This window comes from Streptomyces sp. NPDC058773 (assembly GCF_042746015.1).
In the GTDB taxonomy this organism is placed as follows: domain Bacteria; phylum Actinomycetota; class Actinomycetes; order Streptomycetales; family Streptomycetaceae; genus Streptomyces.
Genome location: NZ_JBHYPE010000004.1, coordinates 57,007 through 113,509 on the forward strand (window position 1 = coordinate 57,007; position 56,503 = coordinate 113,509).

The 56,503-nt window shown below is 71.7% G+C and carries 52 protein-coding genes and 7 tRNA genes (2 of these 59 running past the window's edge); 43 read left to right on the top strand and 16 right to left on the bottom strand.

All coding sequences use genetic code 11. The annotated features are described in order from the left end of the window. The 9 genes from ACFW5B_RS05015 to ACFW5B_RS05055 all read left to right on the top strand — a co-directional run. A protein-coding gene (locus ACFW5B_RS05015; RefSeq protein ID WP_386433402.1) for an HAD family hydrolase crosses the window boundary here: on the top strand, positions 1-30 show its 3' end. It extends 615 nt beyond the left edge of the window; the window shows 30 of its 645 coding nt (coding positions 616-645); its start codon lies off the left edge, out of view; it ends in the stop codon at positions 28-30. Between the two features lie 380 nt (positions 31-410). Further along, the gene (locus tag ACFW5B_RS05020; protein WP_386433405.1) at positions 411-1,496 is read left to right on the top strand and encodes a methionine ABC transporter ATP-binding protein; all 1,086 of its coding nucleotides are present in this window, start codon (positions 411-413) and stop codon (positions 1,494-1,496) included. Continuing rightward, positions 1,493-2,227, top strand: a complete 735-nt coding sequence (locus ACFW5B_RS05025; RefSeq protein WP_386433408.1) for a methionine ABC transporter permease — start codon at positions 1,493-1,495, stop codon at positions 2,225-2,227. Before ACFW5B_RS05020 ends, ACFW5B_RS05025 begins: the two co-directional genes overlap by 4 nt. A gap of 93 nt (positions 2,228-2,320) precedes the next feature. Next, positions 2,321-3,178, top strand: a complete 858-nt coding sequence (locus ACFW5B_RS05030) for a MetQ/NlpA family ABC transporter substrate-binding protein (RefSeq protein WP_386433410.1) — start codon at positions 2,321-2,323, stop codon at positions 3,176-3,178. 352 nt (positions 3,179-3,530) lie between these two features. Further along, positions 3,531-4,166, top strand: coding sequence for a GNAT family N-acetyltransferase (locus tag ACFW5B_RS05035; protein WP_386433413.1), 636 nt, complete (start codon positions 3,531-3,533; stop codon positions 4,164-4,166). A 165-nt stretch (positions 4,167-4,331) separates the two neighbouring features. Continuing rightward, the gene (cbiE, locus tag ACFW5B_RS05040; RefSeq protein ID WP_386433416.1) at positions 4,332-5,552 is read left to right on the top strand and encodes a precorrin-6y C5,15-methyltransferase (decarboxylating) subunit CbiE; all 1,221 of its coding nucleotides are present in this window, start codon (positions 4,332-4,334) and stop codon (positions 5,550-5,552) included. A gap of 236 nt (positions 5,553-5,788) precedes the next feature. Further along, positions 5,789-10,072: a nicotinate-nucleotide--dimethylbenzimidazole phosphoribosyltransferase gene (gene cobT / locus ACFW5B_RS05045; RefSeq protein WP_386433419.1), complete on the top strand. Its 4,284-nt coding sequence runs from the start codon at positions 5,789-5,791 to the stop codon at positions 10,070-10,072. Positions 10,073-10,232: 160 nt separating this feature from the next. Then, positions 10,233-11,465: a uroporphyrinogen-III C-methyltransferase gene (gene cobA, locus ACFW5B_RS05050; protein ID WP_386433422.1), complete on the top strand. Its 1,233-nt coding sequence runs from the start codon at positions 10,233-10,235 to the stop codon at positions 11,463-11,465. Between the two features lie 53 nt (positions 11,466-11,518). Further along, the gene (locus tag ACFW5B_RS05055) at positions 11,519-12,355 is read left to right on the top strand and encodes a TrmH family RNA methyltransferase (protein ID WP_386433425.1); all 837 of its coding nucleotides are present in this window, start codon (positions 11,519-11,521) and stop codon (positions 12,353-12,355) included. Positions 12,356-12,647: 292 nt separating this feature from the next. Here the strand turns inward: ACFW5B_RS05055 and ACFW5B_RS05060 are convergent, their stop codons facing one another. Further along, positions 12,648-13,079, bottom strand: a complete 432-nt coding sequence (locus ACFW5B_RS05060) for a Fur family transcriptional regulator (protein ID WP_386433428.1) — start codon at positions 13,077-13,079, stop codon at positions 12,648-12,650. Next, positions 13,042-14,427 (bottom strand): serine/threonine-protein kinase, encoded by a 1,386-nt coding sequence (locus ACFW5B_RS05065; protein WP_386433431.1) that lies wholly within the window; start codon positions 14,425-14,427, stop codon positions 13,042-13,044. Before ACFW5B_RS05065 ends, ACFW5B_RS05060 begins: the two co-directional genes overlap by 38 nt. Positions 14,428-15,036: 609 nt before the next feature. On the opposite strand from ACFW5B_RS05065, the gene ACFW5B_RS05070 reads away from it, so the two are divergent. Together ACFW5B_RS05070 and ACFW5B_RS05075 are read left to right on the top strand one after the other, a co-directional pair. Further along, entirely contained in the window at positions 15,037-15,246 is a 210-nt protein-coding gene (locus ACFW5B_RS05070) for a hypothetical protein (RefSeq protein WP_386433434.1), read from the top strand. A 364-nt stretch (positions 15,247-15,610) separates the two neighbouring features. Continuing rightward, on the top strand, positions 15,611-15,937 hold the full coding sequence (locus ACFW5B_RS05075) for a zf-TFIIB domain-containing protein (RefSeq protein ID WP_386433437.1): 327 nt from the start codon (positions 15,611-15,613) through the stop codon (positions 15,935-15,937). Here the strand turns inward: ACFW5B_RS05075 and ACFW5B_RS05080 are convergent. From ACFW5B_RS05080 to ACFW5B_RS05100, 5 genes are all read right to left on the bottom strand, one after another. Further along, a tRNA-Val gene (locus ACFW5B_RS05080) sits at positions 15,919-15,990 on the bottom strand. The genes ACFW5B_RS05075 and ACFW5B_RS05080 overlap by 19 nt on opposite strands. Before the next feature lie 35 nt (positions 15,991-16,025). Beyond that, a tRNA-Val gene (locus ACFW5B_RS05085) sits at positions 16,026-16,097 on the bottom strand. Positions 16,098-16,127: 30 nt separating this feature from the next. Beyond that, positions 16,128-16,199: transfer RNA gene (locus ACFW5B_RS05090), tRNA-Val, on the bottom strand. 1 nt (position 16,200) lies between these two features. Further along, positions 16,201-16,274, bottom strand: a tRNA-Cys gene (locus ACFW5B_RS05095). A gap of 35 nt (positions 16,275-16,309) precedes the next feature. Beyond that, positions 16,310-16,382, bottom strand: a tRNA-Gly gene (locus ACFW5B_RS05100). Between the two features lie 177 nt (positions 16,383-16,559). Between ACFW5B_RS05100 and ACFW5B_RS05105 the strand changes: the two genes are divergently transcribed. The 3 genes from ACFW5B_RS05105 to ACFW5B_RS05115 are packed head-to-tail and all read left to right on the top strand — an operon-like array spanning position 16,560 to position 19,314. Next, positions 16,560-17,627, top strand: coding sequence for a chorismate-binding protein (locus ACFW5B_RS05105; RefSeq protein WP_386433440.1), 1,068 nt, complete (start codon positions 16,560-16,562; stop codon positions 17,625-17,627). Continuing rightward, positions 17,624-18,451 carry an aminotransferase class IV gene (locus ACFW5B_RS05110; protein WP_386433443.1) on the top strand — a complete coding sequence of 276 codons (828 nt, stop codon included), beginning with the start codon at positions 17,624-17,626 and terminating at the stop codon, positions 18,449-18,451. The genes ACFW5B_RS05105 and ACFW5B_RS05110 overlap by 4 nt, the downstream gene beginning before the upstream one ends. 32 nt (positions 18,452-18,483) lie before the next feature. After that, positions 18,484-19,314, top strand: coding sequence for a GNAT family N-acetyltransferase (locus ACFW5B_RS05115; RefSeq protein ID WP_386433446.1), 831 nt, complete (start codon positions 18,484-18,486; stop codon positions 19,312-19,314). A gap of 33 nt (positions 19,315-19,347) precedes the next feature. On the opposite strand, the gene ACFW5B_RS05120 is transcribed toward ACFW5B_RS05115, so the two are convergent. Continuing rightward, a complete protein-coding gene (locus tag ACFW5B_RS05120) occupies positions 19,348-19,869 on the bottom strand; it encodes a DsbA family protein (RefSeq protein ID WP_386433449.1) in 522 nt (173 codons plus the stop codon). A 170-nt stretch (positions 19,870-20,039) separates the two neighbouring features. Here ACFW5B_RS05120 and ACFW5B_RS05125 point away from each other — a divergent pair, with 170 nt between their 5' ends. Together ACFW5B_RS05125 and ACFW5B_RS05130 are read left to right on the top strand one after the other, a co-directional pair. Next, on the top strand, positions 20,040-20,501 hold the full coding sequence (locus ACFW5B_RS05125; protein ID WP_386433452.1) for a hypothetical protein: 462 nt from the start codon (positions 20,040-20,042) through the stop codon (positions 20,499-20,501). Between the two features lie 68 nt (positions 20,502-20,569). After that, entirely contained in the window at positions 20,570-20,725 is a 156-nt protein-coding gene (locus ACFW5B_RS05130) for a hypothetical protein (RefSeq protein ID WP_199812568.1), read from the top strand. A gap of 21 nt (positions 20,726-20,746) precedes the next feature. Here ACFW5B_RS05130 and ACFW5B_RS05135 read toward each other — a convergent pair whose 3' ends face one another. Both ACFW5B_RS05135 and ACFW5B_RS05140 read right to left on the bottom strand, forming a co-directional pair. Then, a complete protein-coding gene (locus ACFW5B_RS05135; protein ID WP_386433456.1) occupies positions 20,747-21,313 on the bottom strand; it encodes a CGNR zinc finger domain-containing protein in 567 nt (188 codons plus the stop codon). A gap of 225 nt (positions 21,314-21,538) precedes the next feature. Next, positions 21,539-21,952 carry an SsgA family sporulation/cell division regulator gene (locus ACFW5B_RS05140; RefSeq protein ID WP_003959770.1) on the bottom strand — a complete coding sequence of 138 codons (414 nt, stop codon included), beginning with the start codon at positions 21,950-21,952 and terminating at the stop codon, positions 21,539-21,541. Between the two features lie 189 nt (positions 21,953-22,141). On the opposite strand from ACFW5B_RS05140, the gene ACFW5B_RS05145 reads away from it, so the two are divergent. The 4 genes from ACFW5B_RS05145 to ACFW5B_RS05160 all read left to right on the top strand — a co-directional run bounded on the left by ACFW5B_RS05145 (position 22,142) and on the right by ACFW5B_RS05160 (position 23,436). Continuing rightward, entirely contained in the window at positions 22,142-22,573 is a 432-nt protein-coding gene (locus ACFW5B_RS05145; protein WP_386433459.1) for a TIGR02611 family protein, read from the top strand. 54 nt (positions 22,574-22,627) lie between these two features. Further along, a tRNA-Val gene (locus ACFW5B_RS05150) sits at positions 22,628-22,699 on the top strand. An 86-nt stretch (positions 22,700-22,785) separates the two neighbouring features. Further along, positions 22,786-23,247 carry an SRPBCC family protein gene (locus tag ACFW5B_RS05155; protein WP_386433462.1) on the top strand — a complete coding sequence of 154 codons (462 nt, stop codon included), beginning with the start codon at positions 22,786-22,788 and terminating at the stop codon, positions 23,245-23,247. 117 nt (positions 23,248-23,364) lie between these two features. After that, positions 23,365-23,436, top strand: a tRNA-Val gene (locus ACFW5B_RS05160). A 113-nt stretch (positions 23,437-23,549) separates the two neighbouring features. Here ACFW5B_RS05160 and ACFW5B_RS05165 read toward each other — a convergent pair. Next, entirely contained in the window at positions 23,550-24,275 is a 726-nt protein-coding gene (locus ACFW5B_RS05165) for an exonuclease domain-containing protein (protein WP_386433943.1), read from the bottom strand. 199 nt (positions 24,276-24,474) lie between these two features. Between ACFW5B_RS05165 and ACFW5B_RS05170 the strand changes: the two genes are divergently transcribed. From ACFW5B_RS05170 to thrS, 3 genes are all read left to right on the top strand, one after another. Next, positions 24,475-25,041, top strand: a complete 567-nt coding sequence (locus ACFW5B_RS05170; RefSeq protein ID WP_386433465.1) for a DUF4365 domain-containing protein — start codon at positions 24,475-24,477, stop codon at positions 25,039-25,041. Further along, the gene (locus ACFW5B_RS05175; protein WP_386433468.1) at positions 25,041-26,219 is read left to right on the top strand and encodes a hypothetical protein; all 1,179 of its coding nucleotides are present in this window, start codon (positions 25,041-25,043) and stop codon (positions 26,217-26,219) included. Before ACFW5B_RS05170 ends, ACFW5B_RS05175 begins: the two co-directional genes overlap by 1 nt. A gap of 111 nt (positions 26,220-26,330) precedes the next feature. Beyond that, entirely contained in the window at positions 26,331-28,310 is a 1,980-nt protein-coding gene (gene thrS, locus ACFW5B_RS05180) for a threonine--tRNA ligase (protein ID WP_386433472.1), read from the top strand. Between the two features lie 53 nt (positions 28,311-28,363). On the opposite strand, the gene ACFW5B_RS05185 is transcribed toward thrS, so the two are convergent. Then, positions 28,364-29,011: a potassium channel family protein gene (locus tag ACFW5B_RS05185; RefSeq protein ID WP_386433475.1), complete on the bottom strand. Its 648-nt coding sequence runs from the start codon at positions 29,009-29,011 to the stop codon at positions 28,364-28,366. Between the two features lie 61 nt (positions 29,012-29,072). On the opposite strand from ACFW5B_RS05185, the gene ACFW5B_RS05190 reads away from it, so the two are divergent. The 3 genes from ACFW5B_RS05190 (at position 29,073) to ACFW5B_RS05200 (ending at position 31,739) form a co-directional block, all read left to right on the top strand. Beyond that, positions 29,073-29,630: an HIT family protein gene (locus tag ACFW5B_RS05190; protein WP_386433477.1), complete on the top strand. Its 558-nt coding sequence runs from the start codon at positions 29,073-29,075 to the stop codon at positions 29,628-29,630. Between the two features lie 127 nt (positions 29,631-29,757). After that, positions 29,758-30,534: a polysaccharide deacetylase family protein gene (locus tag ACFW5B_RS05195; protein WP_386433946.1), complete on the top strand. Its 777-nt coding sequence runs from the start codon at positions 29,758-29,760 to the stop codon at positions 30,532-30,534. Further along, positions 30,534-31,739: a YncE family protein gene (locus ACFW5B_RS05200; RefSeq protein WP_386433480.1), complete on the top strand. Its 1,206-nt coding sequence runs from the start codon at positions 30,534-30,536 to the stop codon at positions 31,737-31,739. Before ACFW5B_RS05195 ends, ACFW5B_RS05200 begins: the two co-directional genes overlap by 1 nt. A gap of 18 nt (positions 31,740-31,757) precedes the next feature. Here the strand turns inward: ACFW5B_RS05200 and ACFW5B_RS05205 are convergent, their stop codons facing one another. Both ACFW5B_RS05205 and ACFW5B_RS05210 read right to left on the bottom strand, forming a co-directional pair. Further along, positions 31,758-33,437, bottom strand: coding sequence for a hypothetical protein (locus ACFW5B_RS05205; RefSeq protein WP_386433483.1), 1,680 nt, complete (start codon positions 33,435-33,437; stop codon positions 31,758-31,760). A 186-nt stretch (positions 33,438-33,623) separates the two neighbouring features. Then, positions 33,624-35,822 carry an elongation factor G-like protein EF-G2 gene (locus ACFW5B_RS05210; RefSeq protein WP_386433486.1) on the bottom strand — a complete coding sequence of 733 codons (2,199 nt, stop codon included), beginning with the start codon at positions 35,820-35,822 and terminating at the stop codon, positions 33,624-33,626. A 274-nt stretch (positions 35,823-36,096) separates the two neighbouring features. On the opposite strand from ACFW5B_RS05210, the gene pgsA reads away from it, so the two are divergent. The 15 genes from pgsA to ACFW5B_RS05285 all read left to right on the top strand — a co-directional run bounded on the left by pgsA (position 36,097) and on the right by ACFW5B_RS05285 (position 52,021). Then, complete coding sequence (pgsA, locus tag ACFW5B_RS05215; protein WP_386433489.1) at positions 36,097-36,753, top strand: phosphatidylinositol phosphate synthase; 657 nt, start codon at positions 36,097-36,099, stop codon at positions 36,751-36,753. Next, a complete protein-coding gene (locus ACFW5B_RS05220; protein ID WP_386433492.1) occupies positions 36,750-37,733 on the top strand; it encodes a phosphatidylinositol mannoside acyltransferase in 984 nt (327 codons plus the stop codon). Before pgsA ends, ACFW5B_RS05220 begins: the two co-directional genes overlap by 4 nt. Further along, a complete protein-coding gene (locus ACFW5B_RS05225) occupies positions 37,730-38,890 on the top strand; it encodes a glycosyltransferase family 4 protein (protein ID WP_386433495.1) in 1,161 nt (386 codons plus the stop codon). The genes ACFW5B_RS05220 and ACFW5B_RS05225 overlap by 4 nt, the downstream gene beginning before the upstream one ends. 436 nt (positions 38,891-39,326) lie before the next feature. Then, positions 39,327-39,872 carry a hypothetical protein gene (locus ACFW5B_RS05230; protein WP_386433498.1) on the top strand — a complete coding sequence of 182 codons (546 nt, stop codon included), beginning with the start codon at positions 39,327-39,329 and terminating at the stop codon, positions 39,870-39,872. A gap of 150 nt (positions 39,873-40,022) precedes the next feature. After that, positions 40,023-40,934, top strand: a complete 912-nt coding sequence (pdxS, locus tag ACFW5B_RS05235) for a pyridoxal 5'-phosphate synthase lyase subunit PdxS (protein ID WP_386433501.1) — start codon at positions 40,023-40,025, stop codon at positions 40,932-40,934. Between the two features lie 9 nt (positions 40,935-40,943). Further along, positions 40,944-41,537: a pyridoxal 5'-phosphate synthase glutaminase subunit PdxT gene (gene pdxT, locus ACFW5B_RS05240; RefSeq protein WP_386433504.1), complete on the top strand. Its 594-nt coding sequence runs from the start codon at positions 40,944-40,946 to the stop codon at positions 41,535-41,537. Positions 41,538-41,670: 133 nt separating this feature from the next. Beyond that, on the top strand, positions 41,671-42,423 hold the full coding sequence (locus tag ACFW5B_RS05245) for a YebC/PmpR family DNA-binding transcriptional regulator (protein ID WP_136744583.1): 753 nt from the start codon (positions 41,671-41,673) through the stop codon (positions 42,421-42,423). Between the two features lie 150 nt (positions 42,424-42,573). Further along, on the top strand, positions 42,574-43,146 hold the full coding sequence (ruvC, locus tag ACFW5B_RS05250; RefSeq protein ID WP_386433508.1) for a crossover junction endodeoxyribonuclease RuvC: 573 nt from the start codon (positions 42,574-42,576) through the stop codon (positions 43,144-43,146). Then, on the top strand, positions 43,143-43,763 hold the full coding sequence (gene ruvA / locus ACFW5B_RS05255; protein WP_386433511.1) for a Holliday junction branch migration protein RuvA: 621 nt from the start codon (positions 43,143-43,145) through the stop codon (positions 43,761-43,763). Before ruvC ends, ruvA begins: the two co-directional genes overlap by 4 nt. Positions 43,764-43,845: 82 nt before the next feature. Beyond that, positions 43,846-44,934, top strand: a complete 1,089-nt coding sequence (gene ruvB, locus ACFW5B_RS05260; RefSeq protein ID WP_386433514.1) for a Holliday junction branch migration DNA helicase RuvB — start codon at positions 43,846-43,848, stop codon at positions 44,932-44,934. Positions 44,935-45,054: 120 nt separating this feature from the next. After that, positions 45,055-45,618, top strand: coding sequence for a preprotein translocase subunit YajC (yajC, locus tag ACFW5B_RS05265; protein ID WP_386433517.1), 564 nt, complete (start codon positions 45,055-45,057; stop codon positions 45,616-45,618). A 153-nt stretch (positions 45,619-45,771) separates the two neighbouring features. Next, the gene (gene secD, locus ACFW5B_RS05270) at positions 45,772-47,556 is read left to right on the top strand and encodes a protein translocase subunit SecD (protein WP_386433520.1); all 1,785 of its coding nucleotides are present in this window, start codon (positions 45,772-45,774) and stop codon (positions 47,554-47,556) included. A gap of 1 nt (position 47,557) precedes the next feature. Beyond that, positions 47,558-48,673, top strand: a complete 1,116-nt coding sequence (gene secF, locus ACFW5B_RS05275) for a protein translocase subunit SecF (protein ID WP_386433523.1) — start codon at positions 47,558-47,560, stop codon at positions 48,671-48,673. After that, positions 48,670-49,218 carry an adenine phosphoribosyltransferase gene (locus tag ACFW5B_RS05280; protein ID WP_386433526.1) on the top strand — a complete coding sequence of 183 codons (549 nt, stop codon included), beginning with the start codon at positions 48,670-48,672 and terminating at the stop codon, positions 49,216-49,218. Before secF ends, ACFW5B_RS05280 begins: the two co-directional genes overlap by 4 nt. Before the next feature lie 172 nt (positions 49,219-49,390). Next, the gene (locus tag ACFW5B_RS05285; RefSeq protein ID WP_386433529.1) at positions 49,391-52,021 is read left to right on the top strand and encodes a RelA/SpoT family protein; all 2,631 of its coding nucleotides are present in this window, start codon (positions 49,391-49,393) and stop codon (positions 52,019-52,021) included. A gap of 62 nt (positions 52,022-52,083) precedes the next feature. On the opposite strand, the gene ACFW5B_RS05290 is transcribed toward ACFW5B_RS05285, so the two are convergent. Continuing rightward, a complete protein-coding gene (locus ACFW5B_RS05290) occupies positions 52,084-53,313 on the bottom strand; it encodes a DUF349 domain-containing protein (protein ID WP_386433531.1) in 1,230 nt (409 codons plus the stop codon). A gap of 248 nt (positions 53,314-53,561) precedes the next feature. Continuing rightward, the gene (locus ACFW5B_RS05295; protein WP_386433534.1) at positions 53,562-54,389 is read right to left on the bottom strand and encodes a peptidylprolyl isomerase; all 828 of its coding nucleotides are present in this window, start codon (positions 54,387-54,389) and stop codon (positions 53,562-53,564) included. Positions 54,390-54,551: 162 nt separating this feature from the next. Here ACFW5B_RS05295 and ACFW5B_RS05300 point away from each other — a divergent pair, with 162 nt between their 5' ends. Together ACFW5B_RS05300 and hisS are read left to right on the top strand one after the other, a co-directional pair. Then, a complete protein-coding gene (locus ACFW5B_RS05300) occupies positions 54,552-55,265 on the top strand; it encodes an MBL fold metallo-hydrolase (RefSeq protein WP_386433537.1) in 714 nt (237 codons plus the stop codon). Between the two features lie 11 nt (positions 55,266-55,276). Beyond that, positions 55,277-56,503: the 5' portion of a histidine--tRNA ligase gene (gene hisS / locus ACFW5B_RS05305; RefSeq protein WP_386433540.1), read on the top strand. 36 nt of this gene lie beyond the right edge of the window; only the first 1,227 of its 1,263 coding nucleotides appear in the window; its start codon is at positions 55,277-55,279; its stop codon lies off the right edge, out of view.

Below are 56,503 nucleotides of genomic sequence, written 5' to 3' on the forward strand. Positions count from 1 at the left end.
GAAGCGGTGGAGATCACCGTCGTCGGCTAGGGCGCTGTCCACGGACCGGTCGGGCCTGTCCGCCATGCGGACTGGCTTGATCGGTCCGCACCGCTGTCTGGTTTACTGCCGTTCATGACCACGACGAGCTACCGCACCCCTGCGACCGAGGCGTACCAGACGCCCGGTGCTCGTTGCATGTGTCGAATGTGTGACCGCTGAGGGCCCCCGCCTGAGCCTCGCGCCCCGAAGCGAGACCCCGCCATGAGCCGTACGTCGGAGTCCCGACGCCCCCGGCCGCCCCGCGTCACCGGAACCCTGAGCCGGGCCCCGCGCCCGCCGCCGCTCCCGGTTCCCCTCTGCCGCACTCGCAAGAATGCCCCGTGCCCGGCGCGAGCCGCCGAGCACTCGACAGTGACGGAAATTCCCTAGTGATCACCACAACGGGCCTGACCAAGGTCTACCGTTCCGGAGACCGCGAAGTCACCGCCCTGGACGGCGTCGATCTGCACGTCCGAGAGGGCGAGGTGTACGGCGTCATCGGCCAGAGCGGCGCCGGCAAGTCCACCCTCATCCGCTGCCTCAACCTCCTGGAGCGCCCCACCTCCGGCACGGTCACCGTCGCCGGCCAGGAACTGACGTCCGTCGCCGGACGCGGCAAGCGCGCCAGCGCCGGGCTCCGGGCCGCGCGCAGCCACATCGGCATGGTCTTCCAGCACTTCAACCTGCTGTCCTCGCGCACCGTGCAGGACAACGTCGAACTGCCGCTGGAGATCCTCAAGGTCGACCGCCGCGAGCGCTCCCGCAAGGCCCTGGAACTGCTGGACCTGGTCGGCCTCGCCGACAAGGCCCACGCCTACCCCGCCCAGCTCTCCGGCGGTCAGAAGCAGCGCGTCGGCATCGCCCGCGCGCTGGCCGGCGACCCCAAGGTGCTGCTGTCCGACGAGGCCACCAGCGCCCTGGACCCGGAGACCACCCGCTCCATCCTCCAGCTGCTGCGTGACCTCAACCGCAAGCTGGGCCTGACCATCGTGCTCATCACGCACGAGATGGACGTGGTCAAGACGATCTGCGACTCCGCCGCGCTGATGAAGAACGGCCGTGTCGTCGAGCAGGGCACCGTCGCCGAACTCCTCGCCACACCCGGCTCCGAGCTGGCCCGGGAGCTGTTCCCGGTCGGCGGCGAGCCCTCGGCCGACGACCGCACCGTCGTCGACATCACCTTCCACGGCTCGGCGGCCACCCGCCCGGTGATCTCCGAGCTGTCGCGCACCTACAACGTCGACATATCGATCCTCGGCGCCGCCATGGACACCGTCGGCGGCAAGCAGATCGGCCGGATGCGCATCGAGCTCCCCGGCCGCTTCGAGGAGAACGTCGTGCCCATCGGCTTCCTGCGCGAGCAGGGTCTCCAGGTGGACGTGGCCGACGTCGACGGCAGCGTCGCCGCGGCCGCCGCCGACCGGCCGGCCATCCCGGAGCCCGCCGCCGTACTGCAGAAGGAAGGTGCCAAGTGACCTGGAACGAGATGCAGCCGCTGCTGTACGACAACACGCTCGACACCCTCTTCATGGTGTGGTGGTCGACGTTCTACGCGGTGCTCATCGGCGTCCCCGCCGGTGTCCTGCTGCACCTGACCGACCGCGGCGCCATCCTGCAGAACGTCGTCGTGAACAAGGTCCTCGGCGCGGTCGTGAACGTCGGACGGTCCTTCCCGTTCCTGATCCTGATCGTCGTGCTGATCCCGTTCACCCGGCTCGTCGTCGGGGTCTCCATCGGCCCGACCGGCGCGGTGGTCCCGCTCGCCATCGCCGCCATCCCGTTCTTCGCCCGGCTGGTGGAGGCCGCGCTGCGCGAGGTCGACCACGGTCTGGTCGAGGCCGCCCAGGCGATGGGCGGCGGCACCTGGACCATCGTGTTCAAGGTGCTGCTCCCGCAGGCCCTGCCCGCACTGGTCGCGGCCGTCACCACCACCGTCATCCAGCTGATCGGCTACTCCGCGATCGCCGGCGCGGTCGGCGGCGGCGGACTGGGCAATCTCGCCTACACCTACGGCTACCAGCAGTACGAGACCTCGCTGATGATCACCACCGTCGTGGAGCTGATCGTCCTCGTCACCCTCGTCCAGCTGCTCGGTGACCTCATCGTCCGCCGGCTCGCCCGCCGCGGAACCCGTGCCTCCTCGCTGCGCGTCGGCCTGCGCCGCACCCGCACCGAGGAGCCGGCCGTCGTCACCGAGGCGGCCTGACCCGGAGCCACCCGCTCCACCCCCGAGCCCGGACCCTTTGCCGGGCGGACATCGCGCGCAACCCCGCGTGGGAACAAGAAAGAGGCACTCTTCGTGCGTAACACCGTCAAGATCACCGTGGCCGTCGCCGCCGCATCCGCCGTCGCGCTCGGCGCGAGCGCCTGCAGCGCCCCCTCCGACACCACCGCCGGCAGCGACAAGGGCGACAAGAACGCCCCGCTCGTCGTCGCCGCGAGCCCCACGCCGCACGGCACCATCCTCGACTTCGTCAAGAACGAGCTCGCGGAGAAGGAAGGCCTCAAGCTCGTCGTCAAGCCGTTCAACGACTACAAGATCCCGAACAAGGTCACCGACGACGGCCAGGTCGACGCCAACTTCTTCCAGCACAAGCCGTTCCTCGACACCTTCAACAAGGAGAACGGCACGCACATCGTGCCCGTCCAGAACGTGCTCATCGAGCCGCTGGGCGTCTACTCCAAGAAGATCGATAAGCTTTCCGACCTCAAGTCCGGCAGCACCGTCTCGGTCCCGAACGACCCCTCCAACGAGGGCCGGGCGCTCAAGCTGCTCGCCGACAACGGCGTGATCACCCTCAAGCCCGGTGTCGGCTCCGACGCCAAGCTGACCGACGTCAAGGACGACAAGGGCATCAAGATCACCGAGCTGGAGGCCGCGCAGACCGCGCCGCGCATCGACGACGTCGACGCCGCGATCATCAACGGCAACTTCGCCATCGGCGCCCACCTCAAGCCCTCCAAGGACGCGCTGGCCCTGGAGAAGGCGAAGGACAACCCGTACGCCAACTTCCTCGCCGTCAAGAAGGGCAACGAGAACGACCCGCGGATCAAGAAGCTGGCCAAGCTCCTGAACTCCCCCGAGGTCAAGAAGTTCATCGAGGACAAGTACAAGGACGGCTCGGTCATCCCGGCCTTCGGCCCGGCCAAGAGCTGACGCCACTACCGGGCGGGGAGCTGACGGTCACCACAGGCCCTGGAGCTGCCGCTCGCTACTGGGCCGGTTTTCCGCCGGTCAGTTTTTCCCCGCTGCCCACCCCCCTTCGGGGGGTGGGCGGGTACGGGACGCGTCACCGCCCGTCCGCAGGTCACCGGAAGGTGGCCGTCCGCACGGACGACCCGCAGGCCCCGGACTCGCGCAGCGCGCGGCCGGGGCCCACGCGCGTGGCACACCCGTGCGCCGATGCTGCATGCTGGTGCATTCAAGACGGTCAAGACGGCCCGTGACCTCGCGGTCTCACAGCCCGCGACGTTCCGGACACCGAAGTCAACGGCGTGGGAGCAGCGGCATGACATCCACCTTTCCGGACATCTCCATCAGCACGGACCGGTTGGTGCTGCGCTCCTTCGAGGAGGCCGATGCGCCGTCCCTCGCCGCGATGATGAACGACGAACTGGTCGCCTCCTGGACCGCGATACCGCAGCCGTACACCGAGGACCGCGCGCGCCGCTGGGCCACCGAGAGCGCCCCCGCCGAGCGCACCGCGGGCCACGGCATCGACCTCGCGGTCACCGAATTCCTCACCCAGCGCCTGGTCGGCGTGGTCCAACTGCGCAACACCGACTGGCGGATCCGTTCCAGCGAGATCAGCTACGTCGTCGCCTCCTGGGCCCGCGGCGAGGGGTACGCCTCCGAGGCCTCGCTCGCCGTCGCCCACTGGCTCTTCCAGGATCAGAAGTTCGAACGCATCGAGCTGCGCACCGCCGCCGGCAACACCGCCTCCCAGCAGGTCGCCCAGAAGATCGGCTGCATCAGCGAGGGCGTGCTGCGCAACGCCTTCATAGCCCGCAGCCGCACCGAGGACGGCGGCTGGACGGACATCCGGACCGATCTGATCGTGTGGAGCCTGCTGCCCGAGGACCTCGAAGGCGTCCCCGGCCGGCTGGCGGACGCGAACGGATTCAGCTACCCCGAGTGGAACTGACCACGCCCGCGCTCAGGTCCGTACCGCAGGGGGTAGTCTCGCCCTGCCGCGCCCTCGCGCGACCGGCGCGGACCGGCGCACCACAGCGGCACCGCCACCGGCCTGCGGCCGCCTCGCCCGCCGCCCCGTCCGCGTAACCACAGCATCCCCAGGAGACTGACGAGCATGGCCGACCGGGTCACGGTGATCGGATGGGACGGTTCTCCGCTGACCGATGCGGCCCGCTCCGCGCTCGGCGCCGCCACGCTGGTGGCCGGCGCCGCCCACCACCTCGCCCTCCCCGAAGTCCCGCCGAACGCCGAACGGATCCGGCTCGGCAGCGTGACCCTGGCCGCCCGCCGCATCGCCCAGCACCGCGGCACCGCTGTCGTCCTCGCCGACGGCGACCCCGGCTTCTTCGGCGTCGTCCGCACCCTGCGGGCCCCTGAGCACGGCCTGGAAGTGGAAGTCGTCCCGGCCGTCTCCTCCGTCGCCGCCGCCTTCGCACGGGCCGGCATGCCCTGGGACGACGCCCAGATCGTGGTCGCCCACAGCCGTGATCTGCGCCGCGCGGTCAACGTCTGCCGCGCCCACACCAAGGTCGCGGTGCTCACCTCGCCCGGCGCCGGTCCCGCCGAACTCGCCCTGCTGCTCGGCGGAGTCCACCGCACCTTCGTGATCTGCGAGGAACTGGGCACCGAACGGGAGCAGGTGACGGTCCTCACCTCCGACAAGGCTGCCGACCATGTCTGGCGTGACCCCAATGTCGTCATTGTCGTCGGTGGTTCGCCCGGCGGGGCCGCCGCGCAGGGCACCGGCTGGATCGCCGGTCACGACGTCGGCCACCCGACGGGCCCGCGCGGCTGGGGACTTCCGGCGAGCGCCTACGGCGGTGCCCTGGGCGAGGGCGAGTCCGTCCAGCTGCGCACCGCACAACTCGCCCGCCTCGGACCGCAGGTGGGCGACCTGGTCTGGGACATCGGCGCGGGCAGCGGCGCCGCCGCGGTGGAGGCCGCGCGCTTCGGCGCCGCCGTCATCGCGGTCGACGCCGACCCGGAGGCCTGCGGGCGCACCGCCGCCCTCGCCCGCCGTCACGGCGTCCAACTCCAGGTCGTGCACGGCCGGGCGCCACAGGTCCTGGAGGACCTGCCCGAACCCGATGTGATCCGGGTCGGCGGCGGGGGAGCGGACGTGCTCACCGCCTGCGCGTCCCGCCGTCCCGAACGGATCGTCACCCACGCGGCCACCCGCGACGAGGCCGAAGCGCTCGGCCGGGCGCTGGCCGACGGCGGCTACGAGGTCGAGTGCGCGCTGCTGCAGTCCGTGGACCTGGACACCACGGTCTGGGTCGAACGCGAGCGGTCCGTGGTGTTTCTCCTCAGCGGGTATCGCGTTCCTCACCCGTGACCAGCAAGGCAACCCGCGCGCGGTAGGCTGGCGGATCGTTGCGCCGCCGTTCCGCGTTCGGCTTCGTACGCCAATATCCGGAAAATGCCGCGGTTTTGGACGAATATGAAGCTCTGAGGAGCGGACGTGCCGCGCGGCGTGCTCGCTCGTTCTAGCTATCGGGGCGTCGGCGCGCCCCGGTCGAGCGCGTCGCACGAGCGGTTGGAAGGAGCACTACCAATGGGCGAGGGGTACGCATGACCGACACCGGCCAGGTCCCGGGCGAGGGACAGCCGGAGAACGCAGGCGGACATCCCGGGCAGCCGCAGCCGGCGGCCGCTCCCTCCCCTGCCGACGCCGGACACACGGAGCTGCCGGGCATGGTGCCTCCACCGGGCGAGTACCCCTACCTCGACCAGACCGACGCTGCCGCCGAGGACGACGATCTGCTGCTGATGCCGGGCGCCCAGGGCGCCTGGAGCGAGCAGCCCGCGCCCCAGCCGCTCCCGCAGGAAACCCACCAGGGTGCGGACCAGCAGCCCCAGCAGGGCGTGCCGTTCGACGCGGCCTCCCAGGGGATCACCGGTTTCGAGCCGATGCCCGCCCGGGCCGGCGACCACGAGAGCGGCGGCCGGGACTCCGGTTCCGTCGACCTCAGCGCCGTCCGCATTCCCCAGCCCGCGGCCCCGCAGCCGGACCGGGCCCGCGCCGCCGCACCCGCCACGCCCCCGCGTCGCCCGCTGCACATGGGCCCGCCGGTCCCCGACCCGACCGGCGGCGTGGTCCGTTCCCTCGCCGACCGCGGACCGGCCGACGTGCCCACCCCGTCCGCCGCCCGGCCCGCCGGACCGCCCACCGGCGGCCCCGAATACTTCGATGCCCCCGCCGCGCCCACCGCCCCCACCCCGGACCAGCAGCCGGTGACCGGCCCGCCCGCCGACGCACCGGCCGCCGCCGACCTGCCGTACGCCGAGCAGCTCCCCGCGGAGGCGGCGACCGGGCAGACCGTCGCCGCGCCCGCATACGGCGCGCAGTCCTACGGCGGGCAGTTGCACGCCGAGCAGATCTACGGGGCCGCGGGCCAGGGCCCGTTGCCCGGCCCGCAGCTCGGCGAGATCCCGTCGCAGGTGCCGCAGTGGCACGAGGCGCCGGCGGCCCCGGTTGCAGAAACGGTCGGCCCCGAGGCGCCGGGAGCGCCCGCCGAGGCCGTGCAGCCCGCGCCCGCCGAGCAGTCCGTGCCGCAGGATGCGGCGCTGCCTGTCGAACAGCCGATGCCGATGCCGATGCCGGGCGGGGACACCGTTCCGGGCGGGGACGCTGCTCCGGCCGGGGATGCCGCTCCTGTTGCCGGGGAAACCGCCGGGACCGTCGTCGATGCCGGGCAGGAGGCGGCGGCCGTGGCGCCGGCGCAGCCTGCGGCTGACAGTGCTCCGGACGCGGTGACGTATGCGGCCGCGGTCGGCCAGGACGGAACGGCTGCGGCCGACGCTGCCGTGCCTGACGCCGCTGCTGCGGAGGTCACCACGCCTGACGCGGCTGCGCCGGGTGCTGTCGCGGCGGATGTTCCCGCTGCGGACGCAACCGCTGCGGCCGCTCCTGTTGCCGATGCCCCCGTTGCCGACGCTCCTGTTGCCGACGCCCCCGTTGCCGACGCCTCCGGGCAGGACACGTCCGCGCAGGCCGCCCCCGTCCAGGACGAGCCCGGCCAGGCCCCCGTCCCGGCCGCCCAGCAGCCTGAGGCCGTAGCCCCTGAGGCCGAGCAGCAGCCTGCTGACCAGGCCGCGCCCGTCGACCAGACCGTGCCCGTCGACCAGGCCGCGCCCGTCGACCAGGCCGCGCCCGCTGAGCCGGCCGCGCCCACCGAGCCCGAGACGCAGGCACCGGCCCAGCCCGCCGAGACCCCGGCCACCCCGGCACCGTCCGACGCCTCGGCCCGGGCCGAGGACGCCGTGGCGGAGCAGCCCGTGGCCGACGCCCCTGCCGCTGCCGTCCAGGCACCGCAGGCCGAGCAGCCCGCCGACCAGCCCGAGGCCGTCGCCGCCGAGGACCCGCAGCAGGCCGCCGCACCGGAAGCTACCGACGCCGACCAGCCGGCGTCCGCGGACCAGCCGGAACCCGCCGCCGACCAGGCCGAGGCACCCCAGGATGCCCCGGCCGAGACCGCCGCCACGGACCAGGCCACCCCGGCCGACGACGCCCCGGCCGGCGAGTCCGAGCCCACCGCCCCTCTGCCGGCCGCCGCTCCCCAGGGCTCCGTCGCCCTGCCCGTGACCGACGACGGCGCTACCCAGGAGCAGACCGTCATAGAGCCGCCCGAGGCACCGCAGCAGTCCGAGGAGCCGGCCGCCGCCCAGCCGCAGCCCGGCACCCCCGTGGACGCCGCAGCACAGCAGACCGACGGGGAGCCCACCCCGCAGACCGCGGACACCCCCGCCGAGCAGCAGCCGGCGGCGGCCGCCCCGGACGACACCGACGTTCCCGCCGAGACGGCCCCCGCCGAGGACGCCGCTCCCGCCGAGCCCGCGGAGGCGACCGACGCCCCCGCCGAAGCCCGCCCCGTCACCGTCCACATCCCGGCCCAGGCCTCCGGCGAGCAGACCCCCGTCGACGCCCCGGCCCCGCAGACCGCGGCCCCCGCCGGCGAACAGCCAGCGCAGGACGGCGAACCCGACGCCGACGACAAGCCCCAGCAGCAGGACGCCGACGCCCTCGTCCAGCTCGGCGAGGGCCACGACGACGAGCCGCAGGCAGCCGACCAGCAGCAGCCCGCGCAGGCGCCCGACGGCAGCGACCTCGCCGACGGCCTGTTCCCGGCCGCCGGTTACGACGACTCCGAGCGCGCCGCCGTCCACCGCGTGATCCGCGAGCGCCGCGACATCCGCAACGGCTTCCGCAGCGACCCGATCCCCAACGACGTCCTGCTGCGCGTCCTGGAGGCGGCCCACACCGCCCCCAGCGTCGGCCACTCCCAGCCCTGGGACTTCGTCGTCATCCGCTCGGCCGAGACCCGCGAGAAGATGCACCAGCTCGCGATGGCGCAGCGCGAGGCCTACGCCAAGTCGCTGCCCAAGGCGCGCGCCAAGCAGTTCCGTGAGCTGAAGATCGAGGCGATCCTCGAAACGCCGGTGAACATCGTCGTCACCGCCGACTCCACCCGCGGCGGCCGGCACACCCTCGGCCGCCACACCCAGCCGCAGATGGCCCCGTACTCCTCCGCGCTCGCGGTCGAGAACCTCTGGCTCGCCGCCCGCGCCGAGGGCCTGGGAGTCGGCTGGGTCAGCTTCTTCGACGAGCGGGAGATGGTCCGCGAACTGGACCTGCCCGAACACCTCGAAGTCGTCGCCTACCTGTGCATCGGCTACGTCGACGAGTTCCCGGAGGAGCCCGAGCTGCTGCAGGCCGGCTGGTCCAAGCGCCGCCCGCTGTCCTGGGTCGTCCACGAGGAGACCTACGGCCGCCGCGCGCTGCCCGGCGAGAGCCCGCACGACCTCCTCCAGGAGACCCTGCAGGGCATCCGCCCGCTGGACGCCAAGGCGCTCGGCGAGGCCTGGGAGCGGCAGAAGCGGATGACCAAGCCGGCCGGGGCGCTGGGCATGCTGGAGATCATCTCCGCGCAGCTGTCCGGGCTCTCCCGCAAGTGCCCGCCGCCGATCCCGGAGCCCGCCGCCGTCGCGATCTTCGCCGGTGACCACGGCGTACACGCCCAGGGCGTGACCCCCTGGCCCCAGGAGGTCACCGGCCAGATGGTCGCCAACTTCCTGGGCGGCGGCGCGGTCTGCAACGCCTTCGCCAACCAGGTCGGCGCCGAGGTCTGCGTCGTGGACGTCGGCGTGGCCGGCGACCTCCCCTCCACCCCCGGCCTGCTGCCGCGCAAGGTCCGGGCCGGCACCGCCGACTTCACGGCGGGCCCGGCGATGACCCAGGAGGACGTCCTCAAGGCCATCGAGGTCGGCATCGACACCGCCCGTGACCTCGTCGCGGCCGGCAACAAGGCGCTGCTCACCGGTGAGATGGGCATCGCCAACACGACCACCTCCGCCGCGCTGATCGCCGTCTACACCGGCGTCGACCCGGCCGAGGTCACCGGCCGCGGCACCGGCATCAACGACGAGACCCACGCCCGCAAGGTCGAGGTGGTCCGCCGCGCCCTGGAACTCCACCAGCCCGACCCGGCCGACCCCATCGGCGTCCTCGCCGCGGTCGGCGGCCTGGAGCACGCCGCCCTCGTCGGCCTGATCCTCGGCGGCGCCTCGCTGCGTACGCCGGTGATCCTCGACGGGGTCAGCGCCGGCGCCGCCGCACTGGTCGCCCGCGCCATCGCCCCCGAGGCGCTGGCGGCCTGCATCGCCGGCCACCGCAGCGCCGAACCCGGCCATGTCGCGGCCCTGAACAAGCTGGGCCTGCGCCCGCTCGTCGACCTCGATCTGCGCCTCGGCGAGGGCACCGGCGCCCTGCTCGCGCTCCCCGTGGTGCAGAGCGCCGCCCGTGCCATGCACGAGGTCGCCACCTTCGACTCCGCCGGAGTGACGGAAAAGACCTGATCAGGCCTGATCTCCGCATGACCCCCGGCCCGCAGCCCCATAGGCTGTGGGCCGGGGCCGTACCACCGCCCCGGGCCGTACCCCTGACCAGTCGCTCCAGAGCCGCAGCGGCTGCGCCGGTCGCCGATCCCGCACCATCCGCACAAGGAGCCGTACCGCCATGGCTGAGCACGTCGCCGAACACGCTGCCTACCCCGTCGGACTGCGGCTCTCCGGCCGCCGGGTGGTTGTCCTGGGCGCCGGCCAGGTCGCCCAGCGCCGGCTCCCCTCGCTCGTCGCCGCCGGCGCCGATGTCCTGCTGATCTCCCCGTCCGCCACCCCGTCCGTCGAGGCGATGGCCGACGCCGGCGAGGTCCGCTGGGAGCGCCGCCGCTACCGGGCCGGCGACCTCGACGGCGCCTGGTACGCGCTGATCTCCACCGACGACCCGGAGGCCAACGCCGCCGCGTCCCAGGAGGCCGAGGACCGCCGGGTGTGGTGCGTACGCTCCGACGACGCCGAGGCGGCCACCGCCTGGACCCCGGCCACCGGCCGCAGCGAGGGCGTCACCGTCGCCGTGCTCACCGGACGCGACCCGCGCCGCTCCGCCGCCGTACGCGACGCGATCGTCGAGGGCCTCCGGGACGGCAGCCTCGCCGCCCCGCACCACCGCCGCCCGCACACCCCGGGCGTGGCGCTGGTCGGCGGCGGCCCCGGCGACCCCGACCTGATCACCGTCCGTGGCCGCCGGCTGCTCGCCGAGGCCGACGTGGTCATCGCCGACCGCCTCGGCCCGCGCGACCTCCTGGCCGAACTCCCGCCGCACGTCGAGGTCATCGACGCCGCGAAGATCCCCTACGGCCGCTTCATGGCCCAGGAGGCCATCAACAACGCGCTGATCGAGCACGCCAAGGCCGGCAAGGCCGTGGTCCGGCTCAAGGGCGGCGACCCGTTCGTCTTCGGCCGCGGCATGGAGGAGGCCCAGGCGCTCGCCGAGGCCGGCATCCCCTGCACGGTCGTCCCCGGCATCTCCAGCACCATCTCGGTGCCCGGCGCCGCCGGCATCCCCGTCACCCACCGCGGTGTGGCGCACGAGTTCACCGTCGTCAGCGGCCATGTCGCCCCCGACGACGAGCGCTCGCTGGTGGACTGGCCGTCGCTGGCCAAGCTCCGCGGCACCCTCGTCGTCCTGATGGGCGTGGAGAACAGCGGCGCCATCGCCGCCAAGCTCATCGCGCACGGCCGCGCCGCCGACACCCCCGCCGCCGTCATCCAGGAGGGCACCACCGCGGCCCAGCGCCGCGTCGACGCCACCCTCGGGACGCTCGGAGAGACCGTACGGGCCGAAGGCGTCCGCCCGCCGGCGGTCATCGTCATCGGCGAGGTCGTCGCCGTGGCTCCTACCCCCAGGTAACCGAGCCCGGACGCGGCATTGGAACCCCGACACCGACAAGGCACTATCTCCCCGTGGCAGAAATCATCACCGTCGACGACCCGGACGACCCGCGGCTGGCCGATTACACCGGCCTGACCGACGTCGAGCTGCGGCGCCGGCGCGAGCCCGCGGAAGGGCTCTTCATCGCCGAGGGCGAGAAGGTCATCCGGCGGGCCCGGCACGCCGGTTACGCGATGCGCTCCATGCTGCTCTCCGCCAAGTGGGTCGACGTCATGCGAGACGTCATCGACGAGGTCCCGGCACCGGTCTACGCCGTCAGCCCGGCCCTCGCCGAGCGGGTGACGGGCTATCACGTGCACCGCGGCGCACTGGCCTCCATGCAGCGCAAACCGCTGCCCGCGGCCACCGACCTCCTCTCCGGGACCCGCCGCGGCGTGGTCACGGAAACGAGCGCAGGTCAGCGCGTCGCCATCTTCGAGGACATCGTCGATCACGCGAATCTCGGAGCTGCCTTCCGCAACGCGGCCGCTCTGGGTGTGGACGCCGTCTTCCTCACGCCACGCTGCGCTGATCCTCTTTACCGACGGGCCGTGAAGGTGTCGATGGGTGCGGTCTTCAGCGTCCCGTGGACCCGGCTGACCTCTTGGCCGAAGGACCTCGAACTCTTCCGCCGGCACGGCTTCGTGACGGCTGCCTTGTGCCTCGGAGAGAAGTCGATCTCGATCGACGAGCTGGCCGACCGCCGGTACGAGAAGCTGGCTCTGATGCTCGGCACCGAAGGCGACGGACTCTCGGTCGACGCCCTGCGCGCCGCCGATGAATGGGTCCGGATCCCGATGGCCGCAGGAGTGGACTCCCTCAACGTTGCCGCGGCCTCGGCTGTGGCCTTTTACGCGACGAGGCGCTGAGCCCCTTTCCTTTCGTCCCGGGGCCGCCGGGTTCAATGGTCCACGCCGCGGGGGTGGCGTCGCTTTCACCGCGGCGTGGACACCCGGCTCAGGGGGCGGCGGTGCACCACCCTGCCGCACCGGACCGGAAGGCGCCGAGGGCGACCGGGTCGTTGCCTGTGACGACCGAACCGAGCAGGGGGCTCCTCGCTGCCATCTGCCGTGAGACGGCAAGCGTGCCGCAGCGGCGCGGGACCGGGCGACGGGCGTGCCGGCTGCGGCCCGGGCCCGGGTGACCGCCCAGGGTGAACCTTCAGGTCTTCGCCAGGCAGGTGGGGCACAAGCCCCACCACGTGATCTCGGCCTCGTCGACCGCATAACCCCGGTTTTCCGCAGGATCGAGGCATGGAGCCTCGCCGACGGCGCAGTCGACATCCTGAATGTCCCCGCAGCGTCGGCAGACCAGATGGTGATGGTTGTCGCCCACCCGGAGTTCGTACCGGGCCGGGGAGCCGGCCGGCTCGACGCACCGGACCAACTCGGCGTGCGTGAGGTCCTCCAGTGCGTTGTACAGGCCCTGTCTGGACAGACCGCTGGATGCTGAGGAGTCCGCGCCGAGCCTCGTCTCAAGGTCCGAGGCGGTCGAATGCGGATGCCCCTCCGGCGCCGTCAGCACTGCGCGGCGCTGAGCCGTGCTGCGCAGGCCCTTACGCTTCAGCAGGTCGCCCGCAGCCCGATCCGTCATCCAAGTACTCCCTCGGCCTCTTGTGTTCGCACGGCCCCGCCACCCCCGCAGAAGCAACGGCCACCGGCCGTTCCGTCCCGAGTCCGCGGGCCGGGCCCTGGCATCCCTGGGCGGCCGCGATACCGAGCGCCACCAGCAGCGTCACCACCACGAACACGATGACCCGCTGGCGCAGCAGCCGGCGGTCCGGTCCGGGCCGGCGGCCGCCCGAGGTCGTGCGCACCGGGGTACGCGAACCGTTTCGCCCCGTGGGGCGCGCGGCCGGGACCCGTCGCCCGTTCCGCCCGCCGGTCCGCGGATTCTTCCCCGCGGCCGACGCCGGACCGGCCGGCCGGCCGCCCCCGTTCCGCGGAACCGGGGGACGGGAGGAGTGCGCACGCGCCGAGGAGGAGCCCGCCGTGCCGCGCTCGGTCCGCTGTCGCGCGTACTCCTCGGCACGCTGCCCGGTCGGCCGCTCCGCGGGACGGCGCTCCCCGCGTTCCCAGCCGGCACCGGACCCGCTCTCCAGCGGCCCGCCCGACAGTCCGTGCGCCTCGCGTGCCGCGATCTCCTTGAGCCGCAGCGACAGCGACAGGGTGCTGGGACGGTCCGCCGGGTCCTTGGCCAGACACGACGCGAGCAGCGGCGCCAGCGCGTCGGGCACCCCGCCGAGGTGCGCCTCCTCATGGACCACGCGGTAGAGCATGACCTCCGAACTGCCCTGGCCGAAGGGGGAGTCCGCGGTGCAGGCGTACGCGAGGGTGGCGCCCAGCGCGAAGATGTCCGTCGCCGGCGTCACCGCGGCCCCGCGCACCTGCTCCGGTGCCAGGAAGCCCGGCGAGCCGACGGCCGTGCCGACATGGGTCAGGGTGCTGGCGCCGGTCGCCCAGGCGATGCCGAAGTCGATGATCCGCGGGCCCTTGGGCGACAGCAGGATGTTGGACGGTTTCAGGTCGCGGTGCACCACACCCGCGTCATGGACGGCCAGCAGCCCCTCGGACAGCGCGGCGCCGATGGAGGCGACCTCCGCCGGGGACAGCGGCCCCTCCTCGTTGACCTTGTCGTGCAGCGAGGGGCCGGGGACGTACTGGGTGGCGAACCAGGGGCGGTCCGCGTCGAGATCGGCCGCGACCAGCCGGGCCGTACAGCCGCCGCGGATCCGCCGGGCGGCGGAGACCTCCCGGGCGAACCGCGAGCGGAACTCCTGATCCTCCGCCAGATCCGGCCGGATCACCTTGAGTGCCACCCGCTGCCCGCGTTTGTCCGAGCCGAGGTAGACCACGCCCATCCCGCCCGCGCCGAGCCGGCGGTGCAGCCGGAACGTCCCGACGACACGCGGGTCCTCGCGTCGGAGCCGCATCATCGCCATGTCCGTCCCCTACCTGCGGTGGGGAGCCCCCTCCGCTGCCAACCGTCTGACGTGGCACAGCTTACGGATTGACGGCTCGCTGTGCTGAGAGGCCGCGCATGCGCCGGCCGCCGGATTGACCGTGACGCGTACGGGCCGCAGCGCGCGCAGGCGCCACCTCCGGCCACGTGGCCCCGGCATCCCGCGGCCGGTCTCAATGATCCGCCACAGAAGGGGGATTGACGGGATGTGGGGGGATCGGGGCGGGTTGGTCACGGATGTGGTGGGTGCGGCCGCGGCGCCGGATGGGGCGGCGGGCCGGGCACGACGCGGGGGCGGGAACGTCGTACGCGGGGGAGCGGCGGGAGTGACCGAGGTCACCCTCAGGAGTGCCCGGGGTGGTGCGTACGACGGTCCCCCTCCGGGATGTCCCCCGCTCCGGGGCGGGTGTCTCCACCCAGAGGAGTACACGGAGCGCGGAGCCGTCATCCTCGCGGAGGCCGACCAATCGGTACGACGGCATGACGTCTGCCGACGGCCGCGTGCCTAGGGTGGTTCTCAAGCGGCGGGCGGTGCACTCGTCCCCCGAGGTCAGACGCCCGCCGCCCGGATCACGACAGGAGCGGGACGATGGAGCGGACCACCGGGCGGACGGCCCCTCGGGCGCAGGGGCGCCGAGCCCCCTCGGCGTCCGCCGGGCAGCGCTCCTCCGGCACCCGCCACCCCCTCGTCGCGGTGGCCATGGTGCTGCCGCTGGCGATCGTTCTCGCCGTGGCCTTCGGCGGCTGGGAAGCCGTCCTGACACAGGCGTCGTCCGTGGCCGGAATGCTGGGGCGCTGAGCGGCGCCCCGGTCCTGGGAGAGCGGCCCGGGACGGGGGACTTCCGGCTGTGACCCCGTGGGGACGGGGGGCGCGGCGGACGGCACGACGGCCGGGCATCTGGGGAGATGCCCGGCCTTCGAGCTTTCCGGGCCCCCGCTCCCAGTCACCGCCCCCGACGGCTGTCTCCCCCTCTCCGAGGAGGGCCGGGTACTCACCCACGGGCCCGCGACGAAGCTCCGCCGCCATGTGCCGGCACCCTCCGCCACGGCGATCTCCACTATGAACGCCCCGCTGCCGGGAGGCCGTTCCGGCAGTGTCGCCCTGAGCAGTCGTGGATGACAGGAGTGGAGCGACGATGCCACGCCCCAAGTGCCGTGCACCGATGCAGACATACCGCCGCCATGGCGTCCAGCTCGAGCAGCGTGCCGGCTGCCAGGGGATATTCCTGGACCACGGGGAGCTGAAGGCGCTGACCCGGCTCGCATCACAGTGGGCCGGCAGCCCCCGCCGCCACCAGCTCCCAGGTTTATCCGACGGCTCCCGCCTGGGGCGCTCCACAGCACGGCCACCACAGCCATCACGGCCACCGTGGGCGCCACGGTCATCACCGCGGCTTCGGCCACATGCTCTTCCCCTCCTGAAAAACGACCGAGGGCCGGAGCGAATTGCTCCGGCCCTCGGGATCAGGCGTGGACGATACTGGGATTGAACCAGTGACCTCTTCCGTGTCAGGGAAGCGCTCTCCCGCTGAGCTAATCGTCCGCGGGACCACGGATCCCGAAAGATCCGCAGCTGCGTGCGCGATACTGGGATTGAACCAGTGACCTCTTCCGTGTCAGGGAAGCGCTCTCCCGCTGAGCTAATCGCGCGGGACGGATACCCCGTTTCCGGGGATCCAGTGGACGATACTGGGATTGAACCAGTGACCTCTTCCGTGTCAGGGAAGCGCTCTCCCGCTGAGCTAATCGTCCTTGGAGGTGGAGACGGGATTTGAACCCGTGTAGACGGCTTTGCAGGCCGTTGCCTCGCCTCTCGGCCACTCCACCAGGAGTGAGGGGGTTCGGGAAGATCCCCCACATCGAGCGGACGACGAGACTCGAACTCGCGACATCCACCTTGGCAAGGTGGTGCTCTACCAACTGAGCTACGTCCGCAGGTGTCTCTCCCAGACTACGTCCGGAAGCTACTCCGCCTCCGGGGCGCTTCCGCGTCCCGGCGACGTGTTGAACTCTAGCGGATTCCGGGGCCAGTACAAAAACGCGTTTGTGCAGCGTGCTGCGGTGCTCGCTCGGCGCAGGCGGGGCACGGGCCGTCGCCATAGACTCGCTGACGTGCACGACTTCGCTCCGATGGCCCGCTTCGGCGGCCTGATAGCCACCGACCTGCGGGATGTGACCAGCGATCCCGCGGCCCTGGACTCCACGGGCTGGTGGGCGGTCGCCGCCGACTTCGAGGGCACGGTGGTCTGTGCCCGCTTCGGCGACGTCCGGCCGGCCACCGCGGCGGACCGGCCCGCGCCCGACGGCTGGTGCGGCCCCGCGCCCGAGGACTGGACCAGTTCGCTGGACCGGGACGCCTATACCGGCGGTGTGCGGCGCGTCCGTGAACACATCGCGTCCGGTGACGTCTACCAAGTGAACCTCTGCCGGGTGCTGACCGCGCCGCTGCCCGACCCCGGCCGCGCCGATGTCGACGCGCTGTCCACGGTGCTGGCCCGCGGCAACCCGGCGCCGCACGCGGGCACGATCCGGCTGCCCGGCCACGGCGTGGAGATCGCCAGTGCCTCCCCGGAGCTGTATCTGCGGCGCGACGACCGCATCGTCAGCTCGGGTCCCATCAAGGGCACCGGCCGGACCGCGGCCGATCTTTCGGCGAAGGACCGGGCGGAGAACGTGATGATCGTGGACCTGGTCCGCAACGATCTCGGCCGGGTCTGCGCCACCGGAACCGTCACCGTCCCGGCACTCTGCGCCGTCGAGGAACACCCCGGGCTGGTCCACCTCGTCTCCACGGTGCGCGGTGAGCTGGCCGGAGCGAACGAGAAAACCGCCTGGGCGGATCTGCTGGGCGCCACCTTCCCGCCCGGGTCGGTCACCGGCGCCCCCAAGTCCAGTGCGCTGCGGATCATCGAGGAACTGGAGACCGCACCCCGCGGGCCGTACTGCGGTGGCATCGGATGGGTCGACGCGGACCGCCGCACCGGCGAGCTCGCGGTCGGTATCCGTACGTTCTGGATCGACCGCACCCCGCCCGGCGGACCGGTGCTGCGCTTCGGGGCCGGCGCGGGGATCATCTGGGACTCCGATCCGGAGCGGGAGTGGGCCGAGACGGAGTTGAAGGCGCGCAGGCTGCTGGCGGTAGCGTCGGGCCTGCACGAGGCGAGTGGAGGAAAGCGATGAAGATCTGGCTCGACGGGGCACTGCAGGATGCCGAAAGCGCCCGGGTCTCGGTCTTCGACCACGGGCTGACGGTCGGCGACGGGGTCTTCGAGACCATCAAGGCCGAGCACGGCCGCGCCTTCGCCCTCACCCGCCACCTGGAGCGCCTGACCACCTCCGCGCGCGGGCTCGGCCTGCCCGACCCCGATCTCGATGAGGTCCGGCGCGGCTGTGAGGCCGTCATGGCGGCCAACCCGATGGCCCTGGGCCGGCTGCGGCTCACCTACACCGGCGGTGTCTCCCCGCTCGGCTCGGACCGCGGCGACGCCGGCCCCACGCTGGTCATCGCGCTCTCCGAGACCCGGCGGCGCCCCGACACCACCGCCGCCGTCACCGTCCCGTGGACCCGCAACGAACGCGGTGCGCTGGCCGGCCTGAAGACCACCTCGTACGGCGAGAACGTGGTCGCCCTGGCCCGCGCGCGGGAACAGGGCGCCTCCGAGGCGCTGTTCGCCAACACGGTCGGCGCACTCTGCGAGGGCACCGGCTCCAATGTCTTCGTCGTCCTGGACGGCGAACTGCACACCCCGCCGCTGCACTCCGGCTGCCTGGCGGGCATCACCCGCGCCCTGACCGTCGCCTGGGCCGGCGCCAAGGAGACCGATCTGCCGCTGGACGCCCTGGAACGGGCCGAGGAGATCTTCCTGACCTCCACGCTGCGCGACGTCCAGGCCGTGACCCGGATCGACGGCCGCCAACTCGCCGACGCGCCGGGCCCGGTGACCGCGGAGGCCATGCGGATCTTCGACGAGCAGTCGGCCCTCGACTTCGATCCGCGGTACTGACGCGCGCCCGTAGGGGCGAGTAGAAAGACCTCGTGACCACAACGCTGCGCCCCGCGGGACCGGAAGAACGCCACGGCGACGGGCACCGCGCCCGTCCGTACGACATCTGCGTCAACAGCCGCCGGGTCGGCGGGATACGGCTGACGACGGACGCCCGGTTCGGGCCCGCGGCGGGCCGGATCGCGGAGCTGGCCATCGACGAGCCGGACCGGCACCGGGGCCGCGCCACGGTCGCCGCGCTCGCCGCGGAGGAGGTGCTGCGCGGCTGGGGCTGCCGGCAGATCGAGCTGACGGTCCCGGCCGGTGCCGAGGCCGCCGGGCGGCTCGCGGCGGCGCTGGGCTACACCGAGCGCAGCCGCACCATGAGCAAGCCCCTCACCACTCCGCCTCCGTTGCCCGACGGCAGCAGTGACCGGGCACTGAGCGAGGCGGAGTACCCGGCCTGGCGGGACGGCGCGCTGGCGGAGTACGTCCGTACGCAGGTCGGCCAGGGGATGTCCCAAGAGCGCGCCGAGGAGTCCGCGGCCGCCGGCCATCGCGCCCTGCTCCCGGACGGTCTGGGGACGCCCTACCAGGCGCTGCGCGTCCTGGCCCACGGCGGTGCGGACGTCGGCAGCGTCTGGGTGGCCCTGCGGATGCCGGACCAGCCCGGCGGCTATGTCGTCGACGTACGGGTCGCGCCCGGCCACCGCGGGCACGGCCACGGCCGCACCCTGATGCGGGTCGCCGAACGCGAGAGCCTCGCCGCCGGCCGCACCGGCCTCGGCCTGAACGTCTACGCGGGCAACGCCCCGGCCCTCGGCCTCTACGCCTCGCTGGGCTACCGGCCGACCGGCTATCTGCTGTGGAAGCCGATCCTCTGAGCGGGCCCGCGCCGCGCGGATGAGGCTGCCTCCTCAGCTCTCCCCGGCCAGCAGCCGGTCGGCGATCTCCTCGATACGGGCGCGCAGCCCCTCCTGGCTCTTTCCGCCGTCCAGCCGCTCGCCGCCGATCACATACGTCGGGGTCCCGGTCACGCCGATCGCCTTGCCCTCGGCCTGGTCCGCGTCGACGATCAGCAGATGCCGCCCGTCGATCAGGGCGGTGTCCAGCTCCTCGGCGTCCATCCCCAGCTCGTCGGCGACCTCCAGCAGCAGCTGGTCCCCGCGCTTGCCGAGCTCCTCGGTCCGCGCCAGCACCGCCTCGATGTACGGCCAGCCCTGGCCCTGCTCGATGGCCTCCTCGGCGGCCTGCGCGGCGGCATGGGCGCGCGGGTGCTTCGGCAGCGGGAAGTGGCGCAGCCGGATCTCCAGCCGGTCGCCATAGCGCTCCCGCAGCGCCCGCAGGTCGTCCAGCGCGGCATGGCAGTCCGGGCACTGCAGCTCGCACCAGACGTCCAGTACGGGGCGGGCGGGGGCGGAGGTGGTGGCGTCGTTCATGGCGGCCAGTCTTCCAGGCTGCCGCCCGGTGCCCGAACCGGGACCTGCGGAGGAGGCCGACCCGGAGATGTCCCTGAGCCCGCCCCGGAACATGGCCCGTGCGGGCCCGGACAAGGCAGGATGGAAGGGAGCAGACTGCCTGCTCACCCATCCATCGGCAGGAGGACCGGATGCTGACCTCGACCGTCTGTGCCGCGGTGTCGGCGGCGGGCCTGGGCATCGCCGCGATCACGGCTTACCGCAAGCGGTTCCTGGCCGCGACCCGCATCGCCGCCTTTTCCCTGATCCCCATCGGCCTGGTGATGACGGGCGTCATCGACTGGGTCACCGGCATCGTCTTCAAGCCCACGGTCTGGGCCGGCTTCGGCGTGCTCGCGCTCTCGGTCGTGCTGTTCATGGTCTCCAGGGCGGTCGAGCGCCGCCGCGGCGGGATCGGCGGCCGCAAGGAGCGCCGCGCCGCGAAGGACGGCCGGACCGACGCGGTGGCCCCGGCGGCCTCCGCACCCTCCCTCGGCGCCGGCCGGCCCGCGGCGCAGCCGGCCGCCAAGGGGAAGGCCGCGGCCGACAAGGGCGGTGCCCCCAAGGATGACTTCTCGGACATCGAAGCGATCCTGAAAAAGCACGGGATCTGATGAACTACCGCTGCTGAGGCGCCTATCGGGCGCACTCGGACGATCATCTGCGTCATGATGCGCGCGAGATGAACGATGAGTGCGCCCTCGCCCAAGACGACGCCCCGTCCCCCGAACCACGCGGCTGCCTGTTCGCGCTGTCCCAGCCGCCGCTGATGCTCTTCCTCGCCGTCATCGGCTGTCTGCTCCTGCTCGGTGCCGTGCACGACCTCTTCATCCTGTGAGGCCGTCCGCCGCCCGGCCGCTCAGCCCGCGGCCTCCCGTCGCCGGGCCCGGTAGGCCGCGACATGCAGCCGGTTTCCGCAGGTACGGCTGTCGCAGTAGCGCCGGGAGCGGTTGCGGGAGAGGTCGACGAAGGCGTGCCGGCAGTCCGGCGCCTCGCAGTGCCGCAGCCGCTCGCGCTCCCCGGCGACGACGAGGAAGGCCAGCGCCATCCCGCCGTCCGCGGCCAGATGGTCGGCGACCGACGCGCCCGGCGCGAAGTAGTGGACGTGCCAGTCGTACCCGTCGTGGTCGGTCAGCTGCGGAGTGGTGCCCGCGGAGGCGACCAGCGCATTGACCTGTTCGGCCGCGGTGCGGTCGTCCCCGGCCGCGAAAACCCGCGCGAACCGCGCGCGGACGGACCGTACGGCGGCCAGATCGCCCGCACCGAGCGCGCCCACGCCGCTGACGGCGTTGCGCAGGACGAAGTCCTCCAGGGCCGCCAGGTCGGTCAGGCTGTCCGGCGCGCCGGGCGCCTCGCCCTCCGGGGCGGTGTTCAGCAGATCGACCACCGCGTCCAGCGCGCACCGGGTGTCATGGGTGATGATCACGGTTCCGCTCCCTGGCAGCGTGGGGACGGACGGGTACCGCCCCCGGGGGTTGCCGAATGGTCGCCGACTCTAGCGCCTGGAACAAGCTTCAGCGCCGACTCCGCGGTGGGTCCGCGGCGACGACGCCGAAGTGTGCCGTGTGAACTTGTCGGTCCTGCGCCGTCTCCCCGAGTCGGACGGGCGCAAGTGTGAGCGGGTGAGTGCTTTCGGTAAGCGGTCTGCGTCTCAGCTCTCCGCAAGGATGTGGGAGAGCTCGGTGTCGAGATCGAAATGCCGGTGCTCCGTACCGGGCGGTACGGCGGCATCGGTCCTTTTGAGGAACGACTCGAGAGCCCGCGCGGGCGCCTCGAGCAGGGCTTCGCCTTCCGGGGAGCTCAGGGCGATGCAGACAACACCCTGTCCGTGGCTCCGGGACGGCCATACGCGGACGTCTCCGGTGCCCGTGGGCCGGTGCAGGCCCTCGGCGAGGAGGTCGCGGGCGAAAACCCACTCGACGGTCTCCTCGGCTCCGGTATGGAAGGTGGCATGCACGGCATAAGGATCGGCCGTGTCATACCGCAGGCCCGCGGGTACAGGCAGTGAGGACTCGCTCGACACAACGAGGCGCAGGTGCAGCTCGCAGCTGACCGTGGTGTTCATAAGCGCCAGGGCCTTTCGCTCAGTGTGCGCTCGGGGATTCGCACGTCGGCGAAATCGACATGCCACCTACGGTGCCGTTGTAAACCCCTCTGACGGTTTTGTGTGGCTTCAGGTACCTCTTCCGGCGGATTGCGAGATCGTCCCCGGCGGTAATTCCGGCAAGCGGTCGCGTCCGGTAAGTTTGGGGGTATGAATACGCAGAGTAACGGGGGGCTGGGGACGGTGGAGGGAGACACCGCTCCGGCCGAGAAGCCGCTCGGTTCACGGGCGCCGCACTTCATCAAGCGCTCCCGGCCGCTCCATGTGAGCTGGCAGGTCGGGGTCTTCGTCGTCGGTCTCGCGGTCGTGGTGGCCGGCGTGATCATGCTGCCGCTGCCGGGACCGGGCTGGCTGGTGATCTTCGCCGGTATGGCGATCTGGGCGACGGAGTTCGTCTGGGCACAGCTGGTGCTGCGCTGGACCAAGCGCAAGGTCACCGAGGCGGCCCAGAAGGCGCTCGACCCCAAGGTGCGGCGCCGCAACATCATCCTGACCTCCATCGGCGTGGTGATCATCGCGGCGGCGCTCGCGGTCTACCTCTGGAAGTTCGGCGTCGTGATGCCGTGGAAGGTCTCCGAGTGACCGTGGAGTGGTCAGAAGTGCCCGTCGACGTGCGGTAATGTTGGCGGTGCGCCCGGGCGATTAGCTCAGTGGGAGAGCGCTTCGTTCACACCGAAGAGGTCACTGGTTCGAACCCAGTATCGCCCACCCGGCACGAGGGTCCGGAGACATCAAGTCTCCGGGCCCTCGTCGTTGTTGGGCCCCCGCGCCGCCCCGGGGCGCACACTGGGATCATGCCCGCCTGGTCCCGCCGACTGCACCACTACTGCTTCCGCAGCGTCTGGCTGCTGAACGCCTCGCCGACCGTGGTCTACGCCGTCCTCGAACGCGCCGAGGCGTATCCGCGGTGGTGGCCGCAGGTCCGCGAGGTGACCCCGCTCGACGGGCGCAGCGGCACCGCCCGGTTCCGTTCCCTGCTGCCGTACGACCTCACGGTGGTGGCGAGCGAGCGGGTGCGGGACCCGGGGGCGGGGGTGCTGGAGACGACGCTGCGCGGGGATCTGGCGGGCTGGGCGCGCTGGACGGTGCGGCCCGGCGCCGGCGGCACCCGGGTCGTCTACGAGCAGGAGGTCGAGGTCTGCAAGCCGGTGTTGCGGCGGTTCGCGCTGCTGGGGCGGCCGCTGTTCCTGGCGAATCACGCGCTGATGATGCGGGCCGGGCGGCGGGGGCTGGCCGCCTGGCTGGCCCGTGGATGAGGTGCGCCGGCGGCCGGGGCGCGGCGGCCCGGGACCGCCGTGGCACAGGAATTTGATGGAAGCCCCGCGCGGCCTGTATTGTTCTGCTCGTTCGCGAGGGAAACCCCGCCGACACCCGGGCGATTAGCTCAGTGGGAGAGCGCTTCGTTCACACCGAAGAGGTCACTGGTTCGAACCCAGTATCGCCCACCGGGATCAAGAACCGGGCCGCCAAAAAGCGGCCCGGTTCTTTTTGTTGGAAGAGCGCCGCGCGGGAATTCCGGCCGCGGTCTTTGCCGCCGTACGGAATTGCTGAGGGGGGTTCAGGCCGCCGCGGGGAGTTCGGGGCGCAGCGGCCAGTGCGGATCGACGATCTCGGGGTTGCCGCTGCGGGCGAACCACGCCTGAAGCCCGCGGGCCTGGGCCGCGTACCAGACGGCCTGGCGGGTGTGCAGCTCCGCCGGATGCAGCCCTTCCAGGCGCTCGGCGTAGCGGTGCCCCAGGGCCCGGACGACGCGGAGCGCGGCGAGCGCGTCGGCGGCCGCCTCATGGGCGTCGGTCAGCTCGACCTCGTAGTGCGCGCACAGATCGGTGAGCGTACGGCGGCCCTTGCGGTAGCGGTCCAGGTGCTTGTCGAGGACATGGGGGTCCAGGATGCGCAGCGGGTGGCCGCCCAGATAGGCGCTCAGTGAGCTGGCGCGGTGCCGCTTCAACTCACGCTCCAGCAGGGTGAGATCGAACGGGGCGTTCATCACGACCAGCGGCCGGCCCGCCATCGACTGGGCGGCCAGGGCGCGCGCCACCTCCTCCAGGACCGGCGCCGGCCAGCGCCCGTGCAGGGCGAGGTGGCCGGCCGTCAGACCGTGCACCGCCGTCGCGGCGTCGGGTATCTCGACGCCCGGGTTGATCAGCCAGCGGGTGATCCGGGGTGCGGAGCGCGGTGTCTCCTGGACCACCAGGGCCGCGGAGACGATGCGGTCGCGCTCCACGTCGATCCCGGTGGTCTCGGTGTCGAAGGCGGCAAGCGGTCCGTCATACCAGCACGGCATCATCCCAACTCCTCGCGCTCGTACGGGGGATGACGGGAAGCGCCACCCGAGCTGGTGATACCCGAGCCGTGCGGTGCTCGAACCGCCCTTGTTTGCGGACCACTTGACGCGGAGACAACCAGAGTGACGGGCCGACGCGCTCCGCCTCCGCCCGTCATCCACCCGCATCGTTCGGTACATCCCGGAAGGCCACTCCGCGATGACGCTCGCGCAGCCCGAACCGGGCGGGCTGTTGCCCCGGCGGATCACCCCGCAACGCGGCGGTCTCGCCACCACCGCCTGCATGGAGACCCTCCAGGTGGGCTATCTCCACGCGGTCGCCGCCGCTGCCGGATGCTCGCTGGCGCAGCCCTTCCCGGACAACGGAATCGACTGGCACGTCAGCCATGGCGCGCCCGGCCACACCGTCGACGACGAGGTGACCATCAAGGTGCAGCTCAAGTGCACCTACCAGACCGCCCCGCGCCCGCCGGGGCCGACGTTCGCCTTCACGCTCGACAACGACCACCTGGTGAAGCTGGCCCGTACGCCCGTGACGGTGCACAAGATCCTGGTCGTGATGCTGGTCCCGCGGACCCCGGAGGACTGGCTGCGGGCCTGCCACGACCGTCTCGAACTGCGGCACTGCTGCTACTGGACCAATCTGGCCGGCCATCCGGTGACCGGCCGGCGCAGGACCACCGTGCGGGTCCCCACCGCGCGGATCTTCGACGACCGAGCGCTCTGCGAGATCATGACGCGGGTCGGGGCGGGAGGGAGACCCTGATGTACCGGCCGACCGACGACCATGACGCGCGGCCGCTGGATTCCGCGCGGATCGACCCGGCGGTGCTCAGCGCGCTGCTGGCCCGGCACGGCTGGCGGCGCAGGGGCGGGGCCGCGGGCCACTACGCCCGGTGGACGCCGCCCGGCGGGGGCGGCGGGGCCAGCCTGCTGATTCCGCACGACCGCCGCTTCCCGGACAGCGGGGAGCTGCTCGCGGAGGCGCTGGCGGCGCTGGTGCGGAGCGCGGTGCCCTCCGCGCGCGAGGTGCTGACGGGGCTGGCGGTGCCGAGCGACGAGGTGCGCTGGGAGCGGGCGGTCCCCGACGGCGGCTCGGGGGCCGCGCACTGGGTGGCGCAGGAGCAGCTGCGCGGTGCGGCCCGTTCGATGCTGCTGGCCGGGGCGCTGGGGACGTACGGCCGGGCCGGCTACTACGGCGCCCGGCACAAACGGCAGGCCGAAGGGTTCCTGAGCCAGGTGCTGGTCGGTCCGGCGGCGGCCGGGCGGCGGCTGACCGCGTTCGTGCCGGTGCGCGGCGGCCGCCGGACGGTCGCCGGACTGCAGCGGGCGCTGCACGCGGCCCGCGACGCCACCGACTACCAGCGGGCCACCGGCGGTATGGAGGCCTTCGACGCCGCCGTCGAGCTGGGGGTCTGCCATGAGCTGGCCCAGGCGCTGATCGCGCTGGTGCGGGACGCGGAGGGGGTGCGGATCGCGGTCGAGTGGTCGCCGGCGGCCGGCGCCCCGGCGGGCTGCCCGGCCCGCCCCGAGCCGGTGGAGTTCTCACCGGGTGATCTGCCCGCGCTCCAGCAGGCCGCGCAGCGCTACGTCCGGGACGAGCCGTCGCTGCCGGTCCGGGTGACCGGTGCGGTGGTACGGCTGCGCAGGGAGCGGCCGGGCGGGCCCGGTACGGTGCGGCTGCGGGTGATCACCGGGGCCGATGTGCTCCTCGTACGGGTCGCGCTGGGGGAGGAGGACTACCGGATCGCCGCGCATGCCCACCTGGTGGGACTGCCGGTGCGGGTGAGCGGGCGGCTGGAGAGTCGCGGCGGGTTCCGCCGGATCAGCGGCGGCCGGGATGTCACGCCCGTACAGGTCGACGAGGCCGAGCGGGACCGGCTGCTGAAGTCGCTCCAGGAGAATCTCGACTTCTTCGAGGAGGCGTGCGGCGCGGACGAGTAGCGGCGGTGAGCCGGGGGTGGTGAAACCGTTTCGCGGTCGGGTCCGCGGGCTCGGTACGATTCGGCTGCGGAGCAATCGCTGCCGTGAAGAGACATGAGTCAGGAGAGACCGGTGTCAGACGTCCGTGTGACCATCCAACGCGATTCCGAGCGGGAAGAACGCGTGGTGACCACGGGCACTACGGCCGCCGACCTCTTCCAGGGCGAGCGCAGCGTGGTCGCCGCGCGGGTGGCCGGGGAGCTGAAGGATCTGGCGTACGAGGTCGCCGACGGTGACGCGGTCGAGCCCGTCGAGATCACCTCCGAGGACGGTCTGAACATCCTGCGGCACTCCACCGCGCATGTGATGGCGCAGGCCGTGCAGGAGCTGTTCCCGGAGGCGAAGCTCGGCATCGGTCCGCCCATCAAGGACGGCTTCTACTACGACTTCGACGTCGAGACCCCGTTCCACCCGGACGATCTCAAGCGCATCGAGAAGAAGATGCAGGAGATCCAGAAGCGCGGCCAGAAGTTCGCGCGCCGTGCGGTCAGCGATGACGCCGCCCGCGAGGAGCTGGCCGACGAGCCGTACAAGCTCGAACTGATCGGGCTCAAGGGCTCCGCCGCGGACGCCGCCGAGGGTGCCTCCGCCGAGGTCGGCGCCGGCGAGCTGACCATCTACGACAACCTGGACGCCAAGACCGGCGACCTGTGCTGGAAGGACCTGTGCCGCGGTCCGCACCTGCCCAGCACCCGCGCCATCCCGGCGTTCAAGCTGATGCGCTCGGCCGCCGCGTACTGGCGCGGCAGCGAGAAGAACAAGCAGCTCCAGCGGATCTACGGCACCGCCTGGCCGACCAAGGACGAGCTGAAGGCGCATCTGGAGTTCCTCGCCGAGGCCGAGAAGCGCGACCACCGCAAGCTGGGTGCGGAGCTGGATCTGTTCTCCGTGCCCGAGGACATCGGCTCGGGGCTGGCGGTCTTCCACCCCAGGGGCGGCATCATCCGCCGGGTCATGGAGGACTACTCCCGCCGGCGCCACGAGGAGTCGGGCTACGAGTTCGTCTACACTCCGCACGCCACCAAGGGGAAGCTGTTCGAGAAGTCGGGCCACCTGGACTGGTACGCCGACGGCATGTACCCGCCCATGCAGCTCGACGAGGGCATTGACTACTACCTCAAGCCCATGAACTGCCCGATGCACAACCTGATCTTCGATTCGCGCGGCCGCTCGTACCGTGAACTGCCGCTGCGCCTCTTCGAGTTCGGGACCGTGTACCGCTACGAGAAGTCCGGTGTGGTGCACGGCCTGACCCGGGCCCGCGGCTTCACCCAGGACGACGCGCACATCTACTGCACCAGGGAGCAGATGGCGGACGAGCTGGACGCCACCCTCACCTTCGTGCTCGACCTGCTGCGCGACTACGGGCTGACCGACTTCTACCTGGAGCTGTCGACCAAGGACCCGGAGAAGTTCGTCGGCTCGGACGAGACCTGGGAGGAGGCCACCGAAGTACTGCGCAAGGTGGCCGAGAAGCAGGGCCTGCCGCTGGTCCCGGACCCGGGCGGTGCCGCGTTCTACGGGCCGAAGATCTCCGTGCAGACCAAGGACGCCATCGGCCGTACCTGGCAGATGTCGACCATCCAGCTGGACTTCAACCTGCCGGAGCGCTTCGACCTCGAATACACCTCCGCCGACGGCTCCAAGCAGCGCCCCGTCATGATCCACCGCGCGCTGTTCGGCTCCATCGAGCGGTTCTTCGCGGTGCTGCTGGAGCACTACGCGGGCGCGTTCCCCGCATGGCTGGCACCGGTCCAGGCGACCGGTATCCCGATCGGCGACGCGCACGTCCCCTACCTCCAGGAGTTCGCCGCGCAGGCCAAGGCCAAGGGGCTGCGGATCGAGGTGGACTCCTCCTCGGACCGGATGCAGAAGAAGATCAGGAACGCCCAGAAGAGCAAGGTGCCGTTCATGATCATCGCCGGTGACGAGGACGTCGCCCACGGCGCGGTGTCCTTCCGCTACCGCGACGGCTCGCAGAAGAACGGCATCCCGTGCGACGAGGCGATCGCCGAGATCCTCGATGTCGTGGAGCGCCGCCTCCAGGTGTGAGGGCGCTGACGTGAGATGAGGCCCCGGAGAGCGACGTGCTCTCCGGGGCCTCGTCAGCGCTCGCCCTCCAGCCGGAAGCGGCGCATCAGGTACGAGGAGAAGGAGCCCACCACCGCTCCCACCAGGGCCACCCCGACGAACATCAGCCCCACCGCGATCACCCGGCCGCGCGCGGTGACGGGGGTGGCGTCGCCGTACCCGGTGGTCGTCAGCGTGGATGCGGCCCACCACACCGCGTTGCCGAAGGTGCGGATATTGGCGCCCGGGGCGGACCGTTCGTCGTGGTAGACAGCCAGGCTGGCGGCGTACCCCAGCAGCAGCGCGGCGAGCCCCGTGTACAGCATCACCCGCGCCTCCAGGACGAGCCCGGGGGCCTCCCGGCGCAGCTGCATCCGCTCATGCAGATCGATCATGCGCAGCGGTCGCAGCAGCGGCAGCACGGTCACGATCAGGTCCAGCCAGCGGGTGCGCACGAAGTGCCACCGGTCCCGGCTGAAGGCCAGCCGGGCCAGGTACTCCGCCACGAAGGCGGCCCAGCTCACGAACGTGAGGCTCTCCCAGAAGGCGTACCAGCCGGGGGAGAGGCCGGGGGACAGGACCCGGACCGTGTAGGCGGCGAGGAAGACGATCGAGGCGATGAAGAGGTACGGCTGCGCACGCCTCTCCCACTCCTGAAGCCGCACGTCCCTGTCCACCGGCACAGCATCGCGGAGCGGGGCAGGGTATGCGCCCCAACGACACGGCGCCAACGGGCGAAGCCATATGCTGGCCCGTATGACAAGCGAGCCGGAACAGCAGATCGGAGTCGGGACGCAGGACGCCTTCCAGCGCCTGTGGACGCCCCACCGGATGGCCTACATCCAGGGGGAGAACAAGCCGACCGGCCCGGGGGCCGACGACGGCTGTCCGTTCTGCACGATCCCCGAGAAGTCGGACGAGGACGGCCTCGTGATCGCGCGCGGTGAGCATGTCTACGCGGTGCTGAACCTGTACCCGTACAACGGCGGGCACCTCATGGTGGTCCCGTTCCGGCACGTGGCCGACTACACGGAGCTGGACGGGCCGGAGACGGCGGAGCTGGCGGAGTTCACCAAGCGGGCGATGACCGCGCTGCGCACCGCCTCCGGGGCGCACGGCTTCAACATCGGGATGAACCAGGGGACCGTCGCCGGGGCCGGTATCGCGGCCCACCTCCACCAGCACGTGGTCCCGCGCTGGGGCGGTGACACCAACTTCATGCCGGTGGTCGGCCACACCAAGGTGCTGCCCCAACTCCTCGCCGACACCCGGGCGATGCTCGCGAGCGCCTGGCCCGCGTAAGCACCCGCGACCGCCCGCTCCGGGTGCGTGTCCGAGACGACACGCACCCGGATGAATCGGGCATATCGCATCAAACCGGATTGGTTGCCTCTCTAATGGGGTGGTGACTTCCCTAGAGCGCCGCGCCGTGCTGCGTGCGGCCGCCTCGGCCGCGGCCGCCGGTGCGCTGGTGGCGGGCTGTGACCCGCACCGGGACGTGGACACCGGCGCCTCCCGGCCTCCCGGCGGCCCGAGCGCCTCCGGGGCGGGCCATGCGCCGCCCGCCCCGGTACACGCCGCCCGGCCGCCGACCCGGGTGCCCGGCCTGCCCGTACAGATCGAGCACGGGCCGCGCGACGGCCGGGCGGTCGCGCTGACCTTCCACGGCCGGGGCGACCCCAGGATGGCGAACGCGCTGCTGGCCGAGGCCGAGCGGGCCGGCGCCAGGGTCACCGTGCTCGCCGTCGGCGACTGGCTCGACGAGCAGCCCGCGATGGCCCGCCGGATCCTCGACGGCGGCCACGAGCTGGGCAATCACACGCTGCACCACCGCAACATCTGCGCCCTGCCGGCCGCCGCGGCCTACGCCGAGATCCGTGGCTGCGCCGCCCGGCTGCACAAGCTCACCGGCACCATCGGCAGCTGGTTCCGCCCCTCGCAGACCCGGCGGGCCACCCCCTTGGTGACCCAGCTGGCCCGCAAGGCCGGCTATCCGCACGTCCTCTCCTACGACGTGGACTCCCTCGACGCGGACGACCCCGGTGCCGCCGCCGTCCAGCGCACGGTCCTGGACTCCGTCGGGCCGGGCTCGGTCGTGAGCCTCCACCTCGGGCACGCCGGCACGGTGGCCGCGCTGCCCCCGATCCTCGACGGCCTCCGCCGGCGCGGGCTGCGCGCGGTGACGACAACGGAGCTAGTGACCTGATGGCTGACCGGAACCGTACCCACGACCGTCCAAGCCCCCGCGCGCGCCACCGGGCCGCGCTGCTCGCCGTGGCCTGCGCGCTGGTGGCCGCGGGCTGTGGCAGCGGCGACGAGAACGGACCGGCCGGGCACGGCCCGCGGCCGGTCGAGCGCGCACCGGTCCAGGCCGCCAAGCCGGGCCTGCCCGGGATGCCGCCGCTGCTGGACGCCCACGACCTCTACGCGGCGGACCGGCCGGGCCGGCTGGCGCCGCAGGTCAAGGACTTCCCCTCGCGGATCTACGTCCCCAACACCGGCTCCGACACCGTCAGCGTCATCGACCCGAAGACCTACAAGGTCATCGAGACCATCCCGGTGGGCGTCCAGCCGCAGCATGTCGTGCCGTCCTGGGACCTGAAGACCCTCTGGGTCAACAACAACCGGGGGCACGACCTCACCCCGATCGACCCCGCGACCGGCAAGGCCGGCGAACCGGTCAAGGTCCATGACCCGTACAACCTCTACTTCACGCCCAACGGCAAGTACGCGGTCGTGATGGCCTCCATGGACCGGCAGCTGGTCTTCCGCGATCCGCACACCATGGAGGTCCGCAAGACGCTCCCGGTCAACTGCGGCGGCGTCAACCACGCCGACTTCTCGCCGGACGGCCGGTACTTCATCGTCTCCTGTGAGTTCTCCGGTGAGCTGCTCAAGGTCGACACCGCGAAGATGACGGTGATCGGCCAGCAGAAGCTGCCGTTCGAGGGCGCGATGCCGCAGGACGTGAAGATCTCCCCGGACGGCAGGACCTGGTACGTCGCCGACATGATGGCCGACGGCATCTGGGTCCTGAACGGCGACACCTTCAACCGGCCCCGGCTCATGCCGACCGGCAAGGGCGCCCACGGCCTCTACGTCAGCCGCGACTCGAAGCACATGTACATCTCCAACCGCGGTGAGGGCTCCATCTCCCTGCTCGACTTCCGGACCGGCAAGCTCGTCGACAGATGGCACATCCGCGGCGGCGGCAGCCCCGACATGGGCGGCCTGTCCACCGACGGCAAGGTGCTGTGGCTGTCCGGCCGTTACAACTCCGAGGTCTACGCACTGGACACCCGCACCGGCAAGACCCTGGCCAAGATCCCGGTCGGCCAGGGCCCGCACGGACTGGCGGTCTACCCGCAGCCGGGACGGTACTCCCTGGGGCACACCGGCATCTTCCGCTAGCCGGCGCGCCCGCGAGGTCTAGGCGTTGTACTCGTCCGCCTTCTGCGGCTCCACGCCCTGGATCATGCCGCTGAGGACCAGCGAGCGGTTGGTGAAGCGCTCGGTGTCCACACCGTTCTCCTTGAGGACGCTCATCGCGGCGGAGTGGACCGTGCGCAGCACCGGGGTGGCGGCGCGCAGCGCGTCGTCGGCCATGAAGCGGTGGCGCCAGGGCTTGTCGGCCCAGACGTGCCGCAGGCCGAACGGCTCGGGCAGGGTCAGCTTGCCGCCGAGGAAGTCCAGGACCGGCGGGAACCAGGTCAGCGGGGCGCGGGCGGCGAGCCGGACCACCTCCTGCGGCTCGATCAGCGGGAGCTGCTGGGTCCTGGTCTCCCAGAACTTGACGACCTTGGCGACGTCCTTGGTCTTGGGCTCCGGCTTCGACGTGAAGAGGCCGTTGACCGGGCCCAGGGCATGGCCGGTGACCTCGATGCGCAGGGTCTCGTGGAGCACGGTGACGGTGATCATGAGGGTGATCACCAACTGGCCGTCCCACAGCACGAACTGGACACCGAGGTAGTGGCGGTTGCCGCTGCCGAACTGCTGCTCGTTGCAGATCCGCTCTATCTCGTGCCCACGGATCTGGTACGCCTCCACATGGGCGCCCTCGGGGCGGCTGACGGCGGCGGCCTTCTCGCCGACCGGCGAGACGATCCAGTGGCGTACGGACGGGGTGGGGAAGCCGCCGGTGTGCAGCGGGCTGCGCTCCAGCAGCCGCAGCTTGTCGTGGATCGCCCGGATCACGTCCCAGCTGCGGAACGGGTGGATCTCGCTGCCGCCCTGCGCCGGGACGAGCTCCTCGGCGAGCTGCCAGCTGCCCCAGCGCGTGCCCATGCCGAGTATCCCCTTGGGGCCGGCGTAGAAGACGACGTTGCTGCTCTGCTCGGCGGAGATTTTGGCGAGATTCTGGCGGAGGGTCTCGGCGGCGATCTGGTTCGGGTCCTGGGGGACCGCCTCGGGGATCTTCGCGGCCACGCCGCCGCCCTCCAGCAGCCCCTTCCACGCCTCCCGCATGGCCACCGCGGTCTTCTCGCAGATCTGCTTGGCCAGCCACCAGCCGATCACCGGGGCGACGACCATGCCGCGGGCGTACAGCGGCCAGAAGCCGTTGAGCGGCAGCTTGATCATGAAGAACACGGTGAGCAGGCCCAGCACCGTCAGCAGCACCCCGCCGATCAGCGAGAGGCCCTTGCCCGAGCCGTCCTTGGAGAGCATCTTCCGCAGCTGGAAGACGCCCAGCCACAGCAGCACACCGGGCAGGAACAGCACCCCGAACAGCACCATCAGCAGCGTCAGCTTGGCGTCCCGCTGCTTGCGGATGCGGGTGGCGGACAGACAGTGCTCGACGACGGTCTGCGGCTCGGTGCCGAAGGACTGGATCAGCGCGGCGCGCCCGCCGCCGAGCATCCGCACCTGCACCGCGCGGGCGAAGGCCTCGCCGAGATTGGGCGCGAACAGGGACAGCTTGGGCTTCTTGATGGTGGACTTGCCGGAGTCCGAGTCGGCGTCGGAGATCTTGGCGAGCTGGCAGTCCCGATAGGCCGCCGAGGCCAGCGCCTGGGTCGCCGCCGTCTGCCCGGCACTCCCCGACAGCGGGACCTGAGCCCCGGGACTGAAGTCAAAGCCGTCTGCCACTACCGCCCCCCACACCGCACGCATCCGATGATGCGGCTCTTCCCGACTTCCGCTGACGGCACACCTGCTGAGGGCCTGTCTTCGAGCCCGTGACCTCGCGTCCGGCCGCCGAACGCGTGGTTCCACGGCCGGTGCTCAGCGTACAGCCGCCGTCCCGCCCGCAGGAGTTGAGCAGGACAGCGGCCGCCCCAATGGTTGATCGGCCGTCAACTATGCGCCGTTCTCCGCCTCTTCCCGCCACTTGTCGGCGAGCTGCGGCGGCATCGGCTCATGCCGCAGGTGGACGCGGGAGAACCGCCCGGTGCCGTGCGAGAGGGACCGCAGATCGACGGCGTACCGGTCGATCTCGATCTCGGGCACCTCGGCGCGCACCACGGTGCGTCCCGCGCCTGACTGTTCGGTGCCCACGACCCGGCCGCGGCGCCCCGACAGATCGCTCATCACCTGGCCGACGAAATCGTCCGGAACCATCACGCTCACCTCGGACACCGGTTCGAGCAGATCGATCCGGACCTCGCCGGCGGCCTCGCGCAGTGCGAGCGCGCCCGCCGTCTGGAACGCGGCGTCGGAGGAGTCGACGGAGTGCGCCTTGCCGTCGAGCAGCGTGACGCGGATGTCGACGAGCGGATGCCCGGCGGCGACCCCGCGTGCGGCCTGGGCGCGTACGCCCTTCTCCACGGACGGGATGAACTGCCGGGGCACCGCGCCGCCCACGACCTTGTCCACGAACTCGATGCCGGAGCCGCCGGGCAGCGGCTCGACCTCGATCTCGCAGATCGCGAACTGGCCGTGCCCGCCGGACTGTTTGACATGGCGCCCGCGGCCCGCGGCGGGGGCGCCGAAGGTCTCCCGCAGCGGGACCTTGTGCGTGACCGTGTCCACCTGGACGCCGTAGCGGGTCCGCAGCCGCTCCAGGGCCACGTCGACATGCGCCTCGCCCAGGCACCACAGGACCACCTGATGGGTGTCCTGGTTGTGTTCCAGGCGCATCGTCGGGTCCTCGGCGACCAGGCGGGCCAGGCCCTGCGAGAGCTTGTCCTCGTCGGCCTTGCTGTGGGCCTCGATGGCGACCGGCAGCAGCGGGTCGGGCATCGTCCAGGGCTCCATCAGCAGCGGGTCGTCCTTGCCGGAGAGGGTGTCGCCGGTCTCCGCGCGCGACAGCTTCGCCACACAGGCCAGATCCCCGGCGACCGCCTTGGACAGCTGGCGCTGCTGCTTGCCGAACGGGGTGGACAGCGCGCCGACCCGCTCGTCGACGTCATGGTCCTCATGGCCCCGGTCCTGCAGCCCGTGGCCGGAGACATGCACCGTCTCGTCCGGGCACAGGGTGCCCGAGAAGAGGCGGACCAGCGAGATCCGGCCGACGTACGGGTCGGAGGAGGTCTTGACCACCTCGGCCGCCAGCGGACCGTCCGGGTCGCAGCTCAGCGCCGGGCGCGGGGCGCCGTCCGGAGTGGTCACGGCCGGCGCCTCGCGCTCCACGGGCGTCGGGAAGCCACCGGTGATCAGTTCCAGCAGCTCCACCGTGCCCAGCCCCTGCTTGGCGCCGTCGGCGGCCGGGGCCGCGGCCAGCACGGGATGGAAGCTTCCCCGGGCCACCGCCGTCTCCAGGTCGCCGATGAGGGTCTTGACGTCGATCTCCTCGCCGCCGAGGTAGCGGTCCATCAGGGACTCGTCCTCGCTCTCGGCGATGATGCCCTCGATGAGGCGGTTGCGGGCCGCCTCGATCAGCGGCAGCTCGTCCGCGGTCGGTGCCCGCTCGGTGCGCTCGCCGGAGGAGTAGTCGAACACCCGCTGCGAGAGCAGGCCGATCAGGCCGTGTACGGGGGCGTGGCCGTCGGCGCCCGGCGTGCCGTACAGCGGGAGGTAGAGGGGGAGGACGGCGTCCGGGTCCTCGCCGCCGAGCGCGGTCCGGCAGCGCGCGGTCATCTCGTCGAAGTCGGCGCGGGACGCCTCCAGGTGCGTGATGACCAGCGCGCGCGGCATCCCGACGGCCGCGCACTCGTCCCAGACCATCCGGGTCGCGCCGGCCACACCGTCGGCCGCCGAGACAACGAAGAGGGCCGCGTCCGCCGCGCGCAGACCGGCCCTGAGTTCCCCGACGAAATCGGCGTATCCGGGGGTGTCCAAGATATTGATCTTGACTCCGCCCCAGTCCACCGGGACCAGGGAGAGCTGTACGGAGCGTTGCTGGCGGTGCTCGATCTCGTCGTAGTCGGAGAGACAGCCGCCGTCCTCGACCCGGCCCGCCCGGTTGACCGCGCCGGATGCCAGGGCGAGGGCCTCGACCAGAGTGGTTTTTCCGGAGCCGCTGTGGCCGACCAGCACCACATTGCGCAGGGCCGTGGGCCGGCCGGCCGTCGATGCCCTTCCGGCGGCTCCCGGGCGTGTACTCGACTTCTCGCTCATGTGTCTCGCCTCCAGGTCGACACTTTGCGGTGATTCGAGCTTTCCACCGAGGCCATGCCGCGTCCATACATGGCGCATCGGGCCGGTCCCCCCAAGGGCACCGGGCACACCCCGTACGGCCTGCGGGAGCGTCCGGAGGCGCGCGCCGGCGGCCCCGGGCCGCCGGACGCACCCGGTGCCGCGATGCGTTCGTGGTGGCCCCTGACCTCCTGGCTACGATGGGCCCGCCGGTGGCCGTCAGACCGCACGGCCCGTTACGACTCCCGGGAAGGCCATGCTGAACAAGTACGCGCGTGCGTTCTTCACGCGTGTTCTCACGCCGTTCGCCGCCCTGCTCATCCGGATCGGCGTCAGCCCGGACGCGGTCACTCTGGTCGGCACCGGCGGCGTGGTGGCCGGCGCCCTGATCTTCTACCCGATGGGCGAGTTCTTCTGGGGCACGGTCGTCATCACGCTGTTCGTCTTCTCGGACCTCGTCGACGGCAACATGGCGCGCCAGCTGGGCCGCTCCAGCCGGTGGGGCGCCTTTCTCGACTCCACCCTCGACCGGGTCGCCGACTCGGCGATCTTCGGCGGACTCGCCCTCTGGTACGCGGGCCGGGGCGACAGCCTGCTGCTCTGCGGAATGGCGATCTTCTGCCTCGCCAGCGGCCAGGTGGTCTCGTACACCAAGGCGCGCGGGGAGGCCATCGGGCTGCCGGTGGACGTCAACGGCCTGGTGGAGCGGGCCGAGCGGCTGGTCGTCACGCTGGTGGCCTGCGGCCTGTCGGGGCTGCACGCCTTCGGGGTGCCCGGCGTCGAGATCCTGCTGCCGATCGCGCTGTGGATCGTCGCCATCGGCAGTGCCGTCACCCTCGGCCAGCGTGTGGTGACGGTCCGACGGGAGTCGGCCGAGGCCGACGCCATCGCACAAGGGGGGAACAGCGCATGAGCGCGCGCAGGAACGGCCGGCCGTGGATCGACGGGGAGAAGCTGGCGGACGCGCTCTACGCCCTGGGCTGGAGCACCGTCAAGAAGCTGCCCGAAGGCACGGCCGTACGGCTCGGCCGGCGGATCGGCGACATCGCCTGGAAGCGCCGCGGCAAGGGCGTCCTCCGCCTGGAGTCGAACCTCGCCCGGGTCGTCCCGGACGCCACCCCGCAGCGGCTCGCCGAGCTCTCCCGGGCCGGGATGCGCTCGTACATGCGCTACTGGATGGAGTCCTTCCGGCTGCCGGCCTGGAGCAAGGACCGGATAAGGGCCGGTTTCACCCCCGAGGACGTGCACCACCTGGAGGACGGGCTCAAGAGCGGCCGTGGCGTCATCCTGGCGCTGCCCCACATGGGCAACTACGACCTCGCGGGCGCCTGGGTCACCACCAAGCTCGGGGTCCCCTTCACCACCGTCGCCCAGCGCCTCAAGCCGGAATCCCTCTACGACCGTTTCGTCGCCTTCCGCGAGGGCCTGGGCATGGAGGTGCTGCCGCACACCGGCGGCGCCGCCTTCGGCACGCTGGCCCGGCGGCTGCGGGCCGGCGGACTGGTCTGCCTGGTCGCGGACCGTGATCTGTCCGCCTCCGGGATAGAGGTCAAGTTCTTCGGCGAGGCCACGAAGATGCCGGCCGGCCCCGCCGTGCTCGCTGTACAGACCGGCGCCATGCTGCTGCCCGTCACCCTCTGGTTCGACGAGACCCCCGTCATGCGCGGCCGGGTCCACCCGGAGATCGAGGTCCCCGAGACCGGCAGCCGTGCCGAGAAGGCCGCCCAGATGACCCAGGCGCTCGCCGACGCCTTCGCCTCCGGCATCGCCGACCACCCCGAGGACTGGCACATGCTGCAGCGTCTCTGGCTCGCCGACCTGGAACAGCCCGAGCAGCCCTCCGCCCACGGCGGCTCCGAGGCCTCCGGAACCGCCGGAACGGAGTCCGTGTGAAGATCGGCATCGTCTGCCCGTACGCCTGGGACGTCCCCGGCGGCGTGCAGTTCCACATCCGCGACCTGGCCGACCACCTGATCCACCTCGGCCACGAGGTCTCCGTCCTGGCCCCCGCGGACGACGAGACCCCGCTCCCGCCGTACGTCGTCTCCGCCGGACGTGCCGTCCCCGTCCCCTACAACGGCTCCGTCGCCCGCCTCAACTTCGGCTTCCTGTCCGCCGCCCGGGTACGCCGCTGGCTCCAGCAGGGCGCCTTCGACGTCATCCACATCCACGAGCCGGCCTCGCCCTCGCTCGGCCTGCTCTCCTGCTGGGCGGCCCAGGGCCCGATCGTGGCGACCTTCCACACCTCCAACCCGCGCTCGCGGGCGATGATCGCCGCCTATCCGATCCTGCAGCCCGCGCTGGAGAAGATCAGCGCCCGGATCGCGGTGAGCGAATACGCCCGCCGCACGCTCGTCGAACACCTCGGTGGCGACGCGGTGGTCATCCCCAACGGCGTGGACGTCGACTTCTTCGCCACCGCCGAGCCCAAGGCCGAGTGGCAGGGACGCACGATCGGCTTCATCGGCCGGATCGACGAGCCACGCAAGGGCCTGCCGGTCCTGATGGACGCGCTGCCCGCGATCCTCACCGCAGTACCCGACGCCCGGCTCCTCGTCGCCGGCCGCGGCGACGAGGAGGAGGCCGTCGCGGCACTGCCCGCCGACCTCCGCTCCCGGGTCGAATTCCTCGGCATGGTCAGCGACGAGGACAAGGCCCGGCTGCTGCGCAGCGTCGACCTCTATGTCGCGCCCAATACCGGCGGCGAATCCTTCGGCATCATCCTGGTGGAGGCGATGTCGGCCGGCGCGCCCGTACTGGCCAGCGACCTCGACGCCTTCGCCCAGGTCCTGGACCAGGGCGAAGCCGGTGAACTCTTCACCAACGAGGACGCCGAGGCGCTCGCCGCCGCGGCGGTACGACTCCTCGGTGACCCCGCGCGCCTCGCCGAGCTGCGCGAACGCGGCGCCCGGCATGTGCGTCGCTTCGATTGGGCGACCGTTGGCGCCGACATCCTCGCCGTCTACGAGACGGTGACCACCGGGGCGGCGTCCGTGGCCACGGATGAGCGGGTCGGCCCACGGAATCGCCTCTGGCCGGCGAAGGATTGACCTCCCACGTTTTTGGCTTTCCCGCCGTTCCGCTGCGCTTTGCCTTGGCCGACGCTTTCGGCTTTCCCGCCGTTGCGCCTGCGGCGGGCGGGGTTGTTGTTGGGTGCGGTGACGGGCCTCCGGGGCCTGTGTTGTGGACTGCTTCGCTTTACGTCCACAACACAGGCCCCTCCGGCCCGCCCCCTCCCGTTGGGGGAGTGAGCGACGGTGGTGGGGGCCGGCCGCCGTAAGCCATCACCGGGCCCTACGGTCCGCACCGGACCACCAACGTGCACCCCTGCCGACCTTGTCTCCACCCGTCACCGCACCCCGACAGCCCCGCGCAGCGGCCCCGCCCGCCGCAGGCGCAACGGCGAGTGCACCGCGCAAGCGGGCAACAAACGGCGAGCAACCACCACGGCGGGAAAGCCAAAAACGTGGGATAACGTAACCGACCGTGACCACGTTCATCTGGATCGCCGCCGCGATCGTCCTCATCGGCATCTATCTGAGCTGGACGGCCGGCCGCCTCGACCGCTTGCATGCCCGTATCGACGCGGCCAGGGCGGCGCTCGACGCCCAGCTGCTCCGGCGCGCGTCCGTCGCGCAGGAGGTGGGCACCTCGGGGGTCCTCGACCCGGCCGCCTCGATCGTTCTCTACCAGGCCGCGCACGAGGCCCGGCAGGCCGAGGAGGACCACCGGGAGGTCGCGGAGAGTGAGCTGAGCCAGGCGCTGCGGGCGATCTTCGCGGAGGAGGATCAGCTGGAGGCCGTACGGGAGGCGCCGGGCGGTGAGCAGTCGGTCGCCGAGCTGACCGCCGCGGTGCGCCGGGTCCCGATGGCCCGCCGTTTCCACAACGACGCCGTACGGGCCGCACGCGCCGTCCGCCGCCACCGGGTGGTGCGTTATTTCCGGCTCGCCGGCCATGCGCCGTTCCCGTTGGCCTTCGAGATGGACGACGAGCCGCCGGCCGTTCTGGACGACCGCTCGGCCGGGAACTGAGCCGGGGAGCGGGCCGGAAGCGGTGTGCCGGCGGCTGCGGCTCCCAGCGGTGAGAAGCCACTGACCTCTAATTGGCCCTTTTCCCGGTCCGCTCACAAACGGTTGTGTGGGCGCAGCAGTACAGCCACCCGCATGGAGTGAGGTCAAACCGTGTCCAGCACGCCCACCACGTCCCAGTCCCCCGAGACCGGAACCGCGCGCGTCAAGCGCGGTATGGCCGAGCAGCTCAAGGGCGGCGTGATCATGGACGTCGTCACGCCGGAAGAGGCGAAGATCGCCGAGGACGCGGGCGCCGTCGCCGTCATGGCCCTGGAGCGGGTCCCCGCCGACATCCGCAAGGACGGCGGCGTGGCCCGGATGTCCGACCCGGACATGATCGACGGCATCATCAACGCGGTCTCCATCCCGGTCATGGCCAAGTCCCGTATCGGCCACTTCGTCGAGGCCCAGGTCCTGCAGTCGCTCGGCGTCGACTACATCGACGAGTCCGAGGTCCTCACCCCGGCCGACGAGGTCAACCACTCCGACAAGTGGGCCTTCACCACCCCGTTCGTCTGTGGTGCCACCAACCTGGGCGAGGCGCTGCGCCGGATCGCCGAGGGCGCCGCGATGATCCGCTCCAAGGGCGAGGCCGGCACCGGCAACGTCGTCGAGGCGGTCCGCCACCTCCGCCAGATCAAGGGCGAGATCGCCAAGCTGCGCGGCTGCGACAACAACGAGCTGTTCGCCGCCGCCAAGGAGCTGCGCGCCCCGTACGAGCTGGTCAAGGAGGTCGCCGAGCTGGGCAAGCTGCCGGTCGTGCTGTTCTCCGCCGGTGGTGTCGCCACCCCGGCCGACGCCGCGCTGATGCGCCAGCTCGGCGCCGAGGGCGTGTTCGTCGGCTCCGGCATCTTCAAGTCCGGTGACCCTGCCAAGCGCGCCGCCGCGATCGTGAAGGCCACCACCTTCTACGACGACCCGAAGGTGATCGCGGACGTCTCCCGCAACCTGGGCGAGGCCATGGTCGGCATCAACTGCGACACCCTCCCCGAGGCCGAGCGCTACGCCAACCGCGGCTGGTAGGACACGTTGATGAGCACCCCCACCATCGGTGTGCTGGCCCTCCAGGGCGACGTCCGCGAGCACCTCACCGCGCTCGCCGAGGCGGACGCCCTGGCCCGGCCGGTACGCCGTCCCGAGGAACTGGACGGGATCGACGGCCTGGTCATACCGGGCGGCGAGTCCACCACCATGTCCAAGCTGGCCGTCACCTTCGGCATGCTGGAGCCGCTGCGCGCCTTCGTCCGCGCGGGCAAGCCGGTCTACGGCACCTGCGCCGGCATGATCATGGTTGCGGACAAGCTGCTGGACGCCCGCGAGGACCAGGAGACGTTCGGCGGCGTCGACATGATCGTGCGCCGTAACGCCTTCGGGCGGCAGAACGAGTCGTTCGAGGCGGCGATCGATGTCGCCGGGATTCCCGGCGGACCCGTCGAGGGCGTCTTCATCCGGGCCCCCTGGGTCGAGTCCGTAGGTGGCGCGGTCGAGGTCCTGGCGACCTACGACGGGCACACCGTGGCCGTGCGGCAGGGTAACGTCCTCGCCACGTCCTTCCACCCGGAGCTCACCGGCGACCACCGGGTCCACGCGCTGTTCGTGGACATGGTGCGGCGGGCCCAGGGCTGACCAGGAGGACGGGCCTCGGGGCTCCGGCAGGGGCAGTGGCCGGGTGACGGGCGGGAGTTACACCGTGTGACCTGGCCCCGGTAGGATCTGAGGCGTTCGTTTCAGACGTTGGTTACGCGAAGGAGACAGGCGGATGTCCGGCCACTCTAAATGGGCTACGACGAAGCACAAGAAGGCCGTGATCGATGCCAAGCGCGGCAAGCTCTTCGCGAAGCTGATCAAGAACATCGAGGTCGCGGCCCGTACGGGCGGTGCCGACCCGGACGGCAACCCGACGCTCTTCGACGCCATCCAGAAGGCCAAGAAGAGCTCGGTGCCCAACAAGAACATCGACTCCGCGGTCAAGCGCGGTGCGGGCCTCGAAGCCGGCGGCGCCGACTACGAGACCATCATGTACGAGGGTTACGGTCCCAACGGTGTCGCGGTGCTCATCGAGTGCCTCACCGACAACCGCAACCGCGCCGCCTCGGACGTCCGCGTCGCCATGACCCGCAACGGCGGTTCGATGGCCGACCCGGGTTCGGTGTCGTACCTGTTCAACCGCAAGGGCGTGGTGATCGTCCCCAAGGGTGAACTGACCGAGGACGACGTCCTGGGCGCGGTCCTGGACGCGGGTGCCGAGGAGGTCAACGACCTCGGTGAGTCCTTCGAGGTGCTCAGCGAGGCCACCGACCTGGTCGCGGTCCGCACGGCCCTCCAGGAGTCCGGTATCGACTACGACTCGGCCGACGCCAACTTCGTCCCGACCATGCAGGTCGAACTGGAGGAAGAGGGCGCGCGCAAGATCTTCAAGCTGATCGACGCGCTGGAGGACAGCGACGACGTGCAGAACGTCTTCGCCAACTTCGACGTCTCGGACGATGTGATGGCCAAGGTCGACGCCTGACCGGGGCGCACGCTCGGTTCACTGACGGGCCGACGGGGACACACCCCGTCGGCCCGTCGGTTTGTCAGTGGCAGCCACTACTGTGCTGATCAGGGGGCATGCGCTCCCGAAGCAGGAACAGCTGACCGAATACGGCGAGGGGCGGGAGCGATGAGGGTGCTGGGGGTGGACCCCGGGCTGACGCGCTGCGGGGTCGGGGTGGTCGACGGCGTCGCCGGGCGTCCGCTGACGATGGTCGGCGTCGGCGTCGTCCGCACGCCCGCGGACGCCGACATCGCCCTGCGCCTGGTGGAGATCGAGCGCGGGATAGACGCCTGGCTCGACGAGCACCGCCCCGAATGCGTCGCCGTGGAGCGGGTCTTCAGCCAGCACAACGTCCGTACGGTCATGGGCACCGCCCAGGCCAGCGCGGTCGCCATGCTGTGCGCGGCCCGCCGTGGGCTGCCGGTCGCGCTGCACACCCCCAGCGAGGTCAAGGCCGCCGTCACCGGCTCCGGCCGGGCCGACAAGGCGCAGGTCGGCGCGATGGTGACCCGCCTGCTGCGGCTCGACGCGCCACCCAAGCCCGCCGATGCCGCCGACGCGCTCGCCCTCGCCATCTGCCATATCTGGCGCGCCCCCGCGGTCAACCGCCTCCAGCAGGCGCACGCCGCGGCCCGCCGCGCTGCTCCCGTCCGCGCTCCCGGCGTCCGCCGGGCGACACCCCAGAAGGGCACCCGATGATCGCCTTCGTCTCCGGCCCGGTCGCGGCCCTCGCACCGGACTCCGCCGTCGTCGAGGTCGGCGGCATCGGCATGGCCGTCCAGTGCACGCCGGACACCCTCTCCGCGCTGCGCGTCGGACAGCAGGCCAAGCTCGCCACCTCCCTCGTCGTCCGTGAGGACTCGCTCACCCTCTACGGCTTCGCCGATGACGACGGGCGGCAGACCTTCGAGCTGCTCCAGACCGCCAGCGGGGTCGGACCCCGGCTCGCCCAGGCGATGCTCGCGGTGCACTCCCCGGACGCGCTGCGGCTGGCCGTCGCCACCGGCGACGAAAAGGCCCTCACCGCCGTGCCCGGCATCGGCAAGAAGGGCGCGCAGAAGCTGCTCCTGGAGCTCAAGGACCGGCTCGGGGAGCCGCTCGGCACCGGCCGCGCGGGCGTCGGCAGCGCCGTCACTCCCGGCTGGCGCGACCAGCTGCACGCCGCGCTGATCGGCCTCGGCTATGCCACCCGGGAGGCGGACGAGGCGGTCGCCGCGGTCGCCCCGCAGGCCGAGGCGGCCGTCGCCGAGGGAGCGGCGCCCCAGGTGCCGCAGCTGCTCAAGGCGGCCCTGCAGTCCCTGAACCGCGCACGGTGACCGCCGCCGTCCGGGCCCCGCGCCCCCGACCGTTCGACCACACCGGCGGCCCGGCCGCCCCGACCTCACGAGGCAATCCGCAGTGAACTGGGACGACACCGCACCGCCCACCAGCGAGGACGCCGAGGGCGCACCCGACCGGCTGGTCGGGGCCGACGCGGACGGTGAGGACACCGCCGTCGAGGCCGCGCTGCGGCCCAAGGACCTGGCGGAATTCGTCGGCCAGGAGCGGGTGCGCGAACAGCTCGACCTGGTGCTGCGCGCCGCCCGCGCCCGCGGCGCCACTGCCGACCACGTCCTGCTGTCGGGCGCGCCGGGCCTCGGCAAGACGACCCTCTCGATGATCATCGCCGCCGAGATGGGCGCCCCGATCCGGATCACCTCCGGGCCCGCCATCCAGCACGCCGGCGACCTCGCCGCGATCCTCTCCTCCCTCCAGGAGGGCGAGGTCCTCTTCCTCGACGAGATCCACCGGATGTCCCGGCCCGCCGAGGAAATGCTCTACATGGCGATGGAGGACTTCCGCGTCGACGTCATCGTCGGCAAGGGCCCGGGAGCCACCGCCATCCCGCTCGAACTCCCCCCGTTCACCCTGGTCGGCGCCACGACCAGGGCCGGTCTGCTGCCGCCCCCGCTGCGCGACCGCTTCGGCTTCACCGCGCACATGGAGTTCTACGCCCCCGCCGAGCTGCAGCGGGTCATCCACCGCTCGGCCGGTCTGCTGGACGTCGACATAGACCCGGAGGGCGCCGCCGAGATCGCCGGCCGCTCCCGCGGCACGCCCCGTATCGCCAACCGCCTGCTGCGCCGGGTCCGCGACTACGCCCAGGTGAAGGCGGACGGTCTGATCACCCGCGAGATCGCCTCCCGGGCCCTCGGGGTCTACGAGGTCGACGCCCGCGGCCTGGACCGCCTCGACCGCGCCGTGCTCACGGCCCTGCTCAAGCTGTTCAGCGGCGGCCCGGTGGGCCTGTCCACCCTCGCGGTCGCGGTGGGGGAGGAGCGGGAGACCGTGGAGGAGGTCGCCGAGCCGTTCCTCGTACGGGAAGGACTGCTGGCCAGGACCCCCAGGGGCCGGGTCGCGACCCCGGCGGCCTGGGCCCATCTGGGCCTCGTCCCGCCGCAGCAGCAGGCGGGCGCCGGCGGGCAGCAGGGCTTGTTCGGGGCGTGACGGCGCGGGGACTCGCCGGGCCAGGAACTGCGGTGGGATGCTGTGCGTTGTTCCACTGGTGGGGACTCGCCTAGACTCCGCCGATGCCGTTCGTATGGGCGGCATATCCACCCCCGCTCTATGAGACCGCACAGCAGCGGTCGTGCGAAGGATTTCCGTCCCGTGCCCAATATCGTGACTCTCCTCCCCTTCATCGTCCTCATCGGGGCCATGTTCCTGATGACGCGGTCCGCCAAGAAGAAGCAGCAGGCGGCCGCCCAGATGCGCGATGAGATGCAGGCCGGCACCGGCGTCCGGACGATCGGCGGCATGTACGCCACCGTCAAGGAAATCCACGAGGACACCGTCCTCCTGGAGGTCGCCCCCGGCGTGCACGCCATCTACGCCAAGAACGCCATCGGTGCCGTGCTCGCGGACGAGGAGTACAACCGCATCCTGGACGGTGCCGACCCGATCCACCATGACGAGCCGGTCGTTCCGGACGACGCGTCCTCGCTGACCGGCGACGCCGCCGCCGAGAAGCCCGGCAAGATCGACATGGGCAAGGCCGACGCCCCGGCCGACGCCGAGCCCGCCGCGGACGAGGCCAAGGAGGCCAAGGACGCCGACGAGGCCAAGGACACCGTCAAGGCGGACGCCGACACCGCGAAGGACGACAAGAAGTCCGGCGACGACGCGAAGTAGTCCATCCCCACGGAACCGCGGGAGCACGCGTGGTGTGTCGTGCACCGCGGTTCCGGGACGGTCTAGGCTCCGGCGGGGGCACGTCCCCACAAGACTTCGTGGCCCCTCGGCCGGCATCCCGGGCCGAGGGGTTGGACAGGGAGATACGAGAAGGTGGCAGCACCGAAGAAGGGCCGCAGGACGCCCGCGAGCCAGGGGCATCCGGGCCGCACCCTGCTCCTGGTCCTCATCGCCATGGCGGGGCTGATCGGAGGGATGTTCTACTCCGGCACGATGACGCCGCGACTGGGCATCGACCTGGCCGGTGGCACCAGCTTCACGCTGAAGGCCCAGAACCAGCCGGGCAAGCCCAACGCGATCAACGAGACCAATATGAACACCGCCGCCGGCATCATGGAGCGGCGGGTCAACGGTCTCGGTGTGTCCGAGGCCGAGGTCCAGACACAGGGCACCGACCACATCATCGTGAACATCCCCAAGGGGACGGACGCGAAGCAGGCCCGCGAGCAGGTCGGCACCACCGCCAAGCTCGGGTTCCGCCCGGTGCTCACCACCACGGCGGGCACCAAGACCCCCGAGCCCAAGCCCAGCCCCTCCAAGAAGGGCGCGAACGACAAGGCCAAGGGCGACAAGGCCGCGGGCGACCCGGCCACGAAGCAGCCCGGCACCCAGCAGCAGGCCTCGCAGTCGCCGGGTGACAAGCCGACCACGCAGGGCCGTGCGGTGACGGACGCGCTGAAGAAGGCGCCGTCCGCCAAGCCCACCCCCTCCGGCCCGGCCAAGCCCTCCGCGCCCCAGGCCCCGCCGACGCCCCCGGCCGGCGCGGACATTCCGCCGGCCCTCCAGAAGCAGCTCAACGCGCTGGACTGCTCCACCGACGCGAGCCGCGCCACCGCTGGTCAGAAGGCCGCGAACGCTCTGCCCTCCTCCTCCATCGTGGCCTGCAAGGACGACGGCACGCAGAAGTACGCGCTCGGCCCGGTCGGCGTCGAGGGCACTGAGGTCAGTGGCGCCAAGGCCGTCTTCGACAGCCAGACCGCCCAGGGCTGGATCGTCCAGATGGACTTCACCTCCGAGGGCGGCAAGAAGTTCGCGGACGTCACCGGCAAGCTCGCCGCCAAGGCTCCGCCGCAGAACCAGTTCGGGATCGTGCTGGACGGCGCGGTGGTCTCCGCCCCGTCGGTCAGCAAGGCGATCAACGGTGGCAACGCCACCATCTCCGGCGGCTTCACCCAGCAGTCCGCCGAGGACCTGGGCAACATGCTGTCCTACGGTTCGCTGCCGCTGTCCTTCAAGATCGACGACGAGACCACGGTCACCGCGGCGCTCGGCGGCGAGCAGCTGCACGCCGGTCTGATCGCCGGTGCCATCGGCCTGGCGCTGGTCGTGATCTACCTCGTCGCCTACTACCGGGGGCTGGCGCTGGTCGCGCTGGCGAGCCTGCTGGTCTCGGCGGTCCTGACGTACACCATCATGACGTTGCTCGGCCCGACCATCGGGTTCGCACTGAACCTCCCGGCGGTCTGCGGCGCCATCGTGGCGATCGGTATCACCGCCGACTCGTTCATCGTCTACTTCGAACGCATCCGGGACGAGATCCGCGAGGGCCGCACCCTGCGACCGGCCGTCGAGCGCGGCTGGCCGCGCGCCCGCCGGACGATCCTGGTCTCCGACTTCGTGTCGTTCCTGGCCGCGGCGGTGCTGTTCATCGTCACCGTCGGCAAGGTGAAGGGCTTCGCGTTCACGCTCGGCCTGACCACCGTCCTCGACGTCGTCGTGGTCTTCTACTTCACCAAGCCGCTGATGACGATGCTGGCCCGGCGGAAGTTCTTCGCCGACGGCCACTCCTGGTCCGGCCTCGACCCCAAGCGCCTGGGCGCCAAGCCGCCGCTGCGCCGTCGTCGCGGCGCCGCCCCCACGCAGACGAAGGAGGCGTGAGATGTCCAAGCTCGGAAATCTCGGCGCCCGGCTCTACCGCGGCGAGGTCGGCTACGACTTCATCGGCAAGCGGAAGATCTGGTACGGCATCTCGATCCTCATCACCATCACGGCCATCGTCGGCCTGGCGGTGCGGGGTCTGAACTTCGGTATCGAGTTCTCCGGCGGCGCGGTCTTCTCCACGCCGTCCACCTCCGTGTCCGCCTCCACGGCCCAGCACCAGGCCGAGTCGGCGGCGGGCGGTCACCAGGCCGTGGTGCAGAAGCTCGGCAGCGGCGCGCTGCGCATCCAGATCAGCGGCCTGGACACCAAGCAGGCGCTGCCGGTCCAGGAAGAGCTCGCCAAGGACCTCAAGATCCCGGTCAAGGACGTCAACACCCAGTTGGTCGGCCCGAGCTGGGGCGAGGAGATCGCCAACAAGGCCTGGCTGGGTCTGGGGATCTTCATGATCCTCGTGGTGATCTATCTGGCCATCGCCTTCGAATGGCGGATGGCGCTCGCCGCCCTGATCGCGCTGATCCACGACCTCACGATCACGGTCGGCGTCTACGCCCTGGTCGGCTTCGAGGTCACTCCCGGCACGGTCATCGGTCTGCTGACGATTCTTGGTTACTCCCTGTACGACACGGTCGTCGTCTTCGACAGCCTCAAGGAAGCCTCCAGGGACATCACCAAGCAGAACCGCTTCACCTACGGCGAGATCGCCAACCGCTCGATCAACAGCACCCTGGTGCGGTCGATCAACACCACGGTCGTGGCGCTGCTCCCGGTCGCCGGTCTGCTGTTCGTCGGCGGCGGTGTCCTGGGCGCGGGCATGCTCAACGACATTTCGCTGGCCCTGTTCGTCGGCCTCGCCGCCGGTGCCTACTCGTCGATCTTCATCGCGACGCCGCTGGTCGCCGACCTGAAGGGCCGCGAGCCGCAGATCAAGGCGCTGGCCAAGAAGGTGAAGGCGAAGCGCGCCGCGGCTGCGGCCAAGGAAGCGGGCCAGGAGGACGACCAGGAGCCCGGCCTCGCCACGGCCGACGCCGAGGACGGTGCCGCGGTCGTCGGACCGCGCCACCAGCCCGCCTCCCGTAACCGCGGACGCGGCCGCCCGTCGGGCAAGCGCCGGTGAGCGCCCCCGCAGAGCTGCGTGAGCTGCTGCTCAACCGGATCACGGACATCCCGGACCACCCGCAGCCGGGTGTGGTGTTCAAGGACATCACCCCGCTGCTGGCGGACCCGGCCGCCTTCGGCGCGCTGACCGAGGCGTTCGCCGAGCTGTGCGGACGCCACCGGGTGGACAAGATCGTGGGGCTGGAGGCGCGCGGGTTCATACTCGCCGCTCCGGTCGCGGTCCGGGCCGGCGTCGGCTTCGTCCCCGTCCGCAAGGCGGGCAAGCTGCCCGGTACGACGCTCGGGCAGGCCTACGAGCTGGAGTACGGCACCGCCGAGATCGAGATCCACACCGATGCGCTGGCCCCGGGCGACCGGGTGCTGGTGATCGACGACGTGCTCGCCACCGGCGGCACCGCCGACGCCTCGCTGCAGCTCATCCGCCGCGCGGGCGCAGAGGTCGCAGGCCTGGCCGTGCTGCTGGAGCTGGGCTTCCTGGCCGGGCGGCAGCGGCTGGAGCCGGGACTGAAGGGCGCTCCGCTGGAGGCCCTGATCACCGTCTGAGACGTCGCGCCAGGCATCCGAGCAGCGGGGGCATCCGGAAGAATCCGGGTGCCCCCGCTGCTGTGTCATGTACGGACCCATGGCCGCGCGGGAGTTGTGGCCGCGGGGTCGATACCATGGCACCCCGGCCCGTTCGAGGTCCTGGGGTCCGGAAACCGCCTGAGGAGTGCTCTTGCCAGACGAGGCCCAGCCGCTCTCCCCCGGACTGCGTCCGAAGGGAACCGACGCCGCGCGCCCGGACGAGCCGAAGCCCACGGATGTGGCTTCCACGGACGCGCCCCAGCCCGAGCGGCAGGGTGCGCCCGGTGGCACCGCCACGCCCCGGCCGCCGGCCGGTCCGACCTCCGCGTCCCCGGCACCCGCCGAGCGGTCCCGTACGGCGCCCGAGCCGAGGCCCGCCGCCTCCTCGTCCAAGTCGGCCGCCCCGCCGTCCCGGGCCGCCAAGCCGCCCGCCAAGGCCGACCGGCCGGACGCCCCCAAGCCGTTGCCGTCCGCCCCGGCCGGCCGCTCCGGCTCTCCCAACCGGGTACGCGCCCGGCTCGCCCGGCTCGGCGTCCAGCGCTCCAGCCCGTACAACCCGGTCCTGGAGCCGCTGCTGCGGGCGGTCCGCGGGAACGACCCCAAGATCGAGACCGCCACGCTGCGCCAGGTCGAGCGCGCCTACCAGGTCGCCGAGCGCTGGCACCGCGGCCAGAAGCGCAAGAGCGGCGACCCGTACATCACCCACCCGCTCGCGGTCACCACCATCCTCGCCGAGCTGGGCATGGACCCGGCCACGCTGATGGCGGGCCTGCTGCACGACACCGTCGAGGACACCGAGTACGGCCTGGACACCCTGCGCCGCGACTTCGGCGACCAGGTCGCGCTGCTGGTCGACGGCGTCACCAAGCTGGACAAGGTCAAGTTCGGCGAGGCCGCGCAGGCGGAGACGGTCCGCAAGATGGTCGTCGCGATGGCCAAGGACCCGCGCGTCCTGGTCATCAAGCTCGCCGACCGGCTGCACAACATGCGCACCATGCGTTACCTCAAGCGGGAGAAGCAGGAGAAGAAGGCCCGCGAGACGCTGGAGATCTACGCTCCGCTCGCCCACCGCCTGGGCATGAACACCATCAAGTGGGAGCTGGAGGACCTCGCCTTCGCGATCCTCTACCCCAAGATGTACGACGAGATCGTGCGGCTGGTCGCCGAGCGGGCGCCCAAGCGGGACGAGTATCTGGCGATAGTGACCGACGAGGTCCAGGCCGACCTGCGGTCCGCCCGGATCAAGGCCACCGTCACCGGCCGCCCGAAGCACTACTACAGCGTCTACCAGAAGATGATCGTGCGCGGCCGCGACTTCGCCGAGATCTACGACCTGGTGGGCATCCGCGTCCTCGTCGACACCGTCCGCGACTGCTACGCCGCCCTCGGCACCATCCACGCGCGATGGAACCCGGTCCCCGGCCGGTTCAAGGACTACATCGCGATGCCCAAGTTCAACATGTACCAGTCGCTGCACACGACCGTGATCGGCCCCAGCGGCAAGCCGGTTGAGCTGCAGATCCGCACCTTCGACATGCACCGGCGCGCGGAGTACGGCATCGCCGCGCACTGGAAGTACAAGCAGGAAGCCGTCGCCGGCGCCTCCAAGATCCGTACGGACATCCCGAAGAACGCCGGCAAAGGCCAGGACACCGTCAACGACATGGCCTGGCTGCGGCAGTTGCTGGACTGGCAGAAGGAGACCGAGGACCCGGGCGAGTTCCTGGAGTCGCTGCGCTTCGACCTGTCCCGCAACGAGGTCTTCGTCTTCACGCCGAAGGGCGACGTCATAGCCCTGCCGGCCGGTGCCACCCCCGTCGACTTCGCGTACGCGGTGCACACCGAGGTCGGCCACCGCACGATAGGGGCGCGGGTCAACGGGCGCCTCGTCCCGCTCGAATCGACCCTGGACAACGGCGACTTGGTGGAGGTTTTCACCTCCAAGGCGCCCGGTGCCGGACCGTCCCGTGACTGGCTGGGCTTCGTCAAGTCCCCGCGGGCCCGCAACAAGATCCGCGGCTGGTTCTCCAAGGAGCGCCGTGACGAGGCGATCGAGCAGGGCAAGGACGCCATCGCGCGCGCCATGCGCAAGCAGAACCTGCCGATCCAGCGGATTCTGACCGGCGACTCCCTGGTCACCCTCGCGCACGAGATGCGCTACCCCGACATCTCGGCGCTGTACGCCGCGATCGGCGAGGGCCATGTCGCCGCGCAAGGCGTCGTCCAGAAGCTGGTGCAGGCTCTCGGCGGCCAGGACGAGGCCACCGAGGACATCGCCGAGTCCACGCCGATCCGGCCGCGCTCCAAGCGCCGGTCCAGCGCCGACCCCGGTGTGGTCGTCAAGGGCGTCGACGATGTCTGGGTCAAGCTGGCCCGCTGCTGCACCCCGGTGCCGGGCGACCCCATCATCGGCTTCGTCACCCGCGGCAACGGCGTCTCGGTGCACCGCGCCGACTGCGTCAACGTGGACTCGCTGTCCCGGCAGCCGGAGCGGATCCTGGAGGTCGAGTGGGCGCCCACCCAGTCCTCGGTCTTCCTGGTCGCCATCCAGGTCGAGGCGCTGGACCGTTCCCGCCTCCTGTCGGACGTCACCCGGATCCTGTCCGACCAGCACGTCAACATCCTCTCGGCGGCCGTCCAGACCTCCCGCGACCGCGTCGCCACCTCCCGCTTCACCTTCGAGATGGGCGACCCCAAGCACCTGGGGCACGTCCTGAAGGCCGTACGGGGCGTGGAGGGCGTGTACGACGTCTACCGGGTGACGTCGGCCCGGCGGCCGTAGCGGCAGCGGACACACAAAAGGGCCCCGGTACGCGTACCGGGGCCCTTTTGTCCGTACGGCTCTCAGCCGCCGAACTCCTCCAGGCCCTTGAGCGCCTGGTCCAGCAGCGCCTTGCGGCTCTCCAGCTCCCGGCCGAGCTTGTCGGCCTTGGCGTTGTTGCCGGCCGCGCGGGCCGCGTCGATCTGCTTCTCCAGCTTGTCGACCGCGTCCTGGAGCTGACCGGTCAGCCCCGCGGCGCGCGCCCGCGCCTCAGGGTTCGTCCGGCGCCACTCGCTCTCCTCGGCCTCCTGGATGGCCCGCTCGACGGCGTGCATCCGGCCCTCGATCTTCGGGCGGGCGTCCCGCGGGACGTGGCCGATGGCCTCCCACCGCTCATTGATCGAGCGGAACGCCGCCCGCGCCGCCTTCAGGTCCGAGACGGGGAGCAGCTTCTCGGCCTCGACGGCCAGCTCCTCCTTGCGGGTCAGATTCTCCCGCTGCTCGGCGTCGCGCTCCGCGAAGACCTCGCCGCGCGCCTGGAAGAAGATGTCCTGGGCGCCGCGGAAGCGGTTCCACAGATCGTCCTCGTGCTCGCGCTGGGCGCGGCCGGCCGCCTTCCAGTCCGCCATCAGCTCGCGGTAGCGGGCCGCGGTGGCCCCCCAGTCCGTCGAGTTCGACAGCGCCTCGGCCTCGGCGACCAGCTTCTCCTTCGCCTTGCGGGACTCCTCGCGCTGCGCGTCCAGCGACGCGAAGTGCGCCTTGCGCCGCTTGGAGAACGCCGACCGGGCGTGCGAGAAGCGGTGCCAGAGCTCGTCGTCCGTCTTGCGGTCGAGCCGCGGCAGGCCCTTCCAGGTGTCCACCAGCGCGCGCAGCCGTTCACCGGCCGCCCGCCACTGCTCGCTGGCCGCCAGCTCCTCGGCCTCGGCGACCAGCTTCTCCTTGGCGTGCCGGGCCTCGTCGCTCTGCTTGGCCTTCTGGGCCTTGCGCTCCTCGCGGCGCGTCTCGACGGCCTCGACGAGCTTGTCGAGCCGCTTCTTCAGCGCGTCCAGGTCGCCCACCGCGTGGTGTTCGTCGACCTGGGTGCGCAGATGCTCGATCGCGGTCGTGGCGTCCTTCGCCGACAGGTCGGTGGTCTTGACCCGGCGCTCGAGGAGGCCGATCTCGACGACCAGGCCCTCATACTTGCGCTCGAAGTAGGCGAGGGCCTCCTCGGGAGTGCCCGCCTGCCACGATCCGACGACCTGCTCGCCATCGGCGGTACGCACGTACACGGTCCCCGTCTCGTCGACGCGGCCCCATGGGTCGCTGCTCACAGCGCCTCCTCCACATGATGCCGACGAGGGCGTGCGGCCCCCCGGCATCGTCCACAGTTTCTGTCCGGCAGAGCCGCGCCCTGACCGGTCCGACGGGCTGAATTGCGGGTGAGGGTGAGCCGTCGGCGCAGGCACCCTACACAACGCCAATCTAGGCGACCGGCGGTCGGCTGTCCGCATCCAGCACGACCGAAATTCCGTGGTGCGCGCCGCGCGCACCACCGCACCGCCCCCGGCCGCCCGGCAGGTCAGGACTTCTTGACGGTCGCCTTGTCGATCACGACGGTGGCGTTCGGCGCGGTGTTGCCGGTCTGCGGGTCGGGCGTCGAACCGGCCTTGGCGATCTTCCGCAGCACGTCCATACCGCGGGTGACGGTGCCGAACGGTGTGTAGTTCGGGGGCAGCTTGCTGTCCTGGTAGACGAGGAAGAACTGACTGCCGCCCGAGTCGCGGGTCTTCTCGCTCCGGCCGTCGTAGCGGTTGGCCATCGCGACCGTGCCCGCCGGATAGACGCCGCCCTTGAGCCGGGGGTCCTTGAGGTTCTCGTCCGGGATGGTGTAGCCGGGGGTGCCGCGGCCGGTGCCCTTCGGGTCGCCGCACTGCAGGACGTGGATGTCCTGGTCGACCAGGCGGTGGCATCTGCTGTGGTCGAAGTAGCCCTGGCCGGCCAGGAAGGCGAAGGAGTTGACGGTGTGCGGTGCCTTGCCGGCGTTCAGCTTCAGTTCGACGGTGCCGCAGGTCGTCGCCAGCTTCGCGGCGTAGGAGGCCGAGGTGTCCAGGGACAGCGCCGGCTCCTTCTTCCAGGTCTTGGCGGAGGGCTTGCCCGGGGCGGGGCGGTTGCACGGGTCCGGTGCCTTGGAGGGGGACGGGGGCGCTGCCCGGTCGGCGTCGTCGTCCCGGCCGGCCAGCCCGGCGGAGGCGTAGGCGGTGATGCCGGCGGCCAGGGCCACGGCCAGGGCGGACGCGATGACCACAGTGCGGCGCCTGTTCTTCTGCTGCGCCGCGGACCGCCGTTGCTGCTGGCGCTCGTACTTCGCCCGGGCGAGCTGCCGCCGCCGCTGATCTCTGTTGACCACCGGTCGTCTCCTTAGTCCGATCACCGATCACTGTCGGCCGCCGTGGCCGTACCGTATACGGGTTCGCTCTGCCGGGAGTCCCGCCGGTAGGCTCTGGAGCTGCCGAGGTCTTCCGGGAGCGGTCCCGCGGACCGCCCCCACCACCGACCTTTAAGGACGAACGTGCTGATTGCCGGGTTCCCCGCCGGGGCCTGGGGCACCAATTGCTATTTGGTCGCCCCCGCCGCCGGCGAGGAGTGCGTCATCATCGACCCGGGCCACCAGGCGGCCCAGGGAGTCGAGGACGCGGTCGCAAAGCATCGGCTCAAGCCCGTCGCGGTCGTTCTCACCCATGGCCACCTCGACCATGTCGCCTCCGTGGTCCCGGTGTGCGGCGCGCATGACGTCCCGGCCTGGATCCACCCCGAGGACCGCTTCATGATGAGCGACCCGGAGAAGGCCCTCGGCCGCTCCATCGGTCAGCAGCTCATGGGCGAACTCACCGTGGGGGAGCCGGACGACGTCAAGGAGCTGAGCGACGGTGCCGCCCTGGAACTCGCCGGGATGGAGTTCTCCGTCGCGCACGCCCCGGGCCATACCAAGGGGTCGGTGACGTTCAGGATGCCCGAGCAGGCCGACATTCCGCCGGTCTTCTTCTCCGGCGACCTGCTCTTCGCCGGCTCCATCGGACGCACCGACCTGCCGGGCGGCGACCACGCCGAGATCCTGCAGTCGCTGGCGCGTGTGTGCCTGCCGCTGGAGGACTCGACCGTCGTCCTGTCCGGCCACGGCCCCCAGACCACCATCGGCCGCGAGCGCGCCACCAACCCCTTCCTGCGGGAGGTGGCCGCCGGCCTCGGAGACGGCTTCCGCGCCGCTCCACGACGAGGAATGTGACGAGACCTTCCGTGAGCACCTTCAAGGCCCCCAAGGGCACGTACGACCTGATTCCGCCGCAGTCCGCCACCTATCTCGCGGTGCGCGAGGCGATCTCCGCGCCGCTGAAGAACTCCGGCTACGGCTACATCGAGACGCCCGGTTTCGAGAACGTCGAGCTGTTCGCGCGCGGTGTCGGTGAGTCCACCGACATCGTCACCAAGGAGATGTACGCCTTCGAGACCAAGGGCGGCGACCAGCTGGCGCTGCGCCCCGAGGGCACCGCGTCCGTGCTGCGCGCCGCACTGGAGGCCAACCTCCACAAGGCGGGCAACCTCCCGGTCAAGCTCTGGTACTCCGGCTCGTACTACCGCTACGAGCGTCCGCAGAAGGGCCGTTACCGCCACTTCTCCCAGGTGGGCGCCGAGGCCATCGGTGCCGAAGACCCGGCGCTGGACGCCGAGTTGATCATCCTGGCCGACCAGGCCTACCGCGCGCTGGGGCTGCGGAACTTCCGCATCCTGCTCAACTCCCTGGGCGACAAGGAGTGCCGCCCCGTCTACCGCGCCGCGCTGCAGGACTTCCTGCGCGGGCTCGACCTGGACGAGGACACCCGGCGCCGGGTCGACATCAACCCGCTGCGTGTCCTGGACGACAAGCGCGAGGCGGTGCAGAAGCAGCTCGACGGGGCGCCCAAGCTCCGCGACTACCTCTGCGAGGCCTGCAAGGCGTACCACGAGCAGGTGCGCGAGCTGCTGACCGCCGCCGGGGTGGCCTTCGAGGACGACGAGAAGCTGGTCCGCGGCCTGGACTACTACACCCGCACCACCTTCGAGTTCGTCCACGACGGGCTCGGCTCGCAGTCCGCGGTGGGCGGCGGCGGCCGCTACGACGGGCTCTCCGAGATGATCGGCGGCCCCGCGCTGCCGTCCGTCGGCTGGGCGCTGGGAGTCGACCGCACGGTGCTGGCCCTGGAGGCCGAGGGCGTCACGCTCGACATCCCCGCCGCCACGGCCGTCTACGCGGTGCCGCTCGGCGAGGAGGCCCGCCGGGTGCTCTTCGGTGTCGTCACCGAGCTGCGCCGGGCCGGTATCGCCACGGACTTCGCGTTCGGCGGCAAGGGCCTGAAGAACGCCATGAAGTCCGCCAACCGCTCCGGCGCGCGGCTGGCGCTGGTGGCGGGCGAGCGGGACCTTGCCGAGGGCGTGGTCCAGCTCAAGGACCTGGAGAGCGGCGAGCAGACCGCGGTCGCGCTGGAC

Bases quoted from the DNA above. Each gene is read 5' to 3' on its own strand.
- ACFW5B_RS05130 (WP_199812568.1), top strand. From the start codon at position 20,570: ATGAACGATGAGTGCGCCCTCGCCCAAGACGACGCCCCGTCCCCCGAA.
- ACFW5B_RS05165 (WP_386433943.1), bottom strand. From the start codon at position 24,275: ATGCCGTGCTGGTATGACGGACCGCTTGCCGCCTTCGACACCGAGACC.
- ACFW5B_RS05170 (WP_386433465.1), top strand. From the start codon at position 24,475: ATGACGCTCGCGCAGCCCGAACCGGGCGGGCTGTTGCCCCGGCGGATC.
- ACFW5B_RS05075 (WP_386433437.1), top strand. From the start codon at position 15,611: ATGCAGACATACCGCCGCCATGGCGTCCAGCTCGAGCAGCGTGCCGGC.
- ACFW5B_RS05140 (WP_003959770.1), bottom strand. From the start codon at position 21,952: ATGAACACCACGGTCAGCTGCGAGCTGCACCTGCGCCTCGTTGTGTCG.
- ACFW5B_RS05220 (WP_386433492.1), top strand. From the start codon at position 36,750: ATGAGCGCGCGCAGGAACGGCCGGCCGTGGATCGACGGGGAGAAGCTG.
- ruvC (WP_386433508.1), top strand. From the start codon at position 42,574: ATGAGGGTGCTGGGGGTGGACCCCGGGCTGACGCGCTGCGGGGTCGGG.
- pdxT (WP_386433504.1), top strand. From the start codon at position 40,944: ATGAGCACCCCCACCATCGGTGTGCTGGCCCTCCAGGGCGACGTCCGC.
- ACFW5B_RS05060 (WP_386433428.1), bottom strand. From the start codon at position 13,079: ATGACGGATCGGGCTGCGGGCGACCTGCTGAAGCGTAAGGGCCTGCGC.
- ACFW5B_RS05200 (WP_386433480.1), top strand. From the start codon at position 30,534: ATGGCTGACCGGAACCGTACCCACGACCGTCCAAGCCCCCGCGCGCGC.
- ACFW5B_RS05210 (WP_386433486.1), bottom strand. From the start codon at position 35,822: ATGAGCGAGAAGTCGAGTACACGCCCGGGAGCCGCCGGAAGGGCATCG.
- ACFW5B_RS05205 (WP_386433483.1), bottom strand. From the start codon at position 33,437: ATGCGTGCGGTGTGGGGGGCGGTAGTGGCAGACGGCTTTGACTTCAGT.
- cbiE (WP_386433416.1), top strand. From the start codon at position 4,332: ATGGCCGACCGGGTCACGGTGATCGGATGGGACGGTTCTCCGCTGACC.
- yajC (WP_386433517.1), top strand. From the start codon at position 45,055: ATGAGACCGCACAGCAGCGGTCGTGCGAAGGATTTCCGTCCCGTGCCC.
- ACFW5B_RS05125 (WP_386433452.1), top strand. From the start codon at position 20,040: ATGCTGACCTCGACCGTCTGTGCCGCGGTGTCGGCGGCGGGCCTGGGC.
- ACFW5B_RS05155 (WP_386433462.1), top strand. From the start codon at position 22,786: ATGCCCGCCTGGTCCCGCCGACTGCACCACTACTGCTTCCGCAGCGTC.
- ACFW5B_RS05065 (WP_386433431.1), bottom strand. From the start codon at position 14,427: ATGGCGATGATGCGGCTCCGACGCGAGGACCCGCGTGTCGTCGGGACG.
- ruvA (WP_386433511.1), top strand. From the start codon at position 43,143: ATGATCGCCTTCGTCTCCGGCCCGGTCGCGGCCCTCGCACCGGACTCC.
- ACFW5B_RS05110 (WP_386433443.1), top strand. From the start codon at position 17,624: ATGAAGATCTGGCTCGACGGGGCACTGCAGGATGCCGAAAGCGCCCGG.
- ACFW5B_RS05245 (WP_136744583.1), top strand. From the start codon at position 41,671: ATGTCCGGCCACTCTAAATGGGCTACGACGAAGCACAAGAAGGCCGTG.
- ACFW5B_RS05035 (WP_386433413.1), top strand. From the start codon at position 3,531: ATGACATCCACCTTTCCGGACATCTCCATCAGCACGGACCGGTTGGTG.
- ACFW5B_RS05145 (WP_386433459.1), top strand. From the start codon at position 22,142: ATGAATACGCAGAGTAACGGGGGGCTGGGGACGGTGGAGGGAGACACC.
- ACFW5B_RS05070 (WP_386433434.1), top strand. From the start codon at position 15,037: ATGGAGCGGACCACCGGGCGGACGGCCCCTCGGGCGCAGGGGCGCCGA.
- cobA (WP_386433422.1), top strand. From the start codon at position 10,233: ATGGCTGAGCACGTCGCCGAACACGCTGCCTACCCCGTCGGACTGCGG.
- ACFW5B_RS05190 (WP_386433477.1), top strand. From the start codon at position 29,073: ATGCTGGCCCGTATGACAAGCGAGCCGGAACAGCAGATCGGAGTCGGG.
- ACFW5B_RS05175 (WP_386433468.1), top strand. From the start codon at position 25,041: ATGTACCGGCCGACCGACGACCATGACGCGCGGCCGCTGGATTCCGCG.
- secF (WP_386433523.1), top strand. From the start codon at position 47,558: ATGTCCAAGCTCGGAAATCTCGGCGCCCGGCTCTACCGCGGCGAGGTC.
- cobT (WP_386433419.1), top strand. From the start codon at position 5,789: ATGACCGACACCGGCCAGGTCCCGGGCGAGGGACAGCCGGAGAACGCA.
- ACFW5B_RS05120 (WP_386433449.1), bottom strand. From the start codon at position 19,869: ATGAACGACGCCACCACCTCCGCCCCCGCCCGCCCCGTACTGGACGTC.
- pgsA (WP_386433489.1), top strand. From the start codon at position 36,097: ATGCTGAACAAGTACGCGCGTGCGTTCTTCACGCGTGTTCTCACGCCG.